Raw genomic sequence first — 57671 nt, forward strand, 5'->3', positions numbered from 1 at the left:
TGGCTGTTTTCAACGTTCTCTAAAATTTCGGCAACAACCGGTTCAAAATCAACCGTGATAAATTTAACTTTATGGGTAGAGCTAAATTTTTTCCATAAATAGTAGCAGGCTTGCTTAACACCAATTTCGTGTGCTGCGCCACCTAAATTAAAGAATAAAAAGTGCGTGCGAGCGCCCTTACGGATCATCTGATAACTTGCTACACCAGAGTCAAAGCCGCCTGACATTAACGAAAGCACGTCTTCTTGTGTTGGTAGTGGAAAGCCTGCCATACCTAGGTGAGTTTGCGTAACTATGTAGGCTTTATCGTCTTTTACTTCTAAGCGAATAGTTACTTCTGGGCGGCTTAACTTAACGCGCGCGCCTTCAACGTGCTGGTTTAAACCACCACCCACGTAACGCTCTAAATCGGTAGAAGTAAAGTCGTGTTGACCAATACGCTTTGCGCGTACACAAAACGTTTTACCAACAATGGTGTGCCCTACTAGGTCTATGGTTTTTTTATAGATATCGTCAAGCGTTGTGAAATCAGTTTCGGTCACTTCAATAAATTGCACAATACCAGGAATGCGCTGCAAGCTATCGATAAAGTCTAGGCGTGTTTGTGCATCATCAAGCTTAGTTACAACAGAAATATTATCCCAGTTGTTTCTTACTTGTACTTTTTCGTCAACACGGCGCAATACAATTTTAATGTTATTTTCTAACACTTTAGTAAAGCGTTTACGTACCGAACGGCTTTTAATGGCAATTTCAGGATGTAGTTTGACGATAAATTTAAGCATAGTTCACTCTTAGACTGCGGGAATTCGCGCTCCCAGGCATTGGGCGCGCGATTATAGCAAAAATTTTTGCGTCTAGGAACTAACCAACTAACAGCAGTTAGGCAAGCGCTGGCGCTTGCTCTGCAAGTTGGGTGTATTTTTCACGTAACTGATTCATTTTAAGAATGCTTTTTTCGGTGCTGTAAGCCCTAAATAATGCTAATACTTTTAAAATGCCATGATAAATATCTTGCTCAGCTAAATTACCACTGAGCCTACGCGCTTTAATATACGGAGTCCAAAAACTAACGGTTAGCTTAAGAGTATGGGCAAGTTCAAGCGCATCTTGCTCTTCTATGGCAATCATTTCGTTATCGCGCAGGCCTAAAATAACTTGGCGAACCTGCTCTAATAAAGTTGACTGAAAGCCAATGTAGGCTTGTTTTAAGCTTTCATCTCTGGAGAGGATGTCGCCTAAGTTGTCGTAAAAAAAATGATAGCGCCACATTAGCTCAAATAATGAATCTAAATAAGCAGTTAAATGATCAAACGCATCATCGTTTGCTTCAATGGGTTTAAAATGAGTATGTAAATGCTCGCTGTAAAGCGCAAAAATATGTCGGATAATGTCTTCTTTATTTTTAAAATGATAGTAAAGATTACCCGGGCTCATCCCTAAATGTGATGCAATATGATTGGTTGATATTGCACGCTCACCATGTTCATTAAATAACGAAATACTGGTGTGTATTATTTTATCCTTAGTATTCATATGCGACGACTCAATTTAACTTATAAACTACATTACACTAAATATCAGCCTTGCAGTATAAACAAATCGGGCTGGTTTAAATACCATCATAATTTACTATTTTAAAAACGAAGTCTGATTATGCTGCACGCAGACATTTGCAATAATGTAGTGCTGTTAGCTAACGCAAAGCCTAAGCAGCGTAATTACACTTTAAAAAATGGTAACTCATTTAAAGCACTTTTACTGATTAAATATCAAACATAAAAGCTCAACCTGATCTCCTAGGCTGATTTGTAGAACAAACACTGATAGACTACTTAAAAAATAATAGTTAGTGAAATCTATGAACGTTACGGCAATCTATCCTGGTACATTCGACCCGTTAACCAACGGCCACACCGACCTAATTCAGCGCGCAGCTAAAATGTTTAGCACGGTTATTGTTGCTATTGCTCATAACCCTTCTAAAAAGCCGTGCTTTAGTCTCGATGAGCGAGTTGATTTAGCCAACACTATTTTAGGGCATTTAAGTAATGTAAAAGTGATTGGCTTTTCAGGCTTACTAGCCGATTTAGCTTTTGATCATAAAGCCGATGTGCTTATTCGCGGTATTAGAGCGGTATCTGATTTTGATTACGAATTTCAGCTCGCAAATATGAACCGCCGCCTAAATCCAGATTTAGAAAGCGTATTTTTAACACCTTCTGAGCGCAATTCGTTTATATCATCAACCTTGGTAAAAGAAGTTGCCCGCCATAATGGCGATGTGAGCGAATTTGTAAGCCCACTTGTAGTGGATGCTTTAAAACAAAAGTTAGGCTGCGACGCAAACTAAAAAAACACAATTAGCGCACTTTGGTGCGCTAATATACCTAACTACTTTATACCTAACTACTTTTTAGCCATAGCTTGTAATTCATTGCGGTTAAATAAAGCGCGCTTAAGCTTTACCAAGCCTAAAATATCTTTGTTTATAAATAAAACCAATGCCATTACTAAGTCACTTGTAAGCTGCCCAATACCATAAAGCCCCCAAAACCACCAATACTCTATATTACCAAGAACGATACTATCGTAATGCATACCGTAAAATACAAACGCATTAAAACTAAGCCCCACGATTAAATAATAAAAAGCGATCGGTTTAGCTTTCGATAAAAAAATCATCCATATCATCAAAGCGATTATGGTAACTGCATCAAATAAGAACAGTTTTAAGTGAGGTGTGGCTGTTTGCGGGTCCATAACCATACTTGATGTATATGAAGCCATCATAATAAATGATATTTTGGCTAAACTTTTATCTGACTTATTTATGCTTGTAGATAAGCAATATAAAAATGCAAAAACAAACAGCCATGTAATTAAAATGGTTATGTAATCATAAAGATCAGCCATCGCCCATAACAGGCTATGCATATCGTGAGGGCTTAAATTTTGTTGTTAAATAATTACTTAACTTTGCTAAACCTAAAATATCTTTATTTAAAAGGCTTACTGTAATCATTAGTAAATCGCTAAAATTAACACCTACAAAGTAAATATCCCAAAACCACCAGTACTCATAGTGATGCATAATATCGTTGTCTATGTACATCGCAAAAAATAAAGAAGTATTAATACTTAACCCAATAAGTAAATAAATGTACAAGGTGCAACTTTTTATAAAAAAACCACATAAAGCAATTGAGGCTAGTGTTGCAGCATCAAATAAGAAAAAATCAAAGTAGGTTATGGAGTCCATATCAATAAATAAGCTAGATGAATATGAAAGTGCCATGATTGATGTTAACCAAACTTTGCTCTTATCAGCGTTATTTATTGAGCTGACCAGTGAGTACAAAAAAGCCATTAAAAAGCCCCACTGTACAAATGCACCTATATAGAAGGTTATATTGGTATTTAATATTAAATCAATCATGAAACCTTAACGCCTGAAAAGTAAAAATTGTACCGCTATCTACACTTTTGAGGCGTAGGAAATACCATAAGACAATAATTAAATTAACTCACTCCCTCAGCCTTTCTATAAATAATCTCAAATATCTCCTAAGCCGAAGTAAACCTAAAATATCTCTGTTTATAATTAGTACAATTGCCATTGTGAAATCGCTAAAATACATCCCAAAAATATATACCGCCCAAAACCACCAATAGTAAAGTGTACCTTGTATAACAATGTCGTAATGCATACCTAAAAATAAACAGGCATTAAAGCTCAGCCCTACAATTAAATAATAAAAGGGCGTAGGTATAGTTTGTTTGGTGAAATTACGCCACAGAAGTAAAACCAAGATAGTTACAGCATCATAATAAAAATAATTTAAGTGCGGTGTTTCTATAATTGGATCCATAAACAAACTAGCTATGTAGGATACCATCATAATAAATGAAAGTTGTGCCCTGCTCTTATCTGGCTTATTAATACTTGCCGATAAGTTATACAAAAAGGCAATAAGAAAAAACCACGTAAACAAAATACCTACGTTGTATCCTAAATCGACCAGTCCCCAAAGAACATCAACCACTTTGCTTCAATCTCATAACACCGTTCACCAACTTATCAGTAGCATGCACTAACATTAAAAAATCCTTTTTAACGAAAAAAATACTAACCATGATGATATCCATAATATTAATAACAACCGTATAAAAAGACCAAAACCACCACGGTTCGTAATTACCACGTACAAACACATCTATGTGCATAGCTAAAAATAATAACGAATTGATGCTCAAGCCAAATAATAAGTAAGTAGATATGCGCTTTTCAGGTAGGAAATACCGCAGAAATAAAATAAAAAATAAAGTGCCTACATCATAGCAAAACAGTTCTATGTAACTAATGTTGTAAATATCTATAACTGTACTTAAGCAGTAAGAAACTACCATAACTAAAGATAGCCATACTGCCTGTTTTGATGGATTGTTAATGCTAGTTGTTAGTGAATATAAAAAGGCCATTAAAAACCCCCACTGCACTAACGCACCGATATAAACTGACACTTCAGGAGGGATTAGAACATTATCCACTATTGCGGTTTCTTAGCAAATAACGAGTAAATAAGGTTTTTTAAATAAATAATTTTTAAAAAATCTTTATTAATAAACAGCACTAAAATCATACTCAGATCAGAAATGGCCACCACTGATGAATACAATCCCCAAAACCACCAATAGGTGTAATTATGTAAAATATAAGAGTCTAAATACATACCTAAAGCAAAGCACATGTTGATACTCAGCCCAAGCATAAGATACATAAATGCAACTGTTTTCTCTTTAATATAAAAGTATTGGGCAATAATTAAAACCACAATGGTGATAGCATCTAAAATAGCGAGATCAAGGTAAGTAATGGTTTGGTAATTGAACAAAACACCTGGAAAATACGAAATAGCCATAATCGATGAAAGTATAATTAACGCTTTAAAGCGTGAATTGATAGATGAGACTAAAGAAAATAAAAATGCCATGAGGAACCCCCATTGCAATACCACACCGATTATATGGGCAATTCTCACATCTAATAAAAAAGAGATGATATCCATCTTAAAAGTAAACGCTAATAATAAGCACCTCAAAAATAATAAACAACACCATTAACTGAGCACCTAGCTTAGTATTTTACTTATCCAAACTATAACTTTCATTACCATAAACGTATCGATACTTCGTCTTTAAAATGCTAGCTGCAAAAGCCACCTTTTAAGCTTAATTAAGCCTAAAAAGTCTCTATTGATAATTAGTACGGCGATCATACACAAATCAGAAAACATAACAGCCGATGAATAAAAGCGCCAAAACCACCAGTAGGTGTAATTATATAGAATATTGGTATCTAGATACATGCATAGGGCTAAAAAGGTGTTAACGCTAAGGCCGATGATTAAGTAGACATAAGCTGTCGTTTTCTCTTTAATAAAATAACGCTGAGTTACATACACAGCAACTAAAATAGCGATATCTAAAAGGGCAAAATCTAAATAAGTAACCGTTTGAAAGTTTGTGAATATCCAAGGCAAATAACCTATCGCCATAATACTCGAAAGTACAACAAAGCCTTTAAAGGGATTATTAATAGAGGATACGAATGAGTACAAAAAGGCCATGAGAAACCCCCACTGCACAATAGCGCTTAATATATAAGCGAAATCGAAGTTAGAGATTAAGATAAATATACCCAATGGTGTGAAGCTTTTAAATTTAAATTTTATTAGCTTATTAAAGCTTTGAACTTTTCATAAAAAGCTGGCTTGTGAATGTCTTAAGTTTATGAATGCCAAGAAAGTCTCGATCTACAATTAGAGCAACGATCATGGTGAAATCTATTATATTCACAGAAAAGGTATAAAAATCCCACAAAAACCATGGCTCTTTAGTTTGGTAAATATAAATATCACAGTAAATTAACAAACTGAAAATAGAGTTTAAAATAAGGCCTGTTATAAGGTAGAGAAAAGAGGGTGTACTATTTTTAGAAGCTTTATACGCCAATAATAAAGCGCCTACTGTCGCATAGTCGTATAAAGCCCAATCAAGATAGACAGTACTTTTAAGCGAAAACCAATTAAAAAAATAATCTGAAGCTGTGTAAGATACCATCATAATTGCTGAACTGAGTAATAGAGTAGTTTTTCTCTTTACCCCAATTGAATAAACAAATACATTGAATAAGAAGGCCATTAAGAACCCCCACATCGTAAATGCTGATAAGGAAAAAAAGCCAAAAAACTCAGTTAAAAACATTCATTACCTTATTATTTAGGTCTAATTGGAACTATAATCCCACCACGCTGTAAATCAGCACTGGCAGCACTCATCGCCTCTTGAGAGAAACTTACTGTATCAGATTGTAGGGTTTTAGGGCTAGCAATTTGTTCCGCTGCAGGCTGTAATTGTTGTGTTTTATTGTATGCTTGCATTTGTAATTGGCTATTAGCTGAAACTTGCATGTGATTGATCCTTGTATAAGTTTTAATATTATTTGGCGCAACTTTTAATCACACCATCATGTAGGTAATTGCATTACCTGTTTTAAGCAGTGATAGCTATTTTGCTATCTGACTTATACAAAGCAACCAGCGTGCCAAGATTTTTTGACATACCCATAATATATGCTAACAAGGTATTTTATTTACACTAAGCTTTAAGTTAACCCTTGCTACTAAAGTAAAAACTCGCACCCGAACTCATCTGACCAGTTTATTATACACATAAAAAAACGTACAGGGGTAACCGTACGTTTTTTATATCCAGGGAATTTAAGCCACGTATTTACACGGGATCTCCGCACGTGTACTTGGCTTTAAAATATATTCCATTGCTACTTCGTCACAATTTTCTTTACGAAGGCAAAGTTCGCAATCTTTCATTACCTTCTCTGGTAACGATTCTTTACTACAAAAAGTAAAACGTTGCTGTTCAAAAAAATCCGGCACGCGGGTTAGTACAATAACGCGATTAAGCGCCAATTTTTTGGCTTTTGCTAATAAGTGCTCTACAAGCTGCCTACCCTGCCCAGTTACCGCGCTTTGTGGATCAATGCCTAAAGAGCGTATTTCAGCAAGCCCCGTGTCGTAAATGTATAACGATGCACATCCCGACACTTTGCCGTCTATTTCCGTTACTGCAAATTCGTTAATTGAATGCACCATGTCGCTTTTAGCACGCGGCAAGTTTTCACCTACAGTGGCCCAGTGCTGTATCAGCCTAGCAATATCTTCAACATCATCTAAATTTGCATCACGAACCGTTATTTGCTGTTTTTTTTTGGCTTCTTTAACCGCTTTAGTAACTTGTTCAATAGATGTACCGCCAAGCGCTTGACGTGCTTTAATACAGGCATCTATTTCAAGTACTGGGTAAACGTCATCTTCAAATACGTCATTAACCGATTTGTACTGCTCAAGCGAAAGCTCTTCAAGAGTTTTACCTTCACTTATAGCAAGCTGCACAAGTACACCCACAATGTGGTGGCCTTCTCTAAATGGCACACCTTTAGCTACTAAGTAGTCTGCAAGCTCTGTCGCATTAGCATGGCCGCCTTTTGCTGCTGCAAGCGTTTTATCGCCGTTTACTTTTACGCCTTTAATACACGCTTGCGCCATGTGAATACAGGCAAGCCAAGTTGGCATAGCGTCAAAAAGACCTTCTTTGTCTTCTTGCATATCTTTATTGTACGCAAGAGGGAGTGCTTTTAAGGTCATCATCATGGCACTAAACGCACCAAATACACGGCCAGTTTTACCACGAATAAGCTCTAGTGCATCAGGGTTCTTTTTCTGCGGCATTAACGATGAGCCAGAGGTAACATTATCAGCAAGCTCTATAAATCCGGCTTCACCAGAATTATAAAATATTAAATCTTCAGCCATACGCGATAAATGAATCATAGAAATAGAAGCACAGCTTAAAAGCTCTACTACAAAATCACGGTCAGATACGCCATCAAGGCTGTTTTTAGTTGCGCCAGTAAAGCCTAGGCCTTGCGCCAAAGCTTGGCGATCAATTGGGTAGGCAGTACCTGCTAGTGCGCCACTGCCTAGAGGGCAAAAATTAAAACGCGCTTTGGCATCTTGCAAGCGGCTTTCATCACGCTCTAGCATCTCTACATAAGCCATACACCAATGGCTAAACAGTACAGGTTGAGCACGTTGTAAGTGAGTGTAGCCTGGCAATATAGTGCCCAGTTCGCGCTCAGCTAACGCCACAAACTCAGCTTTTAGTGCAGCAATTGCACCGAGTAAATGATCAGCAGTATCGCGGCACCATAATCTAAAGTCAGTGGCTACTTGGTCATTACGGCTTCGGCCTGTGTGTAGCTTTTTAGCTAAATCACCTACTTTTTCGATTAGTGCAGCTTCTACGTGCGAGTGAATGTCTTCTGCACCTGAGGTTGCCACTGCTTGTGGATCTGCTTTTACTTCTTCAAGCAGTTCATTTAGTGCTGCAACCAACTTAGTGTGCTCATCGCTTGTAAGTACATTTACTTGCTCAAGCGCACCTGCCCATGCCACAGAGCCAATAATGTCTTGCTCTGCTAACTGATAATCGAACGGAAGTGAGTCGTTAAATTGTTTAAACGCCTCATCTGGACCCGTAGAAAAACGTCCGCCCCATAATGCCATGAAATCTCTCCAAACCCTGTAATGCCCCTTATACAAGGGGCTATAAATAATTTACTTTTTAGCCATTGCTGAAATTCTGCTCGAAAGCGAGAATAAACGAATAAAGCCTTCAGCATGTGACTGGTCATATACGTCGTCTTCACCAAATGTAGCAAAGTCTTCGCTGTATAAGCTATTAGGTGATTTTTTCTGAACAGCTGTCACTTGCCCTTTGTAAAGCTTAAGTACAACTTCACCCGTTGCTAGTGTAGAAAGCGCTTCTGCGCCCGCTAAAATAGAATCTTTAAGAGGTGTAAACCAACGACCGTCATAGACTAAATGCGAAAACTCACCGCCCAGTACTTCTTTCCACTTACGGCTTGATTTATCAAGTACTAGCTCGTCAATGGCTTGCAGTGCCGCCATAATAACGGTGCCACCAGGAGTTTCGTAACAGCCGCGCGATTTCATGCCTACTAAACGGTTTTCTACAATATCTACACGGCCAACACCATGTGGCGCAGCAATGTCGTTTAATTTAACTAAACAGTCGTAAGGCTTAAGCTGCTCGCCATTTACGGCAACCACTTCACCCTCAATAACCGTAAGCGTTACATGCTCAGCTTTATCGGGTGCTTGCTCTGGTGAGTTAGTCCAGGTCCAAACTTGGTCACTAGGCTCACACCATGGATCTTCAAGCTCGCCGCCTTCGTGCGAAATATGCCATGCGTTAGCATCACGGCTGTATATTTTTGTTGCTGAAGCAGAACACAGAATATCACGCTCAGCCAAGTAATCTAATAATGATTCACGGCTTGATAAATCCCACTCGCGCCATGGTGCAATTACTTTTAAATCGGGTGCAAGTGCTGCAAAACATGATTCAAAACGTACTTGGTCGTTACCTTTACCAGTACAACCATGCGAAAGTGCATCGGCACCTACTTTACGTGCAATTTCAACTTGCGCTTTAGCAATAATAGGGCGCGCCATAGACGTACCTAATAAATAAGTACCTTCGTAAATAGAACCCGTTTTAAGCGTTGGGTAAATGTACTCACTTACCATTTCATCTTTTAAGTCAACTACGTAACACTCAGATGCGCCTGATGCGATGGCTTTTTCTTCAACGCCTTCTAGCTCTTCAGCGCCTTGGCCTACATCGGCAACAAAGGCAATTACTTCACAACCGTAGTTTTCTTTTAACCATGGCACGATAGCTGAAGTATCAAGACCACCTGAATAGGCTAAAACGACTTTTTTAATTGAACTCATAGGTGTTCCTTAACAAAATTTGGATTTAGTAATGTAACTAGCAGAGCATTTTGCGCATGCATACGATTTTCTGCTTGTTGAATAATTTTTGATGCTGGGCCATCCATTACCTCAGAGGTAATTTCAAACTCACGGTGTGCCGGTTGGCAATGTAATACCGTAGTTGCACCTGTTTGTTCTAGCAATGCTTGGTTTAGCTGATATGGCATATATTTTTCTTTAACTTGCTCAAGAGGCGTATCATCGCCCATAGACACCCACGTATCTGCATATACAACATTAGCGCCTACAGCGGCTTCTACACGGTCGCTTACCATTACTGATGCGCCATTCATTGCAGCAATTTGCTCAGCCTTTTTAAGAATTTGCGAATCAGGCGAGCTGCCTTTTGGTGTAACAGCAACAAAATCAGTACCTAGCGTTGCCGCTAATAACATAAGTGAATGAGTAACGTTGTTACCTTCACCTAAGTAAGCCACTTTTAGCTCGCTTACATCGCCGTGTACTTCTTGTAGCGTTAAAAAGTCAGCCAATGCCTGGCACGGGTGATATAAATCACACAAGCTATTAACGACAGGTACACTAGAGTATTCACCTAAGGTGGTTAACGTGCTGTGCTGGTTTACGCGCGCTACAATTCCATCAGCCCACGTAGAAATATTAAGTGCAAAGTCTTTTACAGATTCACGTGCACCCATAGCGCCGTTTTGCTGATCTAAATACACAGCGTGGCCGCCTAAACGGTTAATTCCAATATCAAACGATAAACGCGTACGTAAACTTTGCTTTTCAAATAAGGTAACAATTGACTTACCCGCTAATACTTGGCTGTACTTTTCTGGCTTTGCTTTTAAATCACGCGCTAGTTTTAGTAAATTTAGTGCGCCTTGTTGGTCTAATTCTAGACCCGTTAAAAAATTCTCTAACATGATAACCCTATGGTGTAATTTTTGTTCCGACATGCTCGCCCTGTAGCAAAGCAGTTAAATTGTCTGGCTTTTGCCAGCTGGAAATATACACACCGCGTCGTAAATGTTGGGCAGCGTGCAGGCTGGTCTTAACTTTGACCTCCATTCCGCCCAAAATTACCCCTTCATCAATTAAAGTATCAATGTGTTTTGTGTCAAGTTGATGTAACGGCTGCTTGTTTGCATCAAGTACCGCTTCTACATCTGTCATAAAAATAAGTTCTGCATTTAAGTTGCTAGCAATCGCTGCGGCAGCTTCATCAGCATTAACGTTATACCAGTTACCTTGCTCATCAAACCCAATAGAGCTCACGATAGGTAACCTACCAAGCTTAAGTAAATCGTTAACAATTGAATCATCATTACTTTCGCACTTACCTACTTGCCCAAGCGCTTTTAGCTTTTGAGACGCCATAACTCCGGCTTCATACAAACAAAGGCCAACAGGTTTATGGCCTGCATTAATAGCTTGGCTTATCAACTGCTTATTTGCACAGCCAGCCAACGCCCCCACTATGTAAGGCATTTGCTCACTTGGGCTAATACGCAGTCCTTGGTGCTTTGCACTAGCAAAGCCTGCTTGTTTTAGCCAAGTGTCAACTAACGAGCCACCACCATGAACAATAACAAACTGATTATTTTGATCAGCGCTTAATACATCAAACAAAGCTTTTGCCGCGTTTTCAGTATTAAGTACAGCACCACCTAATTTAATTACCCACGTTTTAGTGCTCATTAAAAGGCTCCTTCTAAGCCAGTGGTGTGATCTAAATTCATCGATAAGTTAATACATTGCAAGGCTTGGCCCGCAGCGCCTTTTAATAGATTATCTATCGCTGCCATAACAATCAGTTGAGAGCCTTGCTGCTGCCAACCAATATCAACATACGGTTGTTTTACCACGCTTTTAATAGATGGCACTTTATCAGCTAACAAACGAATCAACGGCTCGTTCTTAAGTACTTGATAAGCATCAGATACGTTTTCCTTGGTAACGCCTGGCTTAAGCTGTACATAAATAGTTTCTAAAATTCCACGCGGAAAATTACCTAAGTGCGGTGTAAATAACACCTTGTGGCCAAGGTGTTGTTCAATTTCAGGCCCATGACGATGGTTAAATAAACCATATGGGGCAAGCGATACTTCACAAAAATGAGTACCTACGCTGGCTTTACGCCCTGCGCCAGTAACACCTGAAACAGCATTAATAATCACTTTTTCATCACTCAACAAGCCTGCCTGTTGCAACGGCTTTAACGCATTAAGCGCAGCGGTTGGGTAACAGCCGGCTACTGCCACAAGATTTGCATTGGCAATTGCACTGCTATTCCATTCAGCTAACCCGTAGGCTGCTTCGTTTAATAACTCAGGATGTTGGTGCTCAAAACCATAGTAAGTAACATAGTCGTCGTTGCTAGCAAGGCGGTAACCACCTGATAGGTCAAATACTTTTTTACCCATAGCTAAAAACTGCGGGGCTAAATCAACACTTACTTTGTGATCAGTACATAAGCAGATGTAATCGGCACTCGAATTTATGTCATCAAACGCTGATTCGCTCAGTGGTAGTAGAGGTATATCAAGAAGATTTCTGTGCTCTGGGTATAAATCACTTAATAATTTATGTTTATCTAAACTTCCCTCAGAGACATAACAGCCCGATAACGTTAAATTAGGGTGCTTAGCAACTAAGCTTGCTAATTCTGCGCCGCTATAACCGCTTGCGCCAATAATCGCTACATTCATTTTTTACTCGTTTATAAATTTACTACTAAATAGGTGTGGTGTTCGCTTACACTAGCTTAGATGCTAGCTAATACTTTTCTCAATGAATTGTTGATTATCGTCGCATTATCTTCATGGCTATACTTAATATATTTATGCTTAAAAAGTGAATTGATATTCATCATAAATACTTTTATATTGTTATGCAATTAAATTGAATAATTATTTTGGATTTTTTTATGTCTGTGCCGTCATTTATCTCTATGTACCAACAACTCATTGCAGCCCCCTCTATTAGTGCAATAGAAGATGAACTTTGTATGAGTAATAAAGGGGTAATAGAGTTGCTAGCACGTTGGTGCGAAAGTTTAGGTTTTACTTGCGAAATTATAGAGTTAGAAGGTGGGAAAGGCCGATACAATCTACTTGCAAAGCGGGGGCAAGGCGATGGCGGCTTAATGCTTGCAGGCCATACAGACACCGTACCGTTTGACGATAGCCGCTGGAACCACGACCCGTTTAAACTCACTGAACATAACAATAACTTATATGGGTTAGGTAGTATTGATATGAAAGGCTTTTTTGCTTTTGTATTACAAGCTATTAGTGAGCTTGATATAAAACAGCAAACACAACCTATTTTAATACTCGCCACTGCCGATGAAGAAACCACCATGGCGGGAGCGCAGCAGATTTGTAAGCACCCTAATTTAAAACCTGCGCGTTGTATTATTGGTGAACCTACTGATATGACTCCTGTATTTACTCACAAAGGACATATGAGCACGGCTATAAGAGTGATTGGCCGCTCAGGTCATAGCTCCGATCCCGAACGTGGTCTTAACGCCATCGAAGTCATGCATAAAGTGATTACAAAGTTGCTGATCTTAAAAGAGCAGTTAAAGAATAAATATTCAGTTGAACATTTTGAAATACCTTACCCTACCTTAAATTTAGGTAATATTCATGGTGGCGACAACGCAAATCGAATTTGTGGCTGCTGCGAAATGCATATAGACATGCGCCCGCTCCCAGGGTTAAGCATTAAAGACTTACAAGCCTTACTTATTGATGCCACCAGCGATATAAACACGCAATACCCAAGCGCAGTGAGCGTAATTGATTTACACGAGCCCATTCCAGCTTTTAGTGGCAGCACTGATAGCGCACTCGTTAAAATGGCAGAAAAAATTGCAGGAGAAAAAGCCGTTGCAGTAAATTATTGCACAGAGGCTCCGTTTATTCAGCAACTTGGCTGTGAAACAATAGTCATGGGGCCAGGCTCAATTAATCAAGCTCACCAACCTGATGAATTTTTAGCAATGGAGAAAATAAACCCATCGCAAAAAATTATAACTGACATTATTAGGGCAAACTGCTTTAACGCTTAAAAAGAAGACTGTATTAAAACTCACAGCAAAAATAACAAAGGCGCCCATTGGCGCCTTTGTTTTAGTTTATACCTAGGCGTTACTGCATATACTTACTTAAGTACTTTTTAAATACAGGGTCTGTTTTAGCAAGCTCTTTTTGCTCAGCTAAAATCTCTTTTAATATAACTCCCGATGTGAGCGGATTAGCCAATACCACTCTAAATACCACTGTCGGCTGATTATCGTACTTTGAAGGGGTTAAGCGAGTACGCGATACAAACGAGCGTCCTGATTCACGTTGGCGTTTTTGCATACTGGCAGTAAAGCGATTGAGCGACGCGAAAATTTCTAACCGTGTTGCGGCATCTGCTTGGGCTATGGCTTGTTTAATTTGTTTAGGCACATAGCGGTATGTAAGCAAACACAGCTCAGGCTCTGAAATCAGCTCAAAGTCTTCATCGGCTTTAATTAAATCAGCAAAGTAATGTGCTTTTTTGATACTACGATCAATAAGCATTTCGTAGCCCTTGCGGCCAATAACGCGTAAACAAGCATGTACTAACATAGCCATACCTGGGCGGCTGCCTTCAAGTGTATGGCTTCCTAAATCTTTTGAACCTTTACGTAATATGTACTCTGCATGGTGCTCTATTGCATCCGTAGCAGTTGGGTCTTTAAATAACACCAAGCCTGCGCCCATTGGCACATACATTTGTTTGTGTGCATCAATGGTAATTGAATCTGCGCGCTCAACTCCTTTTAATAATGGGCGATGCGTTTGCGATAAAAGCGTTGCCCCACCCCACGCTGCATCAACGTGAAAATGGCATTTTATTTGCTGCGCTAAATCGGCCATATCATCAAGAGGGTCGATATTACCGGTCTCGGTTGTGCCAGCAACCCCAACAATCGCCATAACTTTTATGCCTTGCGATTCAAGCTCTAAAGCTTTTTCGCGCATGGCATTCACATCAACCTTGTTATTTTCGCAGGTTTTTACACCAATTAAATTTTCACGGCCGATGCCTAGTAAATCAATTGATTTACCTAAAGAATAATGCCCTCGCTCCGACACTAAAACGGCCAGCCCTTTATAGCCATAATGCAGCATACCGGCAACGAGCCCTTGAGCGGCAATGCCTTTAAAGCTGCCGTCGGGTTTTAATAAGCGGTTACGCGCAATCCACAATGCCGTTATGTTTGCAACTGTACCACCAGAACAAAAAGCACCGAGTGATGTTTTAGCACTGTGCATCCATTTAGAATAAAACGACTCATCTTGCGAGTAAGCTAAATGATGCATCATGCCTAGTACTTGGCGCTCTAGGGGCGTAAATGCTTTTGAGGTTTCTATTTTTACTAGGTTTTGATTAAGCCCCACCATCAATTTTGAAAGCGGTAGTAAAAAATGCGGAAGAGCCGATGTCATATGCCCAATAAAGCTAGGCGCAGCCGTGTGTACCGAATGGGCAACTAGCTGCTCCATAATATCTTGGGCGTAAGCAGATACAAACGTTGGGTTTTCTGGGATCACCGCAGCCTGAAAATCTTTTTCAATTTCGTGTAATGGTTTTTCAATTGCCGCTATATTTTCGTTTAAAAACCCTGCTAAATTACTCGAAATTTCAAGCTCAATTTTGCTTAAAGTTGAGTCTGGCGCTTCAGGTACAGTAAATATACGCTTAAGGCTTTCTTTAGAGGCGACGGCACAACGCTTTTGATCCATCTTTATACCTAGTGTGTGTGTAGCTAAAACACGCGTTTAACAGTTAAAAATGCCAAACTATGGCGCTATTATAAGCAGCGTGCTTCTTTTAAAAATTGCGCTAACTTTACTGCAATATAAGTAAAATGTCTCCCTTTAAGCCATAAAAGCGACTAAACGGATGACAAATATTGTAAAAAAATTTCAATAATAGGATTTTATTAAAAAGTCACATTTTAGTTTTGGGCAAATTGCATTTATGCGTATACTTAATATGTGTAACAATAAGGGACAAGTATGCTCACAGGGAAATTAAAAGGGAAGTGGTTTATAGCTGGCTTTACATTGTTTTTGGTCAGTTTATTAGTCTATGTTTATTACACCTATAGCTCAGCGCGTAGCGAAATTATGCACGCTGTCGATGAGCGCCTTCTAAATGCCGCCACCAGCGTAAAACATATTTTAGGGCAAAGTTACCACGATAGAATTAGCCAAGGTTACGATATTGGTTTTTCGGTTTACCAAACTAAAAGCAAACAACTCTCAGAGCTTGCACAAGCGCTTGATATAGCTTACGTCTATTCGATGATCATGCGCGATAACAAAGTTTACTTTACCTCATCCAGCTACACTAAAGACGATCAAGAAAATGCGCGGGTTACGCAATTTCTTGATTTATACCCAGAGGCCACCGACATTAACAGGGGCGCGTTTTATTCTACCGAGCCTGTTTTTGAGCAATCTAGCGACCAATGGGGTGATTTTAAAACTGTTTTTATTCCCTTTGTAGATAAATATGGTACTACCTACATTACGGGTGCCGACATAACCTTAGATGATTTAAATAAAAAGCTTCAATACAGCGTCACTAAAGCCATAATAACGGCGTGTTTTTTCTTTTTTATTGCGGTACTGGTTGCAGCTATTTATATATATTTGTTAAAGCGCACCCTAGCAACAGATGCCAGTACGGGCTTTGCCAATCATATTGCGCTTGAGTACTTTATCAAAAAGAGTAATTCACACCACATGCAGATTGCCATTATTTGGGTGAACGAAATTGAAGATATTAATAGCTTTTATGGCACTCAAGTTGGCGACAACGTAATGAAAAACTTGCTCAGTCATTATCAAAGTCGCATCCCGCAAAGCTGTAAGGTGTATCGCCTTGCTACCAATAAAATTGCCGTTCTTACCCCTAAAAGCTTTAAAAGCAGCGAACTGAGCGATTTAGTTGAGTCGTATAACGCAAACAGCCCGGTATTAACAAACCCATTTATTTATATAACTTACTGCGCAGGTATCGCCAGTGGTAATAAATCACTACTGATTGAAAACGCGCACATTGCAACGCTTCAGGCTAAACATGGCCGCGGTAAGGTTGTTAGCTACTCAAAAGTAATGAGCGATGTAAAAAACCAATATCAATACAATGTAAGCCTTGCCAAAGAGGTTCAAGAAGCATTTGATAACAACCGCATAGTGCCTTATTTTCAGGCTATGTTTCACACCACTAATAATGAAGTAGTACATTACGAATGCTTAGCCAGAATGGTAACTAAAAATGGCGAAATTTTAAAACCCGACTCATTTTTAAATGTAGTGAGCCGCTCAAGAATGGGCGGACTATTAACGCGCACGCTATTTAGCCAATGTATAGAGCGGTTTAGAAAAACAGATATATGCTGGAGCTTAAATATCAGCGATAAAGATATACTCGACCCTAGTTTGAGTGAATACATTGCTAACGAGCTTAAGCGCTACCCGCACCCAGAAAACATAACGCTTGGCCTTTTAGAGTCACACGCTATTACTAATTTTTTAGAGGTTAAAACGTTTATTTCTATGGTAAAAACCAAAGGGGTGAATGTCATTATTACTGGTTTTGGTAGTGGTTATTCAAATATTTCGAATGCGCTAAAGCTTGAAGTAAACGGTATAAAACTCGACGGCGCATTAGTAAAACAAGCAGTAAGTGATGAAAATATAGCCTTATTTATTACGCATACAGTTCATGCTGCAAAGCAACTTGGTTTAACGCTCATGGCAGAATCGGTAGAAAATGTAAGTATTGAAAATGCGCTTAAAAATGTAAATGTGGCACTGATGCAAGGCAATTACTTTGCTTACCCAGCGCCACATGTTAACTCATCTAGCCAAGAGGAAGTGGCCGTTTAAAGATCTATCACTAAACGATGGCTTTGTTGGCCGCTGGCCCAGTATTTACGCTCAAACGGAGTAATCGCTTCGTTTGACTCATACAGCGTTACCTCACAAGGATGACCCGTTAGTTCAAGCGCTCTGGCAAACTCTTTTACATAAATATCCCAGTTACTGCGCACCTCTAAGCGACCGCCTAGCTTAACAATAAACGGAAAAATAGCCGCGCCGTGCCACCTACGCTGGATATGCTTAGATTTAGGCCATGGGTTAGGATAAAGCAAATAATGATGAGTAGGCTGCCAATTAGCAGCCACAGCTAAACGCCAAAAGTCGTTTAAGTCAGCTTGTACCAAAATGTACTGGCCGCTGTCTGTTTGTTTATATTCAACATCGTGCTTATCTAAGCGGTGTGACGATTTATCAATACCAATAATTAATGCATCTGGGTGGCGCTTAGCTAAATTAGCCGAGCTCTCCCCTACTCCACAACATGAGTCTATAATAAGCGGTCCATTAAAAGCTTGAACCTGCTCATTGACTTCATCAAACGCTTGTTGAGTGTGCTCAGCAATAGGCTTTTTAAACTCTGCGTTTAAATGCTTGTTAACGATTTCATCAAGCTTTTCGTGTATACCCGCCTGATTAGATACAATACTGCGTGAATTTGCATCGCTCATTAATGTCTAAGCCCCACACCTTTTTTAATTAACGTTAGCGCTAAAGTAAATAGCACCGTAATAAATACTAATATAACGCCAAGTGCGACACTTAAATCAACATCCGACACGCCTAAAAAGCCATAACGAAACGCATTAACCATATAAATAATTGGGTTTATTTGCGATACATTTTGCCAAAACTCTGGCAGTAGCGTAATTGAATAAAATACGCCGCCTAAGTATGTTAGTGGCGTTAAAATAAAGGTTGGGATAATACTAATATCGTCAAAACTATTGGCGTAAATAGCGTTAATTAAACCACCTAGTGCAAACACCGCTGAGGTTAAAATTACCGTCGCCATAATTACAAATATATTGTGTATTTGAATATCCACAAACAACAGCGATACACAGGTAACAATAAAGCCCACCATCATGCCGCGGGTCATACCGCCACCCATATAACCAAGTACAATTATGTAATTAGGCACAGGCGCAACCAGTAGCTCTTCAATGCTTTTTTGAAACTTGGTTGAATAAAAACTAGAAGCAACATTAGAATATGAGTTGGTAATAACCGACATCATTATTAGCCCCGGAACAATAAATTCCATGTAGCTAAAACCACCCATTTCACCAATACGTGAGCCAATTAAATTACCAAAAATAACAAAGTATAAACTCATCGTAATCGCCGGCGGTACTAAGGTTTGCACCCAAATACGTAAAAAACGAATACACTCTTTAATCCATAAACTCTTTAAGGCTACGCCATATTTAAACATTTATTCGCCCCGCCCTTGCTCTAGTAATCCTACAAATAACTCTTCTAATCTGTTTGCTTTATTACGCATACTCAAAACAGTGTTACCTTGCTCGGTTAGCGCGCTGAAAACTGCATTTAAGCCTTGAGATTTAGCCACTTCAACTTCTATGGTGTGTTCATCAGGCATGCTAAACGAGTACCCCTCAAGGGTGACTGGCTGTGCTGGCTGTTTTAAATCAAGCACAAAGGTTTCTTTATCAAGCTTAGCTAGTAACGCTTTTATAGTGGTGTTTTCAACAATACGTCCAGTATCAATAATGGCGATGTTTTTACATAAAAGCTCAGCTTCTTCAAGGTAATGCGTGGTTAAAATAATCGTTACGCCTTGCTCATTAATTTGGCGTAAAAAATCCCACATTGATCGGCGCAGCTCTATATCAACCCCTGCTGTGGGTTCATCTAATATTAGTAGCTTTGGCTCATGCATTAATGCGCGGGCAATCATTAAACGGCGTTTCATACCCCCAGAAAGCGTACGTGCTTGCTTGTCTTTTTTTTCTAATAAGCCAAGCTGAGTTAAATATTTATCGGCACGCTTATGCGCTTCTGCTCGGGTAACACCGTAGTAGCCTGCTTGATTTACCAATATTTGGCCAAGCGTTTCAAACTGACTAAAGTTAAACTCTTGTGGCACAAGGCCTAAATGCGCTTTAGCAGCTTCAAGGTCGGTATCGATGTTGTGACCAAACACTTCCACCTTACCTTGTGTTTTATTTACCAAGGACGATATAACACCAATAGTGGTCGACTTACCGGCACCATTTGGGCCAAGTAAGGCAAAAAAGTCGCCTTCAAAAACTTGTAAATCAACACCTTTCACGGCCTCTACACCGTTTTTATAAACCTTGGTCAGGCCTTCTATATTTAAAGCAACATTTTGCTTATTCATTATTTACCCTCACCATAACCCCAACGTTTAGTTAGGTTATGTTCAATGTTTAAATGATCTAAAATTCGCGCCACCATAAAATCAACTAAGTCTTCAATACGTTGTGGCTTGTGATAAAAACCAGGCGCAGCGGGCATAATAGTGACCCCTAAACGCGCAAGCTTTAACATATTCTCAAGGTGAATTTCGCTAAAGGGAGTTTCGCGTGGCACTAAAATTAATTGCCCTCGCTCTTTAATAACTACATCGGCTGCACGCTCGAGTAGGTTATCTGATGCACCGAGTGCAATAGCAGACACAGACCCTGCACTGCACGGGCATACTACCATTTTTTTAGGCGCCGCAGAGCCTGAAGCTACAGGGCTAAACCAGTTATCTTTACCAAATACTTTTAACTGCTCTGGCTTGGCATTAAATAAAGCACTTAACTGCTCGGTTGCTTTGTCTTCATTAGCTGAGAGTTTAATGTTTGACTCTGTATCAAGCACCACGCGCGCAGCACTTGATATAAGTACATACACTTGAAATTGCTGCGCGAGTAATACTTCAAGCAATCTTAAACCGTAAGGCGCGCCTGAAGCACCACTAAACGCCAGTGTAATTTTATCTTTAAACTGCACATTATTCTCCGCTGTATTTTTTAGCTAAACCATCAACTAAGTGTTGATGTAAGCCATTAAAACCGCCATTGCTCATAATTAATATGTGCTGATTTGGCATTATATTTTCAAGCACAGTGTCAATAATCATTTGCGTACTATTAAAACACTGCATACCGGCATTATCGGCTTGCGATTTAAGAGACCAATTTAGGTTATCGGGCTCAAATAACAGCACGTCATCGGCATCACTTAACGAAGCAAGTAGCGTATGTTGGTGCACACCCATCTTCATGGTGTTTGAGCGAGGCTCTAAAATAGCAATAATTTTTTCATCACCCACTTTTGCACGTAACCCCGCAAGCGTGGTTTTTATTGCTGTTGGGTGGTGCGCAAAATCGTCGTACACTTTAATGTTATTTATATCGGCTTTAAGCTCCATACGCCGTTTAGGGCTAATAAACTCTTCAAGCGCTGCAATGCTATGCTCAACGGCTATACCTACGTGGCGCGCTGCCGCGATAGCCATAATGGCATTTTTAACATTATGCTCGCCTATTGCTTGCCAATTAACTGTGCCTTGAAGTTCATTGTTTAAAAGCACATTAAATTGGCTACCATCAGCGCTTAGCAAGTCATAATGCCAATCACCATTTAAGGTTTCACTTTCGCTCCAGAGCCCTTGCTTAATAACATCATCAAGTGCGACATCGTCTTTTGGCCAAATTACCTTGCCAGTATGAGGTAATGTACGCATTAAGTGATGAAATTGTTTTTTTATTGCGTTTAGATCGTCAAAAATATCGGCGTGGTCAAACTCAAGGTTATTTAAAATGAGCGTACGTGGTAAGTAATGCACAAACTTGCTGCGCTTATCAAAAAAAGCGGTATCGTATTCATCCGCTTCTATTACAAAAAACGGGGTTTCGCCCACTTTCGCTGACACACCAAAGTTTTGAACTATGCCACCAATTAAAAACCCGGGTTTTAAACCTGCATACTCTAAAATCCACGCCAGCATACTTGCTGTGGTGGTTTTGCCATGTGTGCCTGCCACCGCAAGCACCCAAGCATTTTGCAATAGGTTATGTTTAAGCCACTCTGGCCCCGATGTATACGGCAAGCCCTTATCTAACACATATTCTACACAGGGGTTACCTCGGCTCATGGCATTACCAATAACCACCATGTCTGGCTTTGGCTCTAACTGTTTTACGTCGTAACCTTGGGTTAGCTCAATGCCCAGCTGCTCAAGTTGAGTGCTCATCGGCGGGTAAACATTTTGATCAGAGCCGGTTACTTTATGGCCAAGCGATTTAGCAATAGCCGCTATACCGCCCATAAAGGTGCCGCAAATGCCTAATATATGAATATGCATAACTTTTTAAATCCTTTCGTACTTCGCACGTCAGTGAAGTTTAATGGCGCTATAATGCCAAATTTTAGGCTTCGTGACTATGCGCGTATCGTCAATTCACTGATGCTAAAACAGCGTTAATAAAATAAAAAAGCCCTCTTACCTAAGTAAGAGGGCTTGCTGGTAATAAGCTAAATTACAGCGTTAAAAATACAATTAAGCCTACGCCAAGTAAAAGTCTGTAAATTACAAACGGCAGCATGCCCATTCGTTCTATCACTTTTAAAAACATGAAAATACAGGCGTACGCCGATAAAAACGAGAGGACTACACCTAAAATTAATGTGCTCCAATCAACCACATGATCGCCTAAAGCCAGCTCTATCGTGTAGTAAAGGCCCATCATAGAAATAATAGGTATAGCGAGTAAAAACGAAAAACGCGCTGCGCTTTGTTTGTTCATACCTAGCAATAAACCCGCTGTCATAGTAATGCCTGAGCGAGAGGTACCAGGGATCATAGCCACCGCTTGAGCAAAGCCAATAAGCAGCGCTGTTTTCCAGTTAAGCTGGTAAATTGTTTTCATTTGCTTACCTTTGGCATCGGCGTACCAAAGTAATAAACCAAAAATAATAGTCGTAGCTGCTATAACCCACGCACTGCGCAGGTACAGCTCAACAACGTCTTTTAGCAATAAGCCTAATAACGCAGCAGGTACAGTGCCCAGTATAATCCACCAGCCAAGTTTGCTGTCGTCAGTGGTGCCTTGAGCGCCAAACGATTTAAACCAGGCGCTAAGAATATCAGCCACTTCTTTACGAAAATAAATAACAACCGCTATTAACGTACCAACATGCACTGCCACATCAAAAGCAAGGCCTTGGTCTTCCCATCCCAAAATTTGCGAAGGTAAAATTAAGTGAGCTGAGCTCGAAATAGGTAAAAACTCAGTAAATCCTTGTATCAGGGCTAAAATAATTATTTCTAAAATACTCATGGGTTAGAAAACTCCACCTTCCATAGTTTTTGTTGAGGGTTGTTATACGCACTCCATAGCGCAGCAATGGTTTGCTTAGCAACGGGGTGATAAAAATTGGGGGCGACTTCACAAAGAGGCTGAAGTACAAAAGCGTTTTTGGTAATTTCATCGCGAGGTAATTGTGCTGGCGAGTCGCAAATAACGTCATCGTAAAAGAGCAGATCTAAATCTAATGTACGGGGGCTAAATTTTTTATCATCCGCTTTACGCCCGTTATCTCGCTCTATTTGTTTTAATAACTTACATACACGCTCAAGCGGCATTGATGTGGTAGCAGCCACCACCGAGTTATAAAAGTTATTACCTTTAAACCCTACTGCCTCGCTTTCAAAAACAGATGAATGCACAATATCTGTAAAGTGTTGCTCAAGTGCATCAAGCGCACAGCGAATATAATGCGCTTTATTTATATTTGAGCCTAAGCTGATATAAATTTGCGCCATTTAGCTCATAGCCTGTGTGCGTGTAATTTCTACACCTACGGTGTTTGCTTGCGCTACAGCGGCCGGTTTGCTCACTCTAATTGTTACTTGTGGTGTATTAAATTCGGTTAATATAATAGTTGCTAGTTGCTCTACTAAGGTTTCAAGTAACTCAACCGGCTTAGCCGTAGTGTGCTCAATCACTCGCTCGCTTACTTTTGCATAATCGAGTGCTAAATTAATGTCATCATTTGCTGCTGCAGGCTTTATATCGCTGAGCATTTCAATATCAAAATAAAGGCTTTGTTTACTTTCTTTTTCAAAGTCGTACACTCCAATAATTGTGTCGACGTGTAGTTGAGATATAAAAACCTTATCCATTGATACTCCAAATAACTATAAACACTCTCTAAGCATACAATGCATTGATTAAATTAATACTGTATATGCTTTAAGTAGTGTTTAAATATGTAAAAATTACTTCTACAATAGCCAAATAGCTAGATTAACTGCAAAATACAGCAGTTAATAATTTTCACGATAAATTGTGCCGCCAATAATAGCGTAAAAGTGCTATCGATGGGTATAGCAATTAAAAAATAAGGGACTTTGTGTTAGCCATTTTACTGTTTGTTTTAGCCTACTTATTAGGGTCGATTTCATCGGCTATATTAGTGTCTCGGCTATTCAAACTGCCAGACCCTCGCAGCAGCGGTTCAAATAACCCAGGTGCCACCAATGTGTATCGTTTAGGTGGAGCCTTTCCTGCGTGCTTAGTATTAGTGTTTGATATTTTAAAAGGCACTATCCCCGTATGGGGGGCTTATTTTTTAGACCTAACGCCTTTAGCACTTGGTTTGGTCGCCGTTGCCGCGTGCTTAGGGCATATGTACCCACTATTTTTTAGTTTTAAAGGCGGAAAAGCGGTAGCCACTGCGTTTGGCTCTTTATTGCCGATTGGTTTATCACTGGCGGGGCTATTAATAAGTACCTGGATTATTGTGGTTGCTATTACGCGCTTTTCTTCATTAGGCGCTTTGGTCACAGTGTCGCTTGCTCCACTGTATACGTGGTTAATTAAACCGCTTTACACCCTACCGGTAACCTTTATTACCGTGCTAATTATATTTCGTCATCGCACTAATATTATTCGCCTTTTTAAAGGTGAAGAACCAAAAGTGGGCGCTAAAAAAGCACCCACTAATGAAGAAAATCAATAATTATTGATGCTAAATGGCTTCTAAGCTGTCGATTGGCCAACGCGGTTTAGTTTTCATGTCGAGTGTGGCAAACTGGCCTGCTTTTAAGCGCTGCATACCAGCGAAGGCAATCATTGCGCCATTATCAGTACAAAACTCAGTACGTGGATAGTAAACCTGTCCTTTCATTCCTTGCATAACACGCTCAAGCTGTAAGCGCAGCTGTGTATTTGCACTTACTCCGCCGGCAATCACTAAACGTTTTATCCCAGTTTGTTTTAGTGCACGCTTACACTTAATAACCAATGTATCAATCACTGCTGTTTGAAACGCATGGGCGATATCTGCTTTGGTTTGTGCGTCATCATCATTTTCGCGAATCGCTATAGAAGCTGCTGTTTTTAAGCCACTAAAGCTAAAATCAAGGCCTGGCTTATCCGTCATAGGGCGTGGAAAAACAAACCGTTTTGCAACACCTTGCTCAGCCATTTTAGCTAGTCGAGGGCCGCCTGGGTAATCAAGCCCTAGCAGTTTAGCTGTTTTATCAAATGCTTCACCTGCGGCATCATCAACAGATTCACCCAATACTTCGTACTGGCCTATACCGGCTACTTTTACCATCATGGTATGGCCGCCCGACACTAGCAAAGCAATAAAGGGAAACTCAGGCACGTTTTCTTCAAGCATAGGTGCAAGTAAATGCCCTTCCATATGATGCACGGCAACAGCTGGGATATCCCAACCATAGGCTAAAGAACGGCCAATAGAGGTACCTACCAATAACGCCCCCACTAAACCAGGGCCTGCGGTGTATGCAATGCCATCTAAATCTTCAGGGCCACAACCGGCTTGAGCAAAAGCAGCGTCAATAAGTGGCAGGGTTTTACGAACGTGATCGCGCGATGCAAGCTCAGGTACAACACCGCCATAATCTGCATGTACTTTTACTTGGCTGTATAACTGGTGAGCCAATAAGCCTTTTTCATCATCGTAAATTGCAATACCGGTTTCATCACACGATGACTCAATGCCTAAAATTCGCACTTTACTTCTCCTGCCTTTATTTACTGCTTAACCTGCACTGTGGTTAAGAGATTTACACACATATTTAAAACTATTTAATTTTATCATTCTCTAGCTAAGGTTTTTACTAAGTTCAACGTAATAAACGCTAAAAATTGCTAGAGAGCAATTAACCACAGTTAATTAATTACAACTATAACGCCAAACCAATATTGGTTTGTCCATCTGCAACGGCCTGCTTTTTAAGTGCCTTAACGTTTTCAGAAGTCACGCGGCCCATATTTTCTACAAAGTCGATTAGCTCACTTAAAACTTCAATTTCGTATTGCATTAATGGGTGTTCTCGTACGGCTTTATTGTCAGCTACTTCACCTTCAACCGTCATTTGGTATTCAATAAAACGCGCCACTGTTGCTTGCGATATTTTACTAACACTTATAAATTCTTGCTCGTCTTGCCCCATCAATCCGTGCATTAGGCTCAAAAGCGACGTTGCAGCGTCTATTGCGGGGTAAGTACCAAACATATCAAAGTCGGCAAGTTCAGGTACATTTGGCTCAATTTTTTCTACTTGTTTTTCGAGATCTATTTTACTTTTTGGTAGTAATATTTTTTCCCAGCAAACATTTAACGCACTGCGTAATAAGGCTTCATCACCAAAACCGGTGGCTTCACTAAATAAACCATAATTAGGTAACATACGCTCAATTAAAGCACTTGCTAACACCGCTTTTTGTAAGTAGTTTAGCTCTCTAATACGCTGAAAGTTATTCGCTTTTGTCATTTTTTAACGTCTCACATGACCAACAAAAATCAAATGTTGATCCATTATGCTCATTACAGTTAGGGCATACCCAATCTGGAGCGGATTGTTTTACTTGTTGGTAGTTTACCAATATTTCGCGCGCGTGGCGCTCTTTTATCGAATAAACCTGCACACTTACTTGGGTTTGTTCAAAGGGGATTTCGCCTAAGGCGCCTTGAAGCATTTCACCTTGAATTTGGCACTCAATTCCCGCGCTTAATAACAGCCCTTTGATTATATTTGCCTCTAATGTGTTATCTGCTTTGTAGAGCGTTACCCACTGAAAAGCTTGCTGAGTACTATGAGTATTAATATTTTGCAATTATCACCTCAATTATTTTGTGTTTACAATATCCTACGATACTCTACTAAAGTGTATAGCAGGTAACTTTTTAGGATAAAACAATGACACTTACTACCCCAGGTTTACTTTTTCCAGCAATCTCACTGTTGCTGCTTGCTTACACAAACCGCTTTTTAGTACTAGCGCAATTAATCCGAGAATTAAATTCACGAGAAGGTGAATCTATTCGCCCCGTTGTTGTGGCTCAAATAACAAACTTAAGAAAGCGCATTAAGCTAATACGTACCATGCAAGTGTATGGTGTGGCGTCTTTTTTATTGTGTACGCTATCAATGTTTGCCTTATTTATAGAATTTAATACCACAGGCATTATTTTGTTTGGGGTGAGCTTAGCGTGCTTAAGCCTTTCGTTATTAACATCGTTATTTGAAATTCATATTTCGTGCGACGCCATAGAAATAGAGCTACAAAGTATTGAAGACAAACCCTTAAGTAACCGCATTACTAAAAACTTTACTAACAAAAGTAGTAAGCCTTAGCGGCTTATTTTTCTAAAATCTTAAACAATAATAAAGCGATGGCATAACCTAAAACTATAAGCGTTTATGCCTCACTTCATTACAAATCACTACGTAGGATTTTCCTATAGCCTTTTTTCTGGCATACTTTTTTATTAATTAATGCTAAATTATGTCTAAAGTATTACTTTTAAAAGCGTCAAAGCACCTAAGTCATTGTATTTAGCCTTACTTGCTAACATAGCTTAGTTTTAAATAGAGTAATAAATCACTATAAATAAGCCTAATTGGTAATACTTTTAAATGCGTCTTCTCTTTAAATAATACTAAAAGAGGGATATGCTGATGCAAATATGTCATAAATTTGCAAACACAGTTACATATTAGGCTTCGCTTTTTGAAAGCTCGAATCTAATATTATTGATGTTCGCGGCACACGCGACTTACTTATAAAAAGGGACTATAAAGTGAGATTTGAACAATTAGAACAATTTGTAGCGCTTGGTGTGTTACGCCACTTCAGACAAGCAGCCGAACAAACTCAAATTAGTACATCAGCGCTAACGCGCAGCATTCAAACCCTAGAAGACGAAATGGGGTACGAACTGGTGAAACGCTCAACACGTTCAGTAAAGTTAACACCCGAAGGCGAGCTATTTCTTGATTACGCCAAAAACACCCTTGCCGAACTTGAGCATACAAAAAAACGAATTTCTCAATCGGTTAACGGCAATACTGACGAAAAGTTAGTCATTGGCTATACCAACAAAGCCAGCAGTGTAGTACCTATCTCATGCGGGCAATTTTTAGCACAATACCCCCATGTTAAAATAGAAATGCAATTGCAAGAGCAGCACGAGCTTGCACGCAAACTGCAAGAGGGCGAGATTGATATCAGTGTTTATTCGCAGGCAATTAACAGCATCGGCAGCGACATACACCTGCCAGACCAACTGGTATTGTTTGTTTCTAAACACCATCCGTTAGCAAATAAAAGCGATATCAGCAAACACGATTTAGATAGCTACCCTATGTACGGCTGTTTTTCTCAGTCTAAACAAGTACAAAGCATGCTTAACGAAGCCATCGATATGCTCAACAAATCGGCTAGCATTAAGGTAGGCAGCATTGAGCAAGTAATGTCAGGGCTGGTTAAATCAGATCACTTTGCTATTGCAAGTATTGAACACGCGAGCACTCTTGCAGAGCACACAGAGCTTGTACAGCTAAAAACAAATAAAGACTTAAGTCACGAACAACTTGTTATACAAACAAGCCAACAAGCAGCAGTTGGCGAACACATTGACCATTTATTATCTCTTATCAAAAAAGCATCTACGACTATTACTTAAGCCAAGATAAAAATAGCATACCGCATTGCCCTTAAACCTTTTAAGGGCAACCAATTTAGATAGCCCTTACTGATTTACTCTTCTTGTGACCAAAACCTGCAGCACAGCAGCTTAACCTAAAAAGCCCTTTTAGTTTTTATGCTTACGCGTTAGGTTTTTATTTGCTTAAATAACGGAACACAAACCACTAGCTATTAAATTTTTTTAGGCTACACTGTCGCACCTTTTTTAATCAACAGACATAAATGAACACACTTTTTAGTTCTGATGTTTATTTAGATGCAATAGAAACCCATGGTTATGTTGTTATACCTAACGCACTTATTAGCGAGCTAGTAGAGAGTTTAACCACCGATTGCCACCGTATTAACCCGCATTTTAGCGCTGCAGGCATTGGCCGTTTAAATGACTTACAAATAGATAAAACCATTCGTAAAGATAAAACCTATTGGTTTGATGGCAGCTCACAAGCACAGCTAACTTATCAAGCAACAATGGAAAGTATAAAAACCACACTTAATCGGCAGTTTTTTATGGGCTTATTTGATTATGAGTGCCACTACGCTAAATACACCCAAGGCGACTTTTATAAAAAGCATTTTGATGCATTTAAAGGGCGTTCTAACCGCGTATTTACAACAATCCTTTATTTAAATACGCCCGAGCAAGGCGGCGAGCTTGTTATTTACAAGCCAAAAAGTAAGCAAGTAGAGATAATAATTAAACCCACCGCGGGGACACTCGTTATGTTTGAAAGCGAGCGTTTTGCACACGAGGTATTACCTGCCATTAATGAGCGCTACTCTATTGCTGGCTGGTTTAGAAAAAACGCCTCAATAAGTGGAGTAATTGACCCGCCACGATAAAACCAACATAGCCACAACAACTAGTGGCTATGCTGAGGTTAAATTAATAGCGTTGAGATGAAATTAACGCGCAAATACAAATGACAAGAACAAGCCAACAAAAATAGCTAATCCAACATAGTGATTATTTAAAAACGCTTTAAAACATGCATCACGCGCACGTTTATGAATAAGCACTTGCTGATAAATAAGTAACCCAGCGGCAGTACATAAACCTGCAACAAACGCCAAGCCTAGCTGGTTAATTAAGCCAATAAGCGCCAACAACGCTATAAAATTAGCGTTTAACAAAAATATAATATGGCGGTCGTATTTACCAAATAAAATAGCAGTAGATTTAACCCCTATTTTTACATCGTCATCTCTGTCGACCATGGCATACATAGTATCGTACGCTACCGTCCAACAAATATTTGCAACAAATAACAGCCACGCCTGCAGCGGTAATGAGTCTATTGATGCCATATATGCCATAGGTATCGCCCAACCAAATGCAGCGCCTAAGACTACCTGCGGAAGATGTGTATAGCGTTTCATAAACGGGTAGCAAAATGCCAGTGCCAACGCCCCAAGTGACAATAAAATAGTGTTGATGCTAAGTAGTAATACCAATACAAAAGCAATGGCTATCAGTAATATGAATAAACTCAGTGCTTCACCTGCACTTACTTGTCCGGTGGCCAAAGGCCGCCCTGCTGTACGCTTAACTGAGCCGTCTATTTTTCTATCTGCAAAATCGTTAATAACGCAGCCAGCACTGCGCATAACAATTACGCCTAAGGTAAATACAATAAAGTTAATTAGGCTTGGCATACCAGCGTTTGCAAGCCATAGGGCCCAATAAGTAGGCCACAGTAATAGTAATGTACCGATAGGTTTGTCAATGCGCATGAGCTGAATATAAAAAGGGCTATGCTGTAATTGCAAAGGGGCTAATTTCATGAGTACAAATAGGCTCCGGGTAAAAATACTTCGCACACCAAAAAGTGATAATCATTAATAGAAAACACACTGCGACGACCTAATAAAGGGTGCGTAGCTAAATTCAACTCTTTAACAAGTGACTGCAGCGCATGCTCTGAGTCAAAGCGCCCTACCTCAATATTACTTCGGGTAAGTTCAGGGTGCTGAAAAATAACATCACCTAAAGGGCGCGCGCCCATATTATGCAGTGTTGTTTGCGTTTGTGTACTGGGCAGCCAACTTTGGGCATACACCATGGGTGTATTGTCACACAATAAAAGCACCTCGCGATTAAGTGCTTTATTTGTATTTGAGCCAAGTAGTTGTTGCTGTGCATCGCTTAGGGTAAAAGTTTGCTCATTAAGCACTTTTACACTAAAACTTTGTGCATTACTTTTTAATTTAGCGGTTAATGAATGTGGCTCAAATAGCCACTCTTGCTCTAACGCAGATAAGTTATTTACCAAAGAAGCACATTGCCAATTGGCAGATATAGAAAGCGGAAATGTAATCACAATAGCTCAATAAAATAAAAACCGAGACGATGATAACATTGCCAAAGCATTTGAAAAAGTGATGTTTTACTGCCGATAAATAATTGCAGGAGCTGTTTATTAGGCGCTATTAAGTATAAACTATTTGTATTAAGAAAATGGAAACACACTAAAGATGAAAAAAATAGTATACGCAGGTTTTTTAGCACTGATCCTAAACTGTTTTAGCTTTTCGGCAAAAGCGGAATCGACAGTGGGCTATTTTGGTTTTGAGCCAGACATAATTACCAATTACATAGGCGCTTCAAGTAAAAAAATGGGCTATGTACGCGTGACTATAGATTTAATGCTTAGCAATAATGCAGATATTGCTATTGTAGAGCACCATACCCCGCTTTTACGCGATGCGTTAGTAGAAATACTATCTAAAGAACCTGAAGAAAAAATAAAGTCGCTTACTGGGCGTGAAGAAATTAGAGCAAAGTGTGCCGAAAAATTAAAAAGCCTGTTAAAAGAAGAAACAGGCCAAGAGATTATTCGTGAAGTATTATTTACTAAGTATTTATACCACTAAGCTTACGCTTTTTTAGCATTAAATAAATTAGCGGTTACGGCATAAGCCATGCCGCTTAAAAGCCCACCTAAATGCGCCCAATTAGCCATACCAACAAACAACACATCAGCAAAACCGAGTACCAGCCAAATTAACATAAAGCCAATAATGGCAGTGCTTACTAGCGCAGGTTGCTTAGGATTTAAATAGCTGTGAATCCAACAAAAACCCAATAAACCATACACAACGCCACTTAAGCCACCAAAGTTAGGCCCCACAATTAAAAACTGAGCCCAGTTACTAATAAGTGCAGTAACCACAAATAGCCCAACTAAACTCAGCTTGCCGCATTGCTTTTCAATATTATCACCTAACGACATCCACCAAATTAAGTTAAATACAATGTGCATTGCGCTAAAATGAACAAGTGCCGGCGTTAACCAGTTCAGTGGTTGGCTCGGGTTAAACTGCAAAGCAGTGTATATTTGCTCAAAGCCACCCAATAAAAATGCAAAGTAAATAGCAACGCTTACAATACTTACGGTTTTATTTAGCCAGCTTAGTGCTTTAAAGCGCGCCACTAAATTAAGCGATTGTCCTTGATACGTTAAGCCAGATTGCGTACTGCCCACATCCCAAGAGGCTTGTTGATAACGCTCATGATTGGGGTTTTGTACAAATTCAGCCCACAAAGGTTGCACTTGATGAAAGTGCTCGCCCGCAACACAAATAATAACATTATTGCCATCAGCGCTGCGCAGTTGCCCTTCTAAGCCTTGGCTTTTTAAATAATCTATAAAGCCCTGTGCGGCACGAGGATTACTTAAACTACCTAGCTCAATCATCGTTCCACTTTCTCGCTGTAAGCCGCTTCCCAAGCCGTAAAGCCACCATCCATGCTATATACATCTTCAAAGCCCTGCTCTACTAAATAACTAGCCGCACCTTGTGAGCTCATGCCGTGGTAGCAAACAATAATAATGGGCTGATCGAACTCTTTTTCCATCATGAACTGAGCTATATTGGCATTTGAAAGCGCTTCAGAGCCAGGAATATGCCCTGCTTGGTACGAGTTAGGATCGCGTATATCTGCGATCACTACATCTTCTTTATCAAGCAATTCGTGCGTTTGTGCTATAGATATATGTTTAAATGCCATTGAAATCTCTTTTAAAAATATAATAAAAAGGCGGCTTAAGCCGCCTCTGTATGCAAACTTTAAACTATTCCCAGTTTAAAATTACTTTACCAGATTGACCTGAAATCATCATATCAAAGCCAGCTTGGAAGTCATCTACCGAATATTGATGCGTAATAATAGGGTCTAAATTAAGGCCTGATTGAATCAAGCTTGCCATTTTGTACCACGTTTCGAACATCTCGCGACCATATATACCTTTGATCACTAAGCCTTTAAATATAACTTTATTCCAATCTACGGCCATATCTGATGGTGGAATACCCAACATGGCAATTTTGCCACCATGGTTCATGTTATTTAACATAGAATTAAAGGCGCTTGGCACACCTGACATTTCAAGGCCAATATCAAAGCCTTCAGTCATACCTAGCTCATTCATTACATCTTCAAGCTTATCATTCGCAACGTTTACGGCTCGTGTAGCGCCCATTTTACGCGCAAGCTCTAAACGGTATTCGTTAACATCGGTAATCACAACATGGCGAGCACCCACATGCTTAGCAACGGCCGCCGCCATAATACCAATTGGTCCTGCCCCTGTAATAAGCACATCTTCACCCACTAAATCAAACGATAAAGCGGTGTGCACAGCATTACCAAACGGGTCAAAAATAGACGCAAGCTCGTCAGAAATATTGTCAGGAATTTTAAACGCATTAAAGGCCGGAATAACTAAATATTCTGCAAATGCGCCTTCGCGGTTAACGCCTACACCGGTTGTATTTCGGCACAAATGCACACGACCAGCACGACAGTTACGACAATGCCCACACGTAATATGCCCCTCGCCAGATACGCGGTCACCTACTGCAAAGCCACGTACTTCTTGGCCCATATCAACCACTTCACCCACGTACTCATGGCCTACGACCATAGGGGTCGGAATGGTTTTTTGTGACCACTCATCCCATTTATAAATATGAACGTCGGTGCCACAAATCGCAGTTTTACGAATCTTAATGAGTAGATCGTTATGCCCTACTTCAGGCTTGGGTACGTCGGTCATCCAGATGCCGGTTTCGGCTTTTAATTTTGATAAAGCTTTCATAGTTAACACTCAACTAAAAAACCGAAGCAATACTTCGGTTTATAAAAAATTAAATAACGCCCATTTCTTTACCAATACGGGTAAAGGCAGCAATTGCGGTGTCTAGTTGTTCAATACTGTGCGCAGCAGAAATTTGTGTACGAATACGCGCTTGGCCTTTTGGCACAACAGGGAACGAAAAACCGGTTACATAAATGCCTTCAGCGAGTAGTTTGTCTGCCATTAATGAAGCAACTTTAGCATCGCCAAGCATTACAGGAATAATGGCATGATCTTTACCCGCACACGTAAAGCCAGCGGCTTCCATTTGCTCACGGAAATATTTAGCATTTGACCAAAGTTTAGCGCGTAACTCGCCACCATTTTCAAGCATTTCGAGTACTTTAATTGACGCAGTTACAATTGAAGGGGCTAATGAATTTGAGAATAAGTAAGGGCGCGAACGCTGACGTAGCCATTCAACAATTTCTTTTTTACCTGATGTATAACCGCCTGATGCACCGCCCAGCGCTTTACCTAGCGTACCGGTAATAATGTCTACACGGTCAAGCACATTACAGTACTCAGGCGTGCCTTTACCGTTTTCTCCAACAAAGCCTACCGCATGTGAGTCATCAACCATCACTAATGCATCATACTTATCAGCAAGGTCACACACAGCTTCAAGGTTACAAATTACGCCATCCATAGAAAACACGCCATCGGTGGCAATTAATTTTGTTTTAGCGCCCGCTTCATCAGCTGCAATAAGTTGCTTTTCAAGATCCTCCATATCGTTATTAGCATAACGAAAACGCTTAGCTTTACATAAGCGTACGCCATCAATAATTGATGCGTGATTTAGAGAGTCAGAAATAATAGCATCTTCAGCGCCTAAAATAGTTTCAAATAGGCCCGTATTAGCATCAAAACAAGACGAGTATAAAATTGTATCTTCGGTTTCTAAAAACGCGCTAATTTTTTGCTCTAGTGTTTTATGAATATCTTGCGTGCCACAAATAAAACGCACTGAGGCAACACCAAAGCCATGGTCATCTAAACCACCTTGCGCTGCTTTAATTAGCTCAGGGCTATTTGCTAAGCCTAAGTAATTGTTAGCACAAAAATTAATAACTTTATCGCCAGATGCAACTTCTATTTGAGCTTGTTGCTGCGAGGTAATAATACGCTCACTTTTATACAAACCTTGCGCTTTAACGTCTTCAATTTGCTCTTGTAGTTGGCTAAAAAAAGCAGATGCTCTCATCTGTAGTCTCCAATTAAATGAACGGGTAAACAACAACATTAAAGCCACTGTTTATGTTGGGGTGTATTGTAAAAGTTTAACAAGTAAAATGCACTGTTTGCAGCTCGTCGCTAATACAGGTAATGGCAGCAATACTTAACACTTTAGTTGCGAAAATATAAACGCACCTTATGCCAAGTAGTGTGCTGGTAAATCGTTAATAGAGTCAATCACTAAATCGGCGTATTGTTTAGCGGTTTCGTTAAATTGTTGGGCAGAGCGAACTAGCACTCGCGTGCTAATAGCCGCTTTTTGTGCCGCTTGCATATCGCTAAGTTTATCACCCACCATAACACTGCTCGAAGGGTCAATATTATGCTCTTGCATAGCTTGTAACAGCATACCTGGAGCTGGTTTTCTGCACTGGCACTGTTTTAAATATTGCGCTATCGCTTTTTTGGGATGGTGCGGGCAAAAATACACATCTGTAATTTTAATATTGTGCTTACTAAATTGTGTTTTCATCCACTGAGTTAAAGCTAAAAAGTCATCTTCAGTGTAGTAACCTCGCCCTATTCCCGATTGATTAGTTACTATGATAATTTTATAACCTGCATCATAAAATGTTTTACAGGTACTAAACACACCGTCTATAAATTCAAATTTTTCACTTTGATACACATAGCCATGATCAATATTTACCACGCCATCTCGGTCTAAAAAAAGTGCTTTGGTTTTTTCTGTTACACTCATTTTATAGACTCTTTTTGTACCACATGATCAAACATAGCTTTAACACTGTCTACGCTTATTTGGCTCATAAGGTCATCTCCCTTAACGCGCGTACCCCAAGGCAATTGTTGAGCTGTTTTACCCGTTTGCTTTAGCAGATTTTGATTATACACCTCAACTACGTAGTCTTGATATAAATAAGGGCCTGTACGTGCAGGATTAGAATGCGCATATAAACCAATAACCGGCGTACCTACCGTTACCGCCATATGTGCAGGGCCGGTATCGGGGGCTAATACTAAATCAGCGCGCTTAAGCACACATAACAGCTCTTTAAGTTTTGTTTTACCGACTAAGTTTAAAATAGTACAGTGACTGTGTTTTATAATTTGATTAGCTAAATTAATCTCAAGCTCAGTTGGGCCGCCCGTTAGTACCACGTTGAAGCCTTGCTCATGCGCGTAATCAGCAAGGGCAGCATAGCGCTCAGGCAACCAGTTTCGCTGTGCTTTACTGGCCGCAGGAGATATTACCAATAACTTATTTGCCAAATACGTAGGCCCTAATAATGCATCTGCTTTGTTCTCATCCGCTAAGGTATAAGGCATATCCCAGGTAGGTGAATAGTCTTTAACTCCAATGGCGCCCGCAAAGCCTTTAAATCCCTCTAGCACATGCGCTTCTTTTTGTGGGGCTATTCGTTTATTTATAAACAAGCTATGTAATTCTTTTGAACGTGCCCAATCAAAGCCTATTTTTACTTTAGCCGGAATACAGCGTGCAACAAAGCCAGCTCTTAATGCGACTTGCATATTAAGCAGCACATCAAACTGCTGCCCTTTAAAAGAATGTGCTAACTTTTTAAGTGCATCCTTACCTTGTTTTTTATCAAAAACCACCAGCTCAACCCCAGGTAAATCGGCAAGTAACATGGCTTCTATTTTACCCATTACCCACGTTATTTTTGCATTGGGGTGTGCTTTTTGAATGGCTTGTACAGCACTAACGGCATGACACACATCACCAATGGCAGAGAGTCTTAAAATACAAATTGAGGAGTAATTAGGCACTTGAGTCACGCGTTCCACTTTGGCTTTAAATAATAGACTGCGATCTTAAATTATACTCGTACTAATGCAAGCACTTATGCTGTGCTATAAAACACGTTAATATACACGCATTATTTAATTATTTTAACGAGCTATGTTTAAAACACTAACGCAAGGTAAGCACACTATTTTAAGCCACCCAGATTATTTTAACGAGGTTGATTTAAACTGGTTTGATGCAGATTATTGGCAACAGCAAAATAAAATAGTCGGTGCTAAAAAAGGCCGCGCCACAGCCTGGTTTTTTAAACACGATAATTTAACCGCTGTACTTAGGCACTACTGGCGCGGCGGTTTAGTTGGCAAGTTGTTAAGCGATCAGTACCTCTACCCTGGGCTTAAAAACACCCGTGTGTATAAAGAATTCAGCTTAATGATAAGGCTTATTGAGCTTGGCTTAAATGTACCAAAACCCATTGCCGCCAAGGTAACAACCACAGGCTTAATTTATCGTGGCGATATAATTACAGAGGCTGTAAAAGGGGCTAAAAGCCTGCTCGATATTTTAATTGAACGCCCACTAACAGAAGATGAGCTCAAGCGCATTGCCAATACTGTTGCGCTATTTCACTCAAAAGGTGTGTACCACGCTGATTTGAATATAAATAATATTTTATTTAATGAAACGGGCGAGGTTTATATTATCGACTTTGATCGCGGCGAAATAAAACCATTAAATAAGCAATGGCAACAAAGTAATATGGCACGTTTAGAGCGCTCATTTTTAAAAGAGCAAGGACGTAACAACGCTTTTTATTGGCAAAGTAATGACTGGCAAACTTTGTTGGCTATTTATAAAGAGCAATTAACCACACAAAGCTAGGTATTGCTTAGCAACTTGTTCGGCCGTTACCTTTTGCAAAATGTCGGCATTATCTACATTAGGCTTAGTATTTAAAACCAGCTCAATTTTAGCCGCTAGCTCATCGCTATGCCCTACATGCGCTAAATATTTAGCCAAGTCGTTTGTTAAAATTTCGCTCGGTCCAAACGTACAGTTAGTACTTACTACAGGCGTGCCAACAGCTAATGCTTCAATTAACACTGTAGGGAGCCCTTCAAAATCAGAGCTTAATACTAATGCCTCAGCCTGCTTAATCCAGTTATACGGATTTTGTTCAAACCCTGGCACTATAAGTTGTCCCTCAATACCATACGTTTTTGCAAGCTTAAATGCTTTGCTAGGCTTATTACATAAAAGGACTAATTTGTATTTTTTATCAAGCTTTGCAAATGCCGAAAATAAAATATCGTGGCGCTTTTGTTTAGCTAATCGCCCTACATGAATAACATACGGCGATTGTGGAATTTGCGTATTAACCTCATTTGAGAGGCGCTTTATATCCAATAAATTAAAGGGATTATAAATAGTTGTGATGGCGCTTGGGCTAATTAAACGCCCTTGGGTAATTTCTTGCTCTACCCCTTTAGACACGCACACCAAGGATTTTCCGTTTAAGTTTTGCTTTGACTTTTTAAGATAGTAATAAGAAAACGGGCCTAACTTTTTTTGCCTCGCTAGCTCTGCATTAACAGAGTTATGCATAACAAAGTGAACATTTTTAATCTGGCTTTTAGCCAATAAGTTATTGCTTCTATCTAAATTGCTAAGTACTAAATCTATGGGGCCAGTTTGTTTTTGTTTGTTATTAAACCACGCCTCTAGTTTTGCTACACTTTTATTTATTTTCCAAAAACGATCCACTTTAGTGGCTTTATCACTGAATAGACTTTCAACCTTTATATTCGCAGGGATCGTGTATTCATATTTATTAGCCAACGATAAAATAGTAACGCTATGCGTTTTTACTAGCTGCTGAGCAAGGGTTAGCATCACTTTTTCGGCGCCACCACCCGCTAACGAGTCTATTACAATCACTATATTCATCTATCGGCAACCATCAGCATGCTTTTAACCCCTTGCGTTATTTCTTCATAGCTATGCGCGCTTTCAAGCAAAGAGTATTTTTCTAGTAGCTGGTTAAAATGCGGCTCTATTAGTAAAGCGCTGGCTTTATTTACTATGTCTTCAATCTCAAAGTTTGCTTTAATTACCACGCCAGTTGTGGCGCAACTTGCTAGGCGCTGTGTTTGATCTTTTGAAATAGCACATGCCACAGCAGGCGTTTTAACAGCAACCGCCTGCAATAGCGTGTCGCCAGCACTTAACAATGCAAATTTAGCTTGCTCCATAAGCGACAAAAACTCACTATTTTCTAACGTATCCAAATTTATAACCGTATTTGATGCTGGCAACGCTTTATTATAATTAGGGCCAAATACCACCACCGCCTTTAACCCTGTTTGCAATGAAATTTGCTCTGCGGCGGCAAAAAATACATCCGCACAGTTTTGATTATCTAGCACATGACCGCCAGAGCCTGCACTCACAATAAAGTAGCCTTGTTCATCAAGCTGATACTTTTTTAACACCTGTTTGGTATCGCACGCTGATGAAAATGCTATGTAAGGGCCCACATTTTTAGGCATAGCCAAAGAAAACATATCTATTTTAACTTTTTCAGCCCAGCTCAGCGGTTCAATGCAGTAATCGGGCTGCACCACCCAATGGCTATCAATTAAGTTGATACGGTTAAGTTTTAAGCCCTTCGCTCGCTTTTTCGCATGCTGAGAAATAAACACCACTTTGGCACCCACTTTTTTTGCAGCTTTCATGTGAGCAGCGCGCCCTGCACAATCAAATATTACAATGTCAGGTTTAAAATCGGCTATAACTTCACACACTTTATCGCGCTCTTTAGTCGCAGAGCGCTCAAGCAAGGTGGTATCATATGGGCAGTTTTTAGCGTAGTTCGCGTGCTTATTTAAAACAAAATGGATGGTCAGTGAATCTAGACATTCACTTTCAAGGCTTTGGGCTAGCAGCAACGAGCGCATGTATTCACCTATTCCTTGTGGCGATGATACGGGTATAAATAAAAGTCGTTTGTTGCTCATTGCATTCTCTATTTCCTATTTGCGCAGCAGTATATCAATCCCATTGTTTTTACGATAGCTAGGTTACATTTTTATACACAAATTTAACGCCATAAAATAGATTATTTACTGCAATAGCCATGTTAGATTGGTAAACTTAGCCGCAATCTTAATCACAAGGATCTGAACTTTGCGAAACAGAATCTTTCTACTTTCTTCTCTTTTTTGCGCTATGAGCGCATCAGTAACTGCAGAGCCCTGGGTAAAGCCAGACGATTACGGTCTACGTGCCGACATTCAACAACTGGCTGATGCCGGTGTTATTTTAGCGCCTGTAACCACCTACCCGCTAATGTGGAAAAGCTTTATTGGCGAGCTAGAATCGAGCAAGCTTGAACTTTTATCTCCCAGCCTGCAAGATGCACTGCTTCGTGTAAAACATCGTTATAAGTCAGAAAACAGCAGCTCGCACAGTGTACAACTCTCAGCGTTTGCCGCATCAGACCCAATTATAGCCACCAGCTTTGGGGCAACCAACACACAAGAATCTGAGCTTTCTGCGGCCTACGCCTACCTCGGCGATAACTTTGCGGCGAAGGTAGCCATTAATTACCGTAACGATGGTAAGCAATGCTTAGTTGATGGCAAAACAACCGATGATATAGCCACTAACGAACAAGCACTTGAAGATTGTAACGATACCTCATTTGACGATAGCTACTTAGCCTACCGCTTGGGCAATTGGATTTTTAGAGCCGGTGCCGTAGAGCAGTTTTGGGGCCCAGGTGTTGATAACAGTTTAATTATGTCGGGTAATGCAAAGCCACTGCCGGCACTAAGTGTAACCCGTGAACAAAGCACAGCGTTTGAAACGCCTTGGTTAAGTTGGCTTGGGCAATGGAGCTTTACCGCGCAAATGGCAAAGTTAGAATCGACCCGTGTTATTCCTGATGCGCTGCTTTGGAGCAGCCGTGTTAACTTTCGCCCGATGCAACAGCTTGAAATTGCTTTAAGTTGGTCTGCGCAGTGGGCCGGTGAAGGCCAACCAAGCTCAGCAGGTGATTTTATTGATGTTATTACTGGGCAAACTAATTGTATTGATGGCAATGAAAGTTGTGATAGCTCACTGGAGTCTAAAATTGGTAATCAGCTTGCAGGCATAGATGTGCGTTGGTCTGACACTTTATTTAGTCACCCCTATGCAATCTACGCAAGTACAATTGGCGAAGATGCCAGCTCGCAATTCAAACCAGCCGACAGAGCGTACTTATTTGGCGTACAAACTACGCAGCGCATTTACAATCAAAATGTGCTCGTTAACGTTGAATACATAGATACAGGTGTATCGTGCTCGGCCGAATCAACCAATGAAAACTGCTACTACGAACACTCCGATTATAAATCGGGCTATCGTTACCACGGCCGCACTATTGGCTCAACCTTTGATAACGATGCGCAGTCAGTGGTATTAACACTTTTAGGTCAGCTTTCAAATGGCGATGACTGGCAAGTAAAACTACGTAGTGTGGATTACAACAGCGATAATCTTGACCGTTACCCTAGTAACCCCGATTTAGGTAATACAATTACCAAAACCGGTTATAACTCAAAACAAGTTGAGCTACGCTACAGGCAGCTGGCTATGGGCGGGCGCTTAACGCTCGGCGCTTTTGCATCAAACAACGATGGCGCAGAAAACGACACATCAGCGTTTGCTAAGTACGAATATAATTTTTAAACCGTATATTTAAAAATAGCATTTTAAATGCTGCTATTTATAACAAAAAAAGGGTTGAAAACTGCGTTTTCAACCCTTTTTTATTTAATCAGCAAATATTACTGCTTTATTTTGCTAATCACCTTAGAGGTTGAACAACCATCTAAAAATGTCAGCACTTCTACTTTGCCGCCATGGCGTAGCACATGATCGGCGCCAGCTATTTGCTCTACGGTGTAATCACCACCTTTAACTAAAATATCGGGGCTTATTTGCTCGATTAATTTAGCCGGTGTGTCGTTTTCGTCCGCGCTGCCAAAGGGAATTACCCAATCCACAGAGGCAAGTGCACTTAATACCATTGCGCGCTCATCAAGTGGATTTATAGGGCGCTCAGGGCCTTTTAAACGCGTAATTGAATCATCATTATTTAAACCAACAACGAGTCTATCTCCACGCGCTTTAGCTTGGGCTAAATAGCGTACGTGGCCTGCGTGTAAAATATCAAAACAGCCATTGGTAAACACTATCGTTTCGCCATTTTGTTTAGCAAACTCAATGTGTTGCAATACATCGTCAAACGGAGTTTGGTAGTGCTCGCCATTGATGTGCAAGTATTGGCCAAGCTTTTGGCTAAGCTCTTCTGGTGAAACCGTTGCCGCACCCAATTTACTTACTACAATGCCTGCGGCTAAATTAGCAATTTCTACCGCATCTTTAGGCTCCATACCTGCCCCGAGCATCACCGCAAGCGTGGCTATAACAGTATCGCCTGCGCCAGTTACATCACTTACTTCTAGCTGCTGCGCTGCAAAGTCGTGTTTTTCATCGGCATTAATTAATGACATACCTTGCTCAGAGCGTGTAAGTAGCATAGCTTTAATACCATTTTTACTAATTAGCTCACGCGCGCTTTGTGCTAATATTTCTTCAGAGCCTGTTTTCCCCCCAGCCAAATTAAATTCATGTAAATTAGGGGTAATATAGTCTGCGCCTTCGTATAAGTGTAAATCGGGCGATTTAGGGTCTATAAGTACAGTTTTACCCGCCGTTTTAGCAACGCTAACCATTTCTTTAATTAAGCTCAGCGAGCCTTTGCTGTAATCAGAAAATACCACAAAGTCGTAATCATCAAGCACCAGCTCTAAACGGTTTAATAACAACTGGCTATGCTGCTCGCTAAAGGTCTCTTCTAAATCTAGGCGCACAAGTTGTTGATGGCGGCTAATTACACGCATTTTAGAAATAGTGGGTAAATCGCATACACTAACAAGCTGTGAATGTATTTTTTCACCCTTTAAAATGGTTTCTAAGATTTGCCCGCTTTCATCTTCACCAATTAAACCAAGTAAGCCCACTTTGGCATCAAGCCTAGCAATGTTTTTTGCAACATTTGCAGCACCACCCGCTTTATCTTCAAACTTGCTTACTTTAACAACGGGTACTGGGGCCTCAGGCGAAATACGCCCTGTATCGCCGTACCAGTATCGGTCTAGCATGACATCGCCCACAACTAAAATACGCGCTTTAGATAAGTTTTTTAATAGCGATAAATCCATTACTGCTGCTCCGCAACAACCATATCAATAGCTTCACATAACCAATGGCCAATAAACATATGTGCCTCTTGGATACGGGCTGTTTCATCATTTTTTATAATAATGGGCAATTTAGCAATGTCTTTTACTTTACCGCCCTCGCGTCCAGTTAAGGCAACCGTAAACGCGCCAATTTTGTTAGCCGCTTCCAGTGCTAAATTAATATTGGCGCTGGTACCTGAGGTTGTTAAACCAATCACTAAATCTTCTGGTTTACATAAAGCCTGAACTTGGCGTTCAAATACCGTATCAAAGTGGTAGTCGTTACTGTGCGCAGTTAATATTGAGGTATCTGTGGTCAGCGCCATTGAGGCAAGTGGGCCACGCTCTAACTTATAACGCACAACAAATTCGGCTGCTAAATGCTGTGCATCGGCAGCACTGCCGCCGTTACCAAACCAAATAACCTTACCACCAGCTTGCAATGCACTGTGGCACGCTTCTAATAATTGCATAGACTCTTGATGATAAGCCTCCATCGTTTCAAATAAGGCTTGATGACGGTTTAAACTTTCAACGTAGCTTGTTGCCACAGAATCGATAATTGACATGAAAAATTCCTCTAGGAACTGAAATGGCAGGAAAAAATTAAATCCATTATTCCATAGTTTTATTTAGTTGTGTGTATTTTATGGGAATATAGCTGAACTGAATTATAATTTAGTGCTTCACATGTTCAGAAATTATCACTTTCGCGTTAAACTAGCGCCACTTACCTTAATAAAAGTTCAGTATGGCACGCATTTTTTACTCACTCGCTTTAATTTTAATTAGCCCTCTGATTGTATTTTACTTGTATGTACTAAGAGGTAAAAAAAATAAAGGCTACCGCGCGCACTTTAAAGAGCGCTTTGGTTTTATTAGCAAACACTTATTTAATAATAGCGCTAAACCGGTTGTGTTCCACTGCGCTTCTGTAGGTGAGGTCCTTGCTGCAGCGCCACTGATTAAAGCTCTGCAAAAACAACACCCGCAGCTTAATATACTTATTACCTGCAATACTCCTACCGGGCGTGCGCAAATTAGTGAACAATTTAAAAATACCGTGGCGTGTTGTTATTTACCTATAGACTTTGCAGTTTCGAGCGCTCGATTTTTAAAGCGCGTAAATCCACAAGCACTGTGTATTTTAGAAACTGAGCTGTGGCCTAATTTAATGGCAATAAGCCATAAAAAGACTATTCCGGTATTAGTGCTTAATGCTCGCCTAAGCGAAAAATCGCAACAAGGGTATCAAAAGGTGGCAGGGTTAACGCATATAATTATGCGTTCAATTTCAGTGCTTGCAAGTCATAATAAAAATGATGCTAAGCGCTTTATTGAACTTGGTTTACCCCTTTCAAAAAGCCATGTTACAGGCTCAATAAAATTCGACATTACGCCAAGCAATGAGCAACTAACTAAAGTTGCAAATCTTAAAGCCGAATATAAAACCAAAGAACGTTTTGTATGGGTGGCAGGCTCCACTCACCCGCTTGAACACGAAATGATATTAAACGCCCATCAGCAGCTATTAAAAAAATACCCTAATGCACTTTTAGTTATAGCACCGCGCCACCCTGAGCAATTTGATAAAGTAGCCGATACGCTAACTCAAAGCCCACTTAGCTTTAGTAGTCGCAGCAACAATAACTATCAAAACGAGCAAGTACTATTAGCTGATACACTGGGCGAACTACAGTGTTTATATGGCGCAGCGAATGTAAGTTACATAGGCGGCAGTTTAATTCGCCGAGGTGGGCACAACCCACTTGAAGCTGCTGCTTTTTCGGTTGGTGTTATTACAGGCCCACACACGTATAATTTTGATCATATCTACCCTGAGCTAATTAAACTTAAAGGGGCTGTCGTTGTTGAAAATACCGATGAGCTTGCTAAACAATTAATTAATTTAAGCCAAAACACCAAAGCGTGCCAAAGCTTGGGTATTAAAGCGCAGCAATGTGTTGTAAAAAACCAAGGCGCCATTGAAAAAACATTAACCATTATAAATCAGTATTTAGAGCCAAAAGCATGACTCATCAAGCAATTGCCCAAACCCGCGAGTGGGTATCATCCGTTATTGTAAAATATAACTTTTGCCCATTTGCCCGTAAAGAAGTAGAAAACAACTGTATTCATTATGTGCTTAGCCCTGCAATAAAAATTGATGACGCTGTAATGGACATGCTAGAGCAGTGTGTGCAGCTTGATCAAAATCCAGAGCGCGAAACCACATTAATACTGTTTGATAACGGCTTTAGCGATTTTGAAGACTTTTTAGATTTAGTCGATTTAGCCAATGCCTTACTGGTAGCGCAAGGCTTTGAAGGTAAATACCAAATTGCTAATTTTCACCCCGATTACGTATTTGCCGACAGCAATGAAGATGATCCGGCAAATTACACCAACCGAGCACCCTACCCTACACTGCATTTAATTCGCGAACTGAGTATGAGCGAAGCGCTTGATAACTATAACGAGCCTGAATCTATACCAGAGCACAATATAAAGCTTGCAAGGCGCAAAGGATTCGACTTTTGGCAGCAACTTTTAGCAAATATAAAAAAAACGAGCGCCTAAACGCTCGGTTTTTAAGTAATATGTTTAGCTGCTTGTATTACTTTTTAACCCAGTTACCATTCACTTCAATATAGTGGCCACTTTTGGTCTTTTCGATTGTTTTAGCTGCCGCGAGTGCTTCTACTTGTGCCAGCGATAAATCGTTCTTTTTAGCCAGCTTTAAATACTGTGCTTTACGTTTAGCGTTAATTTCCTCAACCACGGCTTTTGCCTCGCTGTTTTGTACCACAAGCCCTAAGTAACCTGAGCTATCTTCACCCACTAAGCCTTGGTTTTTAGCATCATCTAAACTAATAGCCCACGCCGAAAACGACAAACATACCGCACTTACTAGAGTAGCAATACTTAATTTATTTTTTATAGTCATCATTTAGCTCCTAAAATAATTCACTGTCGTCACTGAATAAGTTATCGAGTTCTTTATCTACTTTTACTCGAATTTCGTGATCTACTTTTACATTTAGATTGATCGTTATCGGCTCTTTCGCTGCCACCTCTACTCTGTGGGTACATGCGCTTAAAGCGCTAATAGCAGCAAGTGCAATAACGGCCTTAATGCTCAACAAATTTTTCATCATTAGTTTCCTTTTTTAGAGTATTGCTGCTCAACTTTTTGCGTTATTTCGTCGCTCAGTCTAAGCGCTCTTAGCAACGTAAACACATTTTCTTCGTGATTATAATTAAAGTTAACTTGTTGCTGCTCTGGCTCATTAAAGCCTTGTAAGTTAACACCTAAGTTTAACCAGCCATCACTTTTAAGTGCTACTGTACTATTAAGCTTTTGTATATCAAGGTTTTTTAGCAACCCAAGCACAGGTTGTAACTCTTGTTGCTGGCGCATAACAGCGTCAAACGCTTCGTTATTACTAATAATAAGCTTCCCTTGACCTTGATTGGTTAGGCTGCCATTTTTTACCTCAACCCCTGTGTCATCAAAATAAAACGGCAACGACCCTTTTAGCCTACCTGTTAGGGTAATACCCGACTTATCGTCAAGCGTTATTAATTTACTGGCATCAACATTTTCAAACGTAACATTAGCTGTTTGCTGCTGCTTTAAAAGCGTGTATTTATCTAAAGAAAATTTACCACCAAAAATATCGCCTTCAACATCAAAGGCCTGCGCGCTATTATTAACCACTTTAATATTACCAGTGATACTTTTAACTACAGCGCCTGCACGTAATTCATTAAGATTAAAGGTAGTAGGGGCAACATTAAGCTGCCCTGAATCGTACTGCCCACCTAGCTGCATACTAAATTGATTAGCTAAGTAGTCGTTATAAAGTGCACTGGTATCAGTCATCGTTAAAGTAAAATTTGCTTTTTGTAAATTCACATCACCACTTATACGCCCACCCAATTTTCCTTGGGTTAGCTGAGCTAACGGTTCAAATTGGCTAACGATTGAATTTAACGAAAGCACACTTTGCTCTGGTATAATCACTTCAAACGGATGCGCTACCTTTGAAACATGATGATTGGCCACCAGCTCAACACCATTTACAAATACATGATGAGACGCTTTAAGCGCGCGACTTTGCAGCCCAGTTGACGTTACGTTTATAGTATTTAAATCGACATTTGGACTAGTGAGTGTATTTATTTGGGTGCTTGCATTTAAGTGAGCAAATAACTCTCCCACACCTAAGCTTGCCCTTACACTAAGGGTGTTATTAATACCGGTGAGTTTATACTCGTTGTATTGCACGCTTTTAAGCTTACTTTTAAGCGTTACTTTTGCATCGAGCTTTTCATTCATACTTGCTTCAAGGTTACCTGTGTAGCCGTTAAGAGCGCTGCCATAAGCAGCTGCGCTATCAAAGCTTAACTCAATACGTGCGCTACCTTCTGGCTTAAAGTCAATAAGTTGAGTAACTGTAAAATCCCCCTTGGCTTTAATATTATTAGCCTCAGCCGGTAAAAATTCAGGCAAAGCGGTAAGCGCAATATCGTAATTACCGCTTAATTGAGCGTTTTTAAGCTGCGTATTTAGCGTTATAGCGTCTATTTCATCCGTATGTAGCTGTGCCTTTAGCTGTGTGCGGGCGCTTTGTAACGGTGCAGCAGTATTTATAAACGTATCTGTAAACGTTATATCTATATTTTGCTTGGCTTGCTCTGCGCTTTTGAGCGTTATTAACGGTAAGGTTAGGTTGTTATGTGCAAAGTTAATTGGTTTAGCTAAAGCCCATTGCCAATTAAGTGGAAGCTGCTTTACAGCAAATGACTTGTAGGCACTTTCAGGAATAAGAGATTGGCAGTTATTACTAAGTTTTACATTGTTTTTAAGCGTGCTTGGGTCAAGCTCAAGGTTTTGGCTATTTAAATTATAGGTAGCACTTAGCACACCTTTGGAGCTGTTTGTTATATCGCAGCTTTGTATTTTATAGTCATACTGGGCTTGTAAATCACCACTAAGGCTTGCCTCTACCCCGTTAAAGCTAAATGCCTGCGCTGCATTAAAGCTAAGTCCACTTAATAGCTCATTATCTGTTTTAAGTAGTTGCTTCAATAATCCATCATTAACTTTAAGCTGCCCTTGTACCTTATTATTGTAAAGCGTTGCGCTTGCGTTTAAATCACCATTGACTACAAACTGGTTAAGCGTGGGCTCGGTGATATTTAGCATTAGCGGGCGCTTTAAAAGCGCACTGTGTATAGTTAAATGCTCAACTGTAATTGTTGGCCTTTTTTCAGGAAGCGCTAAATCTAAAATTGTGGCAGCAGTGCTTGTTTTACTACTTTGAGGAAATGGATTTACATTAAGTACTGCGTGTTTAACTTTAACATGCTTGGTATTAGCAGTAATACCTGTAAGAGTAAGCTCTTGATTTTGGTAACTTAAACAGGCTTTTTGTACGTGCACATTTAACTTACTCGTAAGCGAAAAATCTAAGCAGCTTAAGGTAACACCTGCTTTTTCAAGCTCAGGCGCTACTGCCCATTGTAATAGTGGCAAACGAAATGCATAGCCAAGCAAAACTATACTTAGCAATACAGCCCCCATAATTAAACCAACGCGCTTTAACATACTGTCCTTATAAGCTTTTATTTATACCTTACAAACTATCGTAATTTTAAATCTACGCAATCAAAAAAGGCTGCACAGTGCAGCCTTTTTTATTTTACAGCTAGATTATGAATCTAACTTGTATATGTCGTTTTTAACCTACATTTTTACGTGCGTTGCGGAACATACGCATCCATGGGCTATCCTCTTTCCACTCATCTGGGTGCCACGAGTTAGCAACAGCGCGGAACACACGCTCAGGGTGCGGCATCATTACAGTGGCACGGCCATCAGTAGAGGTAATACCGGTAATACCCTCTGGTGAACCATTCGGGTTAGCCGGGTATTGCGTTGTCGGATTACCGTAGTTATCTACAAATTTAACCGCAACAGTGCCGCTTTCAAGCGCAGCTTTAGTGGCAGCATCGTTTGCAAATTCTGCATGGCCTTCACCATGAGATACAGCAATTGGCATACGCGACCCAGCCATTCCATTAAAGAACACAGACGGGTTTTCTTGTATTTCAACTAAGCTAAAGCGTGCTTCAAAACGCTCTGACTTATTTGTTACAAAACGTGGCCAATGCTCAGTACCCGGAATTAACTCTTTCAATGTTGATAACATTTGACAACCATTACACACACCTAAGCTAAAGGTGTCTTCACGGTGGAAGAAGTTTTGGAACTGATCGCGTGCCATATCGTTAAACAATATAGACTTAGCCCAGCCTTCACCGGCGCCTAATACGTCACCGTAAGAGAAACCACCACATGCCACTAAGCCTTTAAATTGCTCAAGGGTTAAACGCCCTTCGAGGATATCGCTCATGTGTACATCAACAGCGGCAAAACCAGCACGGTTAAACGCAGCAGCCATTTCTAAATGCGAGTTAACGCCTTGCTCACGTAAAATAGCCATTTGCGGCTTAGCGCCCGTTGCAATGTACGGTGCGGCTATATCTTCGTTTAAGTCAAAGTTAAGTTTTACGTTTAAGCCTGGATCTTTTGCATCAAACTTGGCATCAAACTCTTGCTTAGCACAATCAGGGTTATCACGACGTGCTTGCATTTGGTACGTTGTTTCGGCCCAAATAGTACGTAATTCAGTACGAGTATGATTAAGTACAGTTTGCTCACCGCGCTTAAATACAATGCTATCGTCGCTATTAAGCGAGCCAATCACGTGGCTAATTGCAGCTACACCGTGTTGTTCAAATACAGCATTTACGGCATCTAAATCGCTGTTAGCAACTTGAATTACCGCGCCAAGCTCTTCGTTATAAAGGGCTTCTAGGTCTGTCCCGGTTAACCCAGCTAAATCAACAGTCACTCCGGTGTGCCCAGCAAATGCCATTTCAGTTACAGTAGTAAATAAACCACCGTCTGAGCGGTCATGATAAGCAAGTAGCTTGCTATCAGCGACAAGTGCTTGCATGGCATTGTAAAAGCCTTTAAGTAGCTCAGGGCTGTCAACATCTGGAGTAACATCACCAAGCTGCTTGTAAACCTGTGCAAGGCTTGATGCGCCCAGTCGGTTTTTACCCGCGCCTAAGTCAACTAAAATAAGTGATGTATCGCCTTTATCAGTACGTAACTGCGGAGTCACTGTTTTACGCACGTCGTCAACACGGCCAAAAGCAGTAATAATAAGTGATAACGGAGAAGTAACTGATTGCTCAGCACTATCATCCTCGTTTTTCCATGTCGTTTTCATCGACATAGAATCCTTACCCACAGGTATAGTTAAACCAAGCGCAGGACAAAGCTCTTCGCCTACCGCTTTTACAGCTTCGTAAAGGCCGGCGTCTTCGCCAGGATGACCTGCTGCAGCCATCCAGTTAGCCGATAGCTTAATGTTCTCTAGACTACCAATGTTGGCACAGGCAATATTGGTTAGTGACTCTGCCACGGCTAAACGCGCCGATGCACCGTAATTTAATAGTGCTGCCGGCGTGCGCTCACCCAGTGACATAGCTTCACCATGGTAAGTGTCGTACGTTGCTGCGGTAACTGCACAGTTAGCCACAGGTACTTGCCAAGGGCCCACCATTTGATCCCGTGCTACTAAACCAGTAACCGAGCGATCGCCAATGGTAATTAAGAATGTTTTTTCTGCAATGGTAGGTAAGCGTAATAAACGCTGAGCAGCCTCAGCTATATCAATCGACTCTGCATCAATTGCCTTACCAGTGACTTGCTTTGAAGTTACATCGCGATGCATTTTAGGTGCTTTACCTAATAATACATCAAGCGGCAAATCAACAGGGCTGTTATCAAAGTGGCTGTCGGCAACAGTTAAGTGGCGCTCTTCTGTGGCTTCACCTATTACTGCGTACTGCGCACGTTCGCGCTTACAAATGGCTTCAAAGCGATCAAAATCTTCAACAGCAACAGCCAGTACATAACGTTCTTGCGATTCGTTACACCAAATTTCGTGTGGGGCCATGCCCGGCTCATCGTTAGGAATATCACGTAGTTGGAATTTACCACCACGGCCACCATCATCTACAAGCTCAGGAAACGCATTAGATAAACCACCGGCGCCTACATCGTGTATAAACGCAATTGGGTTTTCATCCCCTAGTTGCCAACACTTATCGATCACTTCTTGGCAACGGCGTTCCATTTCTGGGTTTTCACGCTGTACAGAAGCAAAATCTAAATCTTCGTTTGATTGGCCCGATGCCATGCTTGATGCTGCACCGCCGCCTAAACCAATGTTCATTGCAGGGCCACCTAGTGCAATAAGTTTTGCACCTACTGGAATATCCCCTTTTTGAACATGATCAGCACGAATATTACCTAAACCACCTGCAAGCATAATAGGCTTGTGGTAACCACGCACCTCTTCACCATTGTGACTTGTTACTTTTTCTTCGTAGGTACGGAAGTAGCCTAATAAGTTAGGACGTCCAAACTCATTATTAAATGCCGCGCCGCCTAAAGGGCCGTCCATCATAATATCAAGCGCATTTACGATACGATTAGGTTTGCCAAAGTCGCTTTCCCACGGTTGCTCATAACCCGGAATACGTAAGTTAGAAACAGTAAAACCAACTAAACCCGCTTTTGGCTTAGAGCCGCGGCCTGTTGCGCCTTCATCGCGAATTTCACCACCTGAGCCTGTAGCCGCACCAGAAAATGGTGCTATAGCTGTTGGGTGGTTATGGGTTTCTACCTTCATTAAAATTTCTATGTCTTCTTGATGATACGCATATTCACCTTGCGCATTCGGGAAGAAACGACCCGCTTTTGAGCCCTTCATTACTGCTGCGTTATCTTTGTACGCCGACAGCACATTTTCAGGATTGTGCTCAAATGTATTTTTGATCATTTTAAACAGTGATTTAGGCTGCTCAATACCATCAATTGTCCAATCAGCATTAAATATTTTATGACGACAATGCTCAGAGTTTGCTTGCGCAAACATAAATAACTCTATGTCGTTAGGGTTACGGCCTAACTTTTTAAAGTTTTCTACTAAGTAGTCTATCTCGTCATCAGCAAGCGCAAAACCTTGTTCAACGTTTGCTGCAGCCAATGCTTCGCGCCCGCCACCTAAAATGTCAACTGATGACATTTCGCGAGGCGAGTCATTGCGGAATAACTGCGCTGCAGAAGCAAGTTCACTATGCGTTGCCTCAGTCATACGGTCGTGTAATAACGCCGTTACTTGAGCAAGCTGCTCTGCACTTAGTTCACCTTCTACGTAATAAGCAATACCACGCTCAACACGGTGAACCTGTTTAAGGCCACAGTTATGCGCTATGTCGGTTGCTTTAGATGCCCATGGTGAAATGGTGCCAGGGCGAGGGGTAACTAAAATAAGTGTGCCAGCTGGGGTATGCTCGGCAATAGTTGGACCGTAAGTAAGTAGTTTTTCAAGCTTAGTTTGCTCATCAACACTCAAAGGCGAGGTTAAATCGGCAAAATGTGCATACTCGGCATATACATTGGTGACTGGAAGTTGCGATAGTTTGCAACGCGCTAAAATTTTATTAACTCTGAACTCTGAAAGTGCTGGTGCACCACGAAGGATCAACATAGATAATTTCATCCGGGGTTAGGGATTGAACGATATTTTAGGCGGGCATTATAGTCTATGTAGCACCGAGTTTTAACTCCAAATTGCGCTTTTCAGAAAATTAACTTTTTATTTATATAAACAGCAGCAAAATTACCAATAAAAGCTAAACGCTAAGTGACGCCATAGTGAAGTTTTGGTATAACGGGGTATGAGCTTTATGGGGCGGTTAATGTTGAAAGAAAAGCTAATAATTATCATCACTTTAGTTATGTTGTTGTGTGCGTGTAATATGCAGGAGCAACAAACTCAACTTGCCCAAATTAAAGCACAAAATAAAATACGTGTAGGTACCCTTGCCAGTGCCAGCAATTACTACCAAGCCGTCCAAGGCGAGCAAGGTTTTGAATACGAGCTATCTCAAGCTTTTGCCGACTACCTAGGTGTTGAACTAGAAATAGTGCCGTTTTTTAATTTATCCGATATGTTTGAGCGCCTTGAAAGCGGCGATTTAGACTTAATAGCCTCAGGACTTACCTACAACAAAGTACGTGCACAGCAATATCGCTATGGCCCCACTTACAGAACAATTAGCCAAAAGTTGGTTTATAAACAAGGTCGAGTTCGCCCACGTGAATTTGACGACCTTGATGGAAACTTTACAGTTATAGCCAAAAGTAGCCACTCTTTAACCTTACAAAAAATAAAAAAGAGTAACCCAGATTTAACTTGGCAAGAAACTGAAGAACTCGATGAAGAGGAGCTTTTACAAGCCGTTATCGATGGCGAAATAGATTACACCCTCGCCGACTCACACACGCTTTCGCTGTTTAGACGTTACCACCCAAATTTAAGTATTGGCTTTTCAGTTACCCGGAATGACCCCATAGCTTGGATCCTTAATAAATCAAAAGATGATTCGCTTTATGCACTGCTAGTGCCCTTTTTTGGTGACGTAAAACAAAGTAACCAGCTGTATGTGCTCGAAGAAAAGTACTTTGGGCACGTACGCCAGTTTAACTACGTTAATACGCTTGCATACATAGAAGCTATAAAAGAAACACTCCCCACTTACAGGCCTTGGTTTGAGCAATATGCAGGTAGCCTTGACTGGCGCTTACTTGCTGCGCTTAGCTACCAGGAATCTATGTGGAACCCTCGCGCTAAATCGCCTACAGGTGTGAGAGGCATTATGATGCTGACACGCAGTACCGCTAAACAGGTGGGCGTAACAAATAGGTTAGCGCCAGAGCAAAACATCCGTGGCGGAGCTAAATACTTAGCTAAGCTCGTTAAACGCATCCCCGATAGAATCCCGCAGCCCGATAGAACTTGGCTTGCACTGGCAGCCTATAATGTAGGTTGGGGTCACGTTAACGACGCGCGCATTATTACCGAACAACAAGGGGCGAGCCCTGATAAATGGGCCGATGTTAAAAAGCGCTTACCACTTTTAATTAAAAAACGTTATTACCGTAAAACCCGTTACGGCTATGCGCGTGGCGATGTTGCGGTAAAATATGTTGATAACATTCGCAGGTATTACGATGCACTTGTATGGCTTGATGAAAATAATGCCCTAGAGCCAGAACCTGAATCAGAACCTGAATCAGAACCTGAAGCACCTGAAGTTGAAAAAGCAGCTCAACCAAGCAAAGAGCGTATTAACAACGATAAAACCGAACCTACCCCTTCGCTTTCACCTGAAGAAAAAAGTAAGCAAGGTGAAAATAACACGCAGCAGTCTCAGTAAAGCGTTTATATTTACGTTTTTAAATGGGCTATTCAGGCCTGTGAAACATTAAAATGTGGGCATTAAACGATTCTTTCCTCGTTTTAGCAGGCGCTAATTTCCCCTTCAGGCCTAACCACTCTAGTAACTAAATTAAAAATCTGTTTACTTGTCATGAAATGATCACTAATGTGTGTTTATAGTATATTTACCTGATTTTTAATATATCTTGTGCCTTTCTCACTCTCACGCATTAGGAGAACACATGCTAAAACGTAGACGCACGCAAAAACTAAAACGCAATATTATTCATTCAACAGCCACCAGACGTCGTATTATGCTACGTAACTTACATAAAAAAATTATTTGGCGTCGTCGTATGTTTGCTATGCAGCAAATGATAGAAGTAGATTCAGATAAGGCTAACTAGTCACTAATTTGACGAGCTGCTTTTTTAGCCGCTTTAATTTGTTCTCGGCGTTGTTTAAAAAACGCCGAAATAGTACTACCACAGGTTTGACCAAGCACCCCACCTAACACTTCTACTTGATGGTTCAGCCTCGGCTCTTGCAATAAGTTCATAATAGATCCAGCCGAGCCTGTTTTAGCATCAGGCGCACCGTACACAAGGCGCTTTACTCTGCTATGCACTAACAGCCCCGCACACATAGAGCATGGCTCTAACGTAACGTACAAAGTGCAATCAATTAAACGGTAATTATTTAAAGCTCTCCCTCCTTCACGCACTGCAATCATTTCAGCGTGCGCAGAGGGGTCGTTATCAGTAATTGAACGATTATAACCCGCTGCAATAAGCGTGTTATCTTTCACAAGGACAGCTCCTACCGGAATTTCGCCCAATTGCTGCGCCTTATTGGCATAAACTAATGCCTGCTCCATCCAATACTCATCGCTTTTTAGATCGTTCATAGTGCTTACTTTAAATAAATTTTCTTTTGGTATTATATCAACTTGCCTGTTTAAAATGCGTAATTGATTAAATTATTGCAAAAATAAAACAAAATAATGTGGTTTATCGTGGCTCATAGAGTGTGATTTACGCTATAATCTCACGCTTTTTTTATTTAGCTCACAACACAGGTAGCAAATGAAATTTCCTGGACGCCGCAGACATAAACATTATTTTCCAGTGGAAGCTAAAGATCCACTTACTAATCAGCTAAACGCAACTGAGCGATTACAACGTAGCTACATTACGGGTATCGATCAGATCGTTGTTGATATTGAAGCCAAAGTCGATCAGGCTTTTTTAGACGAGTTTCAACTTCGCCGAGGAATGTCGCAAGTTATTGATAGCGATATTACTAACGCACTTTACGACCGTTTAAAACTAAACGACATGGTTGATTACGAATTTGCCGGTGGCACCATTGGTAACACAATGCATAACTACTCTGTACTAGCAGATGACCGTTCAGTATTGCTCGGTGTTATGAGTGAAAACATAAAAATTGGCAGCTATGCCTATCGCTTTTTATGTAACACATCAAGCCGCGTTGATTTAGACTATTTACAACCAGTAGATGGTCCTATTGGCCGTTGTTTTACCTTAATTGATGAAACAGGCGAGCGTACATTCGCAATTAGCGCCGGTTTAATGAATCACTTAAAGCCTGAGTCTATCGATAAACACTTAATTGAGCAGTCATCAGCACTTGTGATCAGCGCCTACCTAATGCGTACACAGGGTGATGAAACAATGACTGAAGCAACCATGCAAGCAGTTAAATACGCTAACGATGCAGGTGTACCGGTAGTTTTAACACTCGGCACTAAGTTTTTAATTGAGCAAGATCCAACCTGGTGGGCTAACTTTGTAAACGAGCATGTCGATATACTTGCCATGAACGAAGAAGAAGGGCTAGCAATTACTGGCTTTGAAGACCCATTATTAGCCGCAGACAAAGCACTTGACTGGGTAGACTTAGTTATTTGTACCGCTGGCGAAAAAGGCTTATTTATGGCCGGTTACGTTGATGAGAGCTTTAAACGTGCAACCGAGTACCCACTATTACCAGGTGCCATTGCCGATTTTAATCGCTATGAGTTTTCTCGTGCAATGAAAAAATCCGATTGCGAAAACCCGATAAAAGCGTATAGCCATACGGCGCCATTCATGGGTGGGCCTGATTCAATCAAAAACACCAATGGTGCTGGCGATTGTGCGTTGGCTGCCGTGTTACACGATTTATCAGCAAACGTTTATCATAAGTTAAATGTCGCTAACTCAGCAAAACACGAACAAAAGGCCATTACCTACTCTTCTCTTGCACAAATTAGTAAGTACGCTAACCGCGCAAGTTACGAGGTATTAGTACAGCACTCTCCACGTTTATCACGTGGGTTACCAGAGCGCGAAGACTGCCTAGAGCAAGTGTACTGGGATCAATAAATAGGGAGCTGTGCGTGCTCCCTATTGCGGTATTTTAGAAAATCGAAATATCGAGCTTTTTAGATAGCAGCTCTAATGCTGCTATCCCCGCCACCGAATTACCAAATTCATTAAGCCCAGGTGAATATACTGCCACTGTAAACTTACCCGGTAATACCGCTAGTATAGTGCCTGACACACCCGATTTACCCGGCATTCCCACTCTGTAGCCAAAGTCTCCTGCCGCATCATATAAGCCGCTGGTGAATAAAATCGAATTTAATTGTTTATTCTGGCGACTACTCAAAACGCGCTTACCCGAGCTGTAATCAACCCCTTTATTCGCTAAAAAGTTATACGCTCTAGCTAGCTCAATACAGTTAAGCTCAATCGCACAAAAATTGAAGTAAGACCAAAGTACATCATCGACGTCATTCTCAAAATTACCAAACGACTTCATTAAATGCGCCATTGCCGCATTTCTATGCCTAAATTCGTACTCAGAATTGGCCACTTTTTTATCAATCACTATTGCACTATTACCTGCAAGTAACCTAAACGTTTCAAGCATTGAGTGGCGAGGTGCGGATAATCGACTGTACAAAGCATCGCACGTCACAATCGCGCCAGCATTAATGAAAGGATTACGTGGTACGCCTTTTTCGAACTCTAACTGC

60 protein-coding genes (2 of these 60 cut by a window edge) are annotated in these 57671 nt (G+C 40.5%); 15 read left to right on the top strand and 45 right to left on the bottom strand.

From position 1 onward, the window contains the following. Window positions 1–785: the 5' portion of a tRNA uracil 4-sulfurtransferase ThiI gene (thiI, locus tag MTF64_RS13420; protein WP_248451696.1), read on the bottom strand. 673 nt of this gene lie to the left of the window's left edge; the window shows 785 of its 1458 coding nt (coding positions 1–785); its start codon is at window positions 783–785; its stop codon lies off the left edge, out of view. Window positions 786–882: 97 nt separating this feature from the next. After that, window positions 883–1536 (bottom strand): TetR/AcrR family transcriptional regulator, encoded by a 654-nt coding sequence (locus MTF64_RS13425; RefSeq protein WP_004588522.1) that lies wholly within the window; start codon window positions 1534–1536, stop codon window positions 883–885. Window positions 1537–1861: 325 nt separating this feature from the next. On the opposite strand from MTF64_RS13425, the gene coaD reads away from it, so the two are divergent. Then, window positions 1862–2353, top strand: a complete 492-nt coding sequence (coaD, locus tag MTF64_RS13430; protein ID WP_248451697.1) for a pantetheine-phosphate adenylyltransferase — start codon at window positions 1862–1864, stop codon at window positions 2351–2353. Window positions 2354–2409: 56 nt separating this feature from the next. Here coaD and MTF64_RS13435 read toward each other — a convergent pair whose 3' ends face one another. From MTF64_RS13435 to argC, 13 genes are all read right to left on the bottom strand, one after another. Next, complete coding sequence (locus MTF64_RS13435; protein WP_248451699.1) at window positions 2410–2937, bottom strand: hypothetical protein; 528 nt, start codon at window positions 2935–2937, stop codon at window positions 2410–2412. Further along, window positions 2930–3439: a hypothetical protein gene (locus MTF64_RS13440; protein ID WP_248451700.1), complete on the bottom strand. Its 510-nt coding sequence runs from the start codon at window positions 3437–3439 to the stop codon at window positions 2930–2932. Before MTF64_RS13440 ends, MTF64_RS13435 begins: the two co-directional genes overlap by 8 nt. 88 nt (window positions 3440–3527) lie before the next feature. Next, complete coding sequence (locus MTF64_RS13445) at window positions 3528–4046, bottom strand: hypothetical protein (protein ID WP_248451701.1); 519 nt, start codon at window positions 4044–4046, stop codon at window positions 3528–3530. Continuing rightward, entirely contained in the window at window positions 4039–4551 is a 513-nt protein-coding gene (locus MTF64_RS13450; RefSeq protein WP_248451702.1) for a hypothetical protein, read from the bottom strand. Before MTF64_RS13450 ends, MTF64_RS13445 begins: the two co-directional genes overlap by 8 nt. After that, window positions 4551–4994 carry a hypothetical protein gene (locus tag MTF64_RS13455; protein WP_248451703.1) on the bottom strand — a complete coding sequence of 148 codons (444 nt, stop codon included), beginning with the start codon at window positions 4992–4994 and terminating at the stop codon, window positions 4551–4553. Before MTF64_RS13455 ends, MTF64_RS13450 begins: the two co-directional genes overlap by 1 nt. Window positions 4995–5198: 204 nt before the next feature. Next, on the bottom strand, window positions 5199–5630 hold the full coding sequence (locus tag MTF64_RS13460; protein WP_248451704.1) for a hypothetical protein: 432 nt from the start codon (window positions 5628–5630) through the stop codon (window positions 5199–5201). Between the two features lie 112 nt (window positions 5631–5742). Beyond that, window positions 5743–6267, bottom strand: a complete 525-nt coding sequence (locus MTF64_RS13465) for a hypothetical protein (protein WP_248451705.1) — start codon at window positions 6265–6267, stop codon at window positions 5743–5745. 11 nt (window positions 6268–6278) lie between these two features. Beyond that, window positions 6279–6473 (bottom strand): hypothetical protein, encoded by a 195-nt coding sequence (locus MTF64_RS13470; protein WP_248451706.1) that lies wholly within the window; start codon window positions 6471–6473, stop codon window positions 6279–6281. Window positions 6474–6782: 309 nt separating this feature from the next. Next, window positions 6783–8648 carry an argininosuccinate lyase gene (gene argH / locus MTF64_RS13475; RefSeq protein WP_004588531.1) on the bottom strand — a complete coding sequence of 622 codons (1866 nt, stop codon included), beginning with the start codon at window positions 8646–8648 and terminating at the stop codon, window positions 6783–6785. A gap of 51 nt (window positions 8649–8699) precedes the next feature. Then, window positions 8700–9902: an argininosuccinate synthase gene (locus MTF64_RS13480; protein ID WP_248451707.1), complete on the bottom strand. Its 1203-nt coding sequence runs from the start codon at window positions 9900–9902 to the stop codon at window positions 8700–8702. Continuing rightward, a complete protein-coding gene (locus MTF64_RS13485) occupies window positions 9899–10831 on the bottom strand; it encodes an ornithine carbamoyltransferase (protein WP_024034341.1) in 933 nt (310 codons plus the stop codon). The genes MTF64_RS13480 and MTF64_RS13485 overlap by 4 nt, the downstream gene beginning before the upstream one ends. A 7-nt stretch (window positions 10832–10838) precedes the next feature. Further along, window positions 10839–11606 (bottom strand): acetylglutamate kinase, encoded by a 768-nt coding sequence (gene argB, locus MTF64_RS13490; RefSeq protein ID WP_248451708.1) that lies wholly within the window; start codon window positions 11604–11606, stop codon window positions 10839–10841. Next, window positions 11606–12616, bottom strand: a complete 1011-nt coding sequence (gene argC / locus MTF64_RS13495; protein ID WP_248451709.1) for an N-acetyl-gamma-glutamyl-phosphate reductase — start codon at window positions 12614–12616, stop codon at window positions 11606–11608. Before argC ends, argB begins: the two co-directional genes overlap by 1 nt. A gap of 218 nt (window positions 12617–12834) precedes the next feature. Here argC and argE point away from each other — a divergent pair, with 218 nt between their 5' ends. Beyond that, the gene (gene argE / locus MTF64_RS13500) at window positions 12835–13986 is read left to right on the top strand and encodes an acetylornithine deacetylase (protein ID WP_248451710.1); all 1152 of its coding nucleotides are present in this window, start codon (window positions 12835–12837) and stop codon (window positions 13984–13986) included. A gap of 79 nt (window positions 13987–14065) precedes the next feature. Here argE and panP read toward each other — a convergent pair whose 3' ends face one another. Then, entirely contained in the window at window positions 14066–15694 is a 1629-nt protein-coding gene (panP, locus tag MTF64_RS13505) for a pyridoxal-dependent aspartate 1-decarboxylase PanP (protein ID WP_248451711.1), read from the bottom strand. Between the two features lie 276 nt (window positions 15695–15970). Here panP and MTF64_RS13510 point away from each other — a divergent pair, with 276 nt between their 5' ends. Further along, complete coding sequence (locus tag MTF64_RS13510) at window positions 15971–17851, top strand: GGDEF domain-containing protein (protein ID WP_248451712.1); 1881 nt, start codon at window positions 15971–15973, stop codon at window positions 17849–17851. On the opposite strand, the gene MTF64_RS13515 is transcribed toward MTF64_RS13510, so the two are convergent. The 8 genes from MTF64_RS13515 to folB all read right to left on the bottom strand — a co-directional run bounded on the left by MTF64_RS13515 (window position 17848) and on the right by folB (window position 24008). Further along, window positions 17848–18513 carry an SAM-dependent methyltransferase gene (locus MTF64_RS13515; RefSeq protein WP_054983169.1) on the bottom strand — a complete coding sequence of 222 codons (666 nt, stop codon included), beginning with the start codon at window positions 18511–18513 and terminating at the stop codon, window positions 17848–17850. The two genes, MTF64_RS13510 and MTF64_RS13515, sit on opposite strands and share 4 nt — an antisense overlap. Beyond that, window positions 18513–19280 carry an ABC transporter permease gene (locus MTF64_RS13520; protein WP_004588540.1) on the bottom strand — a complete coding sequence of 256 codons (768 nt, stop codon included), beginning with the start codon at window positions 19278–19280 and terminating at the stop codon, window positions 18513–18515. Before MTF64_RS13520 ends, MTF64_RS13515 begins: the two co-directional genes overlap by 1 nt. Beyond that, on the bottom strand, window positions 19281–20210 hold the full coding sequence (locus MTF64_RS13525) for an ABC transporter ATP-binding protein (RefSeq protein WP_004588541.1): 930 nt from the start codon (window positions 20208–20210) through the stop codon (window positions 19281–19283). It abuts the gene before it with no gap. Beyond that, entirely contained in the window at window positions 20210–20830 is a 621-nt protein-coding gene (locus tag MTF64_RS13530; protein WP_004588542.1) for a flavin prenyltransferase UbiX, read from the bottom strand. Before MTF64_RS13530 ends, MTF64_RS13525 begins: the two co-directional genes overlap by 1 nt. 1 nt (window position 20831) lies before the next feature. Continuing rightward, window positions 20832–22187: a UDP-N-acetylmuramate:L-alanyl-gamma-D-glutamyl-meso-diaminopimelate ligase gene (mpl, locus tag MTF64_RS13535; RefSeq protein WP_248451713.1), complete on the bottom strand. Its 1356-nt coding sequence runs from the start codon at window positions 22185–22187 to the stop codon at window positions 20832–20834. Window positions 22188–22362: 175 nt separating this feature from the next. Then, window positions 22363–23163, bottom strand: coding sequence for an undecaprenyl-diphosphate phosphatase (locus MTF64_RS13540; protein WP_004588544.1), 801 nt, complete (start codon window positions 23161–23163; stop codon window positions 22363–22365). Next, window positions 23160–23648: a 2-amino-4-hydroxy-6-hydroxymethyldihydropteridine diphosphokinase gene (gene folK, locus MTF64_RS13545; protein ID WP_055252923.1), complete on the bottom strand. Its 489-nt coding sequence runs from the start codon at window positions 23646–23648 to the stop codon at window positions 23160–23162. The genes MTF64_RS13540 and folK overlap by 4 nt, the downstream gene beginning before the upstream one ends. Beyond that, window positions 23649–24008, bottom strand: coding sequence for a dihydroneopterin aldolase (gene folB / locus MTF64_RS13550; RefSeq protein ID WP_064386911.1), 360 nt, complete (start codon window positions 24006–24008; stop codon window positions 23649–23651). Window positions 24009–24238: 230 nt separating this feature from the next. On the opposite strand from folB, the gene plsY reads away from it, so the two are divergent. Beyond that, window positions 24239–24847, top strand: coding sequence for a glycerol-3-phosphate 1-O-acyltransferase PlsY (plsY, locus tag MTF64_RS13555; RefSeq protein WP_248451714.1), 609 nt, complete (start codon window positions 24239–24241; stop codon window positions 24845–24847). A gap of 9 nt (window positions 24848–24856) precedes the next feature. Here the strand turns inward: plsY and tsaD are convergent, their stop codons facing one another. The 3 genes from tsaD to MTF64_RS13570 all read right to left on the bottom strand — a co-directional run bounded on the left by tsaD (window position 24857) and on the right by MTF64_RS13570 (window position 26976). Next, window positions 24857–25870 carry a tRNA (adenosine(37)-N6)-threonylcarbamoyltransferase complex transferase subunit TsaD gene (gene tsaD / locus MTF64_RS13560; protein WP_248451715.1) on the bottom strand — a complete coding sequence of 338 codons (1014 nt, stop codon included), beginning with the start codon at window positions 25868–25870 and terminating at the stop codon, window positions 24857–24859. 172 nt (window positions 25871–26042) lie between these two features. Continuing rightward, window positions 26043–26633 carry a YjaG family protein gene (locus tag MTF64_RS13565; protein ID WP_004588549.1) on the bottom strand — a complete coding sequence of 197 codons (591 nt, stop codon included), beginning with the start codon at window positions 26631–26633 and terminating at the stop codon, window positions 26043–26045. Next, entirely contained in the window at window positions 26617–26976 is a 360-nt protein-coding gene (locus MTF64_RS13570) for a DUF2007 domain-containing protein (RefSeq protein ID WP_248451716.1), read from the bottom strand. Before MTF64_RS13570 ends, MTF64_RS13565 begins: the two co-directional genes overlap by 17 nt. An 83-nt stretch (window positions 26977–27059) precedes the next feature. Here MTF64_RS13570 and MTF64_RS13575 point away from each other — a divergent pair, with 83 nt between their 5' ends. The 3 genes from MTF64_RS13575 to MTF64_RS13585 all read left to right on the top strand — a co-directional run bounded on the left by MTF64_RS13575 (window position 27060) and on the right by MTF64_RS13585 (window position 29694). Then, a complete protein-coding gene (locus MTF64_RS13575; RefSeq protein WP_029773572.1) occupies window positions 27060–27497 on the top strand; it encodes a DUF2721 domain-containing protein in 438 nt (145 codons plus the stop codon). A gap of 446 nt (window positions 27498–27943) precedes the next feature. Next, window positions 27944–28828, top strand: coding sequence for a LysR family transcriptional regulator (locus MTF64_RS13580; RefSeq protein WP_004588552.1), 885 nt, complete (start codon window positions 27944–27946; stop codon window positions 28826–28828). Window positions 28829–29073: 245 nt separating this feature from the next. Beyond that, window positions 29074–29694, top strand: coding sequence for a 2OG-Fe(II) oxygenase (locus tag MTF64_RS13585; RefSeq protein WP_248451717.1), 621 nt, complete (start codon window positions 29074–29076; stop codon window positions 29692–29694). A gap of 63 nt (window positions 29695–29757) precedes the next feature. Here MTF64_RS13585 and ubiA read toward each other — a convergent pair whose 3' ends face one another. Then, complete coding sequence (gene ubiA / locus MTF64_RS13590) at window positions 29758–30636, bottom strand: 4-hydroxybenzoate octaprenyltransferase (protein WP_248451718.1); 879 nt, start codon at window positions 30634–30636, stop codon at window positions 29758–29760. After that, a complete protein-coding gene (locus MTF64_RS13595) occupies window positions 30633–31172 on the bottom strand; it encodes a chorismate lyase (RefSeq protein ID WP_248451719.1) in 540 nt (179 codons plus the stop codon). Before MTF64_RS13595 ends, ubiA begins: the two co-directional genes overlap by 4 nt. A gap of 154 nt (window positions 31173–31326) precedes the next feature. On the opposite strand from MTF64_RS13595, the gene MTF64_RS13600 reads away from it, so the two are divergent. Further along, a complete protein-coding gene (locus MTF64_RS13600) occupies window positions 31327–31725 on the top strand; it encodes a flagellar basal body-associated protein FliL (RefSeq protein ID WP_024034357.1) in 399 nt (132 codons plus the stop codon). A gap of 2 nt (window positions 31726–31727) precedes the next feature. Here MTF64_RS13600 and glpG read toward each other — a convergent pair whose 3' ends face one another. The 6 genes from glpG to MTF64_RS13630 all read right to left on the bottom strand — a co-directional run bounded on the left by glpG (window position 31728) and on the right by MTF64_RS13630 (window position 36989). Further along, window positions 31728–32549, bottom strand: a complete 822-nt coding sequence (glpG, locus tag MTF64_RS13605) for a rhomboid family intramembrane serine protease GlpG (RefSeq protein ID WP_248451720.1) — start codon at window positions 32547–32549, stop codon at window positions 31728–31730. Next, window positions 32546–32863 carry a thiosulfate sulfurtransferase GlpE gene (glpE, locus tag MTF64_RS13610; protein ID WP_004588558.1) on the bottom strand — a complete coding sequence of 106 codons (318 nt, stop codon included), beginning with the start codon at window positions 32861–32863 and terminating at the stop codon, window positions 32546–32548. Before glpE ends, glpG begins: the two co-directional genes overlap by 4 nt. A gap of 64 nt (window positions 32864–32927) precedes the next feature. After that, window positions 32928–33953, bottom strand: coding sequence for an L-threonine 3-dehydrogenase (gene tdh, locus MTF64_RS13615; protein WP_004588559.1), 1026 nt, complete (start codon window positions 33951–33953; stop codon window positions 32928–32930). 49 nt (window positions 33954–34002) lie between these two features. Further along, a complete protein-coding gene (locus tag MTF64_RS13620) occupies window positions 34003–35199 on the bottom strand; it encodes a glycine C-acetyltransferase (RefSeq protein WP_024034359.1) in 1197 nt (398 codons plus the stop codon). Window positions 35200–35367: 168 nt separating this feature from the next. After that, on the bottom strand, window positions 35368–35931 hold the full coding sequence (gmhB, locus tag MTF64_RS13625; protein ID WP_248451721.1) for a D-glycero-beta-D-manno-heptose 1,7-bisphosphate 7-phosphatase: 564 nt from the start codon (window positions 35929–35931) through the stop codon (window positions 35368–35370). Next, window positions 35928–36989: a glycosyltransferase family 9 protein gene (locus MTF64_RS13630; protein WP_248451722.1), complete on the bottom strand. Its 1062-nt coding sequence runs from the start codon at window positions 36987–36989 to the stop codon at window positions 35928–35930. The genes gmhB and MTF64_RS13630 overlap by 4 nt, the downstream gene beginning before the upstream one ends. 124 nt (window positions 36990–37113) lie before the next feature. Between MTF64_RS13630 and MTF64_RS13635 the strand changes: the two genes are divergently transcribed. Continuing rightward, complete coding sequence (locus tag MTF64_RS13635) at window positions 37114–37842, top strand: 3-deoxy-D-manno-octulosonic acid kinase (protein WP_248451724.1); 729 nt, start codon at window positions 37114–37116, stop codon at window positions 37840–37842. Here the strand turns inward: MTF64_RS13635 and MTF64_RS13640 are convergent. Together MTF64_RS13640 and MTF64_RS13645 are read right to left on the bottom strand one after the other, a co-directional pair. After that, on the bottom strand, window positions 37825–38907 hold the full coding sequence (locus MTF64_RS13640; protein ID WP_248451726.1) for a glycosyltransferase: 1083 nt from the start codon (window positions 38905–38907) through the stop codon (window positions 37825–37827). The two genes, MTF64_RS13635 and MTF64_RS13640, sit on opposite strands and share 18 nt — an antisense overlap. Continuing rightward, window positions 38904–39977, bottom strand: a complete 1074-nt coding sequence (locus MTF64_RS13645) for a glycosyltransferase family 1 protein (protein ID WP_248451727.1) — start codon at window positions 39975–39977, stop codon at window positions 38904–38906. The genes MTF64_RS13640 and MTF64_RS13645 overlap by 4 nt, the downstream gene beginning before the upstream one ends. Before the next feature lie 211 nt (window positions 39978–40188). Between MTF64_RS13645 and MTF64_RS13650 the strand changes: the two genes are divergently transcribed. Beyond that, window positions 40189–41694 carry a capsule assembly Wzi family protein gene (locus MTF64_RS13650; RefSeq protein WP_248451728.1) on the top strand — a complete coding sequence of 502 codons (1506 nt, stop codon included), beginning with the start codon at window positions 40189–40191 and terminating at the stop codon, window positions 41692–41694. Between the two features lie 98 nt (window positions 41695–41792). Here the strand turns inward: MTF64_RS13650 and hldE are convergent, their stop codons facing one another. Together hldE and MTF64_RS13660 are read right to left on the bottom strand one after the other, a co-directional pair. Beyond that, window positions 41793–43232, bottom strand: a complete 1440-nt coding sequence (gene hldE, locus MTF64_RS13655) for a bifunctional D-glycero-beta-D-manno-heptose-7-phosphate kinase/D-glycero-beta-D-manno-heptose 1-phosphate adenylyltransferase HldE (protein ID WP_054983153.1) — start codon at window positions 43230–43232, stop codon at window positions 41793–41795. Next, complete coding sequence (locus MTF64_RS13660; protein WP_004588568.1) at window positions 43232–43822, bottom strand: SIS domain-containing protein; 591 nt, start codon at window positions 43820–43822, stop codon at window positions 43232–43234. The genes hldE and MTF64_RS13660 overlap by 1 nt, the downstream gene beginning before the upstream one ends. 182 nt (window positions 43823–44004) lie before the next feature. Here MTF64_RS13660 and waaA point away from each other — a divergent pair, with 182 nt between their 5' ends. Next, the gene (waaA, locus tag MTF64_RS13665; protein WP_248451729.1) at window positions 44005–45288 is read left to right on the top strand and encodes a lipid IV(A) 3-deoxy-D-manno-octulosonic acid transferase; all 1284 of its coding nucleotides are present in this window, start codon (window positions 44005–44007) and stop codon (window positions 45286–45288) included. Then, window positions 45285–45833, top strand: coding sequence for a DUF1415 domain-containing protein (locus MTF64_RS13670; RefSeq protein ID WP_248451730.1), 549 nt, complete (start codon window positions 45285–45287; stop codon window positions 45831–45833). The genes waaA and MTF64_RS13670 overlap by 4 nt, the downstream gene beginning before the upstream one ends. A 37-nt stretch (window positions 45834–45870) precedes the next feature. On the opposite strand, the gene MTF64_RS13675 is transcribed toward MTF64_RS13670, so the two are convergent. From MTF64_RS13675 to purL, 4 genes are all read right to left on the bottom strand, one after another. Next, window positions 45871–46200, bottom strand: coding sequence for a YdbL family protein (locus tag MTF64_RS13675; protein ID WP_004588571.1), 330 nt, complete (start codon window positions 46198–46200; stop codon window positions 45871–45873). Between the two features lie 10 nt (window positions 46201–46210). Further along, the gene (locus tag MTF64_RS13680) at window positions 46211–46408 is read right to left on the bottom strand and encodes a YnbE family lipoprotein (RefSeq protein WP_004588572.1); all 198 of its coding nucleotides are present in this window, start codon (window positions 46406–46408) and stop codon (window positions 46211–46213) included. A 2-nt stretch (window positions 46409–46410) separates the two neighbouring features. Further along, window positions 46411–48867: a YdbH domain-containing protein gene (locus MTF64_RS13685; RefSeq protein ID WP_248451731.1), complete on the bottom strand. Its 2457-nt coding sequence runs from the start codon at window positions 48865–48867 to the stop codon at window positions 46411–46413. Between the two features lie 133 nt (window positions 48868–49000). Beyond that, window positions 49001–52891: a phosphoribosylformylglycinamidine synthase gene (gene purL / locus MTF64_RS13690; protein WP_248451732.1), complete on the bottom strand. Its 3891-nt coding sequence runs from the start codon at window positions 52889–52891 to the stop codon at window positions 49001–49003. A gap of 211 nt (window positions 52892–53102) precedes the next feature. On the opposite strand from purL, the gene mltF reads away from it, so the two are divergent. Together mltF and MTF64_RS13700 are read left to right on the top strand one after the other, a co-directional pair. Further along, entirely contained in the window at window positions 53103–54623 is a 1521-nt protein-coding gene (mltF, locus tag MTF64_RS13695; RefSeq protein ID WP_248451733.1) for a membrane-bound lytic murein transglycosylase MltF, read from the top strand. A gap of 244 nt (window positions 54624–54867) precedes the next feature. After that, entirely contained in the window at window positions 54868–55032 is a 165-nt protein-coding gene (locus MTF64_RS13700) for a hypothetical protein (protein WP_004588576.1), read from the top strand. On the opposite strand, the gene tadA is transcribed toward MTF64_RS13700, so the two are convergent. Continuing rightward, window positions 55029–55532 carry a tRNA adenosine(34) deaminase TadA gene (gene tadA, locus MTF64_RS13705; RefSeq protein WP_248451734.1) on the bottom strand — a complete coding sequence of 168 codons (504 nt, stop codon included), beginning with the start codon at window positions 55530–55532 and terminating at the stop codon, window positions 55029–55031. The genes MTF64_RS13700 and tadA overlap by 4 nt on opposite strands. A gap of 178 nt (window positions 55533–55710) precedes the next feature. Between tadA and MTF64_RS13710 the strand changes: the two genes are divergently transcribed. Continuing rightward, window positions 55711–57015: an inosine/guanosine kinase gene (locus MTF64_RS13710; RefSeq protein WP_004588578.1), complete on the top strand. Its 1305-nt coding sequence runs from the start codon at window positions 55711–55713 to the stop codon at window positions 57013–57015. A 34-nt stretch (window positions 57016–57049) separates the two neighbouring features. Here MTF64_RS13710 and glsB read toward each other — a convergent pair whose 3' ends face one another. Next, window positions 57050–57671 carry the 3' portion of a glutaminase B gene (gene glsB / locus MTF64_RS13715; RefSeq protein ID WP_248451735.1) on the bottom strand. It continues 302 nt past the right edge of the window, so 622 of the gene's 924 nt are visible here — the last part of the coding sequence; its start codon lies beyond the right edge, outside the window; the stop codon is at window positions 57050–57052.

The organism is Pseudoalteromonas sp. 2CM41L (assembly GCF_023161905.1).
In the GTDB taxonomy this organism is placed as follows: domain Bacteria; phylum Pseudomonadota; class Gammaproteobacteria; order Enterobacterales; family Alteromonadaceae; genus Pseudoalteromonas; species Pseudoalteromonas atlantica.

Excerpts from the sequence above, each read along its gene's own strand:
- MTF64_RS13515 (WP_054983169.1), bottom strand. The coding sequence starts at position 18,513 with ATGAGCGATGCAAATTCACGCAGTATTGTATCTAATCAGGCGGGTATA.
- MTF64_RS13520 (WP_004588540.1), bottom strand. The coding sequence starts at position 19,280 with ATGTTTAAATATGGCGTAGCCTTAAAGAGTTTATGGATTAAAGAGTGT.
- MTF64_RS13470 (WP_248451706.1), bottom strand. The coding sequence starts at position 6,473 with ATGCAAGTTTCAGCTAATAGCCAATTACAAATGCAAGCATACAATAAA.
- MTF64_RS13510 (WP_248451712.1), top strand. The coding sequence starts at position 15,971 with ATGCTCACAGGGAAATTAAAAGGGAAGTGGTTTATAGCTGGCTTTACA.
- MTF64_RS13600 (WP_024034357.1), top strand. The coding sequence starts at position 31,327 with ATGAAAAAAATAGTATACGCAGGTTTTTTAGCACTGATCCTAAACTGT.
- folB (WP_064386911.1), bottom strand. The coding sequence starts at position 24,008 with ATGGATAAGGTTTTTATATCTCAACTACACGTCGACACAATTATTGGA.
- MTF64_RS13540 (WP_004588544.1), bottom strand. The coding sequence starts at position 23,163 with ATGAGTATTTTAGAAATAATTATTTTAGCCCTGATACAAGGATTTACT.
- MTF64_RS13465 (WP_248451705.1), bottom strand. The coding sequence starts at position 6,267 with ATGTTTTTAACTGAGTTTTTTGGCTTTTTTTCCTTATCAGCATTTACG.
- MTF64_RS13525 (WP_004588541.1), bottom strand. The coding sequence starts at position 20,210 with ATGAATAAGCAAAATGTTGCTTTAAATATAGAAGGCCTGACCAAGGTT.
- hldE (WP_054983153.1), bottom strand. The coding sequence starts at position 43,232 with ATGGATTTATCGCTATTAAAAAACTTATCTAAAGCGCGTATTTTAGTT.
- MTF64_RS13710 (WP_004588578.1), top strand. The coding sequence starts at position 55,711 with ATGAAATTTCCTGGACGCCGCAGACATAAACATTATTTTCCAGTGGAA.
- MTF64_RS13485 (WP_024034341.1), bottom strand. The coding sequence starts at position 10,831 with ATGTTAGAGAATTTTTTAACGGGTCTAGAATTAGACCAACAAGGCGCA.
- tadA (WP_248451734.1), bottom strand. The coding sequence starts at position 55,532 with ATGAACGATCTAAAAAGCGATGAGTATTGGATGGAGCAGGCATTAGTT.
- MTF64_RS13680 (WP_004588572.1), bottom strand. The coding sequence starts at position 46,408 with ATGAAAAATTTGTTGAGCATTAAGGCCGTTATTGCACTTGCTGCTATT.
- MTF64_RS13440 (WP_248451700.1), bottom strand. The coding sequence starts at position 3,439 with ATGATTGATTTAATATTAAATACCAATATAACCTTCTATATAGGTGCA.
- MTF64_RS13480 (WP_248451707.1), bottom strand. The coding sequence starts at position 9,902 with ATGAGTTCAATTAAAAAAGTCGTTTTAGCCTATTCAGGTGGTCTTGAT.
- coaD (WP_248451697.1), top strand. The coding sequence starts at position 1,862 with ATGAACGTTACGGCAATCTATCCTGGTACATTCGACCCGTTAACCAAC.
- MTF64_RS13585 (WP_248451717.1), top strand. The coding sequence starts at position 29,074 with ATGAACACACTTTTTAGTTCTGATGTTTATTTAGATGCAATAGAAACC.
- argE (WP_248451710.1), top strand. The coding sequence starts at position 12,835 with ATGTCTGTGCCGTCATTTATCTCTATGTACCAACAACTCATTGCAGCC.
- MTF64_RS13620 (WP_024034359.1), bottom strand. The coding sequence starts at position 35,199 with ATGAGAGCATCTGCTTTTTTTAGCCAACTACAAGAGCAAATTGAAGAC.
- MTF64_RS13565 (WP_004588549.1), bottom strand. The coding sequence starts at position 26,633 with ATGACAAAAGCGAATAACTTTCAGCGTATTAGAGAGCTAAACTACTTA.
- MTF64_RS13700 (WP_004588576.1), top strand. The coding sequence starts at position 54,868 with ATGCTAAAACGTAGACGCACGCAAAAACTAAAACGCAATATTATTCAT.
- MTF64_RS13435 (WP_248451699.1), bottom strand. The coding sequence starts at position 2,937 with ATGCATAGCCTGTTATGGGCGATGGCTGATCTTTATGATTACATAACC.
- gmhB (WP_248451721.1), bottom strand. The coding sequence starts at position 35,931 with ATGAGTGTAACAGAAAAAACCAAAGCACTTTTTTTAGACCGAGATGGC.
- MTF64_RS13635 (WP_248451724.1), top strand. The coding sequence starts at position 37,114 with ATGTTTAAAACACTAACGCAAGGTAAGCACACTATTTTAAGCCACCCA.
- ubiA (WP_248451718.1), bottom strand. The coding sequence starts at position 30,636 with ATGAAATTAGCCCCTTTGCAATTACAGCATAGCCCTTTTTATATTCAG.
- MTF64_RS13675 (WP_004588571.1), bottom strand. The coding sequence starts at position 46,200 with ATGACTATAAAAAATAAATTAAGTATTGCTACTCTAGTAAGTGCGGTA.
- folK (WP_055252923.1), bottom strand. The coding sequence starts at position 23,648 with ATGGCGCAAATTTATATCAGCTTAGGCTCAAATATAAATAAAGCGCAT.
- panP (WP_248451711.1), bottom strand. The coding sequence starts at position 15,694 with ATGGATCAAAAGCGTTGTGCCGTCGCCTCTAAAGAAAGCCTTAAGCGT.
- MTF64_RS13455 (WP_248451703.1), bottom strand. The coding sequence starts at position 4,994 with ATGGCATTTTTATTTTCTTTAGTCTCATCTATCAATTCACGCTTTAAA.
- MTF64_RS13425 (WP_004588522.1), bottom strand. The coding sequence starts at position 1,536 with ATGAATACTAAGGATAAAATAATACACACCAGTATTTCGTTATTTAAT.
- argH (WP_004588531.1), bottom strand. The coding sequence starts at position 8,648 with ATGGCATTATGGGGCGGACGTTTTTCTACGGGTCCAGATGAGGCGTTT.
- waaA (WP_248451729.1), top strand. The coding sequence starts at position 44,005 with ATGGCACGCATTTTTTACTCACTCGCTTTAATTTTAATTAGCCCTCTG.
- tdh (WP_004588559.1), bottom strand. The coding sequence starts at position 33,953 with ATGAAAGCTTTATCAAAATTAAAAGCCGAAACCGGCATCTGGATGACC.
- MTF64_RS13670 (WP_248451730.1), top strand. The coding sequence starts at position 45,285 with ATGACTCATCAAGCAATTGCCCAAACCCGCGAGTGGGTATCATCCGTT.
- glpG (WP_248451720.1), bottom strand. The coding sequence starts at position 32,549 with ATGATTGAGCTAGGTAGTTTAAGTAATCCTCGTGCCGCACAGGGCTTT.
- MTF64_RS13685 (WP_248451731.1), bottom strand. The coding sequence starts at position 48,867 with ATGTTAAAGCGCGTTGGTTTAATTATGGGGGCTGTATTGCTAAGTATA.
- argB (WP_248451708.1), bottom strand. The coding sequence starts at position 11,606 with ATGAGCACTAAAACGTGGGTAATTAAATTAGGTGGTGCTGTACTTAAT.
- argC (WP_248451709.1), bottom strand. The coding sequence starts at position 12,616 with ATGAATGTAGCGATTATTGGCGCAAGCGGTTATAGCGGCGCAGAATTA.
- glpE (WP_004588558.1), bottom strand. The coding sequence starts at position 32,863 with ATGGCATTTAAACATATATCTATAGCACAAACGCACGAATTGCTTGAT.
- mltF (WP_248451733.1), top strand. The coding sequence starts at position 53,103 with ATGTTGAAAGAAAAGCTAATAATTATCATCACTTTAGTTATGTTGTTG.
- MTF64_RS13650 (WP_248451728.1), top strand. The coding sequence starts at position 40,189 with ATGAGCGCATCAGTAACTGCAGAGCCCTGGGTAAAGCCAGACGATTAC.
- MTF64_RS13640 (WP_248451726.1), bottom strand. The coding sequence starts at position 38,907 with ATGAATATAGTGATTGTAATAGACTCGTTAGCGGGTGGTGGCGCCGAA.
- MTF64_RS13575 (WP_029773572.1), top strand. The coding sequence starts at position 27,060 with ATGACACTTACTACCCCAGGTTTACTTTTTCCAGCAATCTCACTGTTG.
- MTF64_RS13460 (WP_248451704.1), bottom strand. The coding sequence starts at position 5,630 with ATGGCCTTTTTGTACTCATTCGTATCCTCTATTAATAATCCCTTTAAA.
- mpl (WP_248451713.1), bottom strand. The coding sequence starts at position 22,187 with ATGCATATTCATATATTAGGCATTTGCGGCACCTTTATGGGCGGTATA.
- MTF64_RS13645 (WP_248451727.1), bottom strand. The coding sequence starts at position 39,977 with ATGAGCAACAAACGACTTTTATTTATACCCGTATCATCGCCACAAGGA.
- purL (WP_248451732.1), bottom strand. The coding sequence starts at position 52,891 with ATGTTGATCCTTCGTGGTGCACCAGCACTTTCAGAGTTCAGAGTTAAT.
- MTF64_RS13660 (WP_004588568.1), bottom strand. The coding sequence starts at position 43,822 with ATGTCAATTATCGATTCTGTGGCAACAAGCTACGTTGAAAGTTTAAAC.